The following is a 51,231-nucleotide window of genomic DNA, read 5'->3' on the forward strand; positions in this document are numbered from 1 at the left end:
GCGCCCTCCGTTGCAGAAAGTCCTGTGAGTGAACCAGCCCACCCCTGCCATCGTTGCCCAAAGCGCCGTGCGCCGCCTGCCGCGCTGGTCGCTGCTGCTGCTGTGCCTGGCCTATGTCGTGCCCGGATATGTGGGGCGCAGCCCCTGGCGCATGGCCGACATGGAGGCCTTCGGCTACATGCGGGAGCTGGCCCTGGGCCATACCTCCTGGCTGGCACCGCGCATGGCGGGGCTGCTGCCCGAATCCGAAGGCCTGCTCTCGTACTGGCTCGGTGCGCTGGCCATGCAGGGAGCACCTTCCTGGCTGCACCCGGAGATGGCGGCACGCCTGCCCTTCATCGCCATGCTGGTGATCACGCTGGCGGCCACCTGGTGGGGCGTGTACTACCTGGCGCGCACACCGGGCGCACGCCCCGTGGCCTTTGCCTTTGGCGGTGAGGCCCAGCCTACCGACTATGCGCGCGCCATGGCCGACGGAGGGTTGCTGGCCCTGGTGGCCTGCCTGGGACTGGCCCAGCTCTCCCACGAAACCACCAGCTACATGACCCAGCTGGGCTGCACGGCCCTGCTGTTCTTTGCCGCCGCCGCCATGCCCTACCACGGCCGCACGGCCACGCTGGCATTGCTGCTGGGCCTGCCCGGCCTGGCACTGAGCGGCGCGCCGACCGTGGCCACGCTGTTCGGCCTGGGCGGTACCGCCATGGCTTTCTTCTCGCGCACCTGGGGCGACGAAGCCACGCCCGCCCCACGCGCATCACGCCTGTGGACCGTGCTGTGGCTGGCGGTGACGATCTTGGCGGCCGCACTGTCCTGGTGGCTGGACCAGTGGGCCTGGCGCGTGGTGGACAGCGGCACTGCCAAGGAATGGCAAAGCCTGGTCAGGCTGCTGCTGTGGTTCAGCTGGCCCGCCTGGCCGCTGGCACTGTGGACGCTGTGGGTCTGGCGTCGCCAGATCGCCACGCCCCGGCGCTATCCCCATCTGGCGCTGCCGCTGTGGTTTGCCATCATTCCGGTGATCGCTTCGTTGAGCACGCTGCCAGCAGACCGCGCCCTGCTGCTGGGCCTGCCCGCCATCGCCACGCTGGCGGCCTTTGCCCTGCCCACGCTGCGCCGCAGCATCAGCGCCCTGATCGACTGGTTCACCCTGCTGTTCTTCAGCGCCGCGGCCATTGCCATCTGGGTGATCTGGCTTTCGCTGCAGACCGGCATTCCCGCCAAGCCCGCCGCCAATGTGGCAAGGCTGGCCCCGCAGTTCACGCCGGAATTCTCGGTGCTGTCCTTCGCCGTGGCGGTGGCTGCCACCCTGGCCTGGTGTGTGCTCGTGGCCTGGCGCACCTCGCGCAACCGTGCGGCCATCTGGAAGAGCCTGGTGCTGCCCGCCAGTGGCGCCACGCTGGCCTGGCTGCTGCTGATGACGCTGTGGCTGCCGCTGATGGACCATGCGCGCAGCTTCGAGCCACAGATGCGCCTGGTACTGGCCGAACTGCCCAGGGACGGCAGCTGCGTTCAAACCTATGGCCTGCCGCGCGCCCACATTGCCGCGCTGCGCTACTACGGTGACATCGATACCCAGCGCCTGAGCATGGCCGGTGCCGCGCGCTGCGACTGGATGGTGGCCGAGGAAGAAACCTGGCTGGATCCTCACAGCGCACGTCTGCAGGCCACCTGGGAGACCGTGGCCCGCGTGGTACGCCCCACCGACCGCAAGGACTTCCTTCTGGTCTTGAAACGCAGGCCTGAGGCGAGGCCCGTCCAGGTCAAGCCATGAACCTGCCAGCGCACGCCCCCCTGAGCGCAGAGCGACGCACCATTGCCCAGCATGCCCTGACCGTGCTGGCCGGGCAGTTGGCCGTGATGGCCTTCGGCGTGACCGACACCATCGTGGCGGGCCGCTATTCAGAGGAGGCGCTGGCGGCGCTGTCCGTGGGATCGGCCATCTTCGTGAGCGTCTACGTCTCGCTGATGGGCATCTTCCAGGCCCTGCTGCCGCTGTGGGCCGAGCACCGCGGCGCCGGACAGCCCCAGGCCATAGGCCGCACGCTGCGGCAGGCCATGTACATGCTGCTGGCGGCCTGCGCCGTGGGCATGGGCGTGCTGCTGTTTCCCGATGCACTGCTGCGCTGGGCCGATGTTCCGCTGCCGCTGCAGGTGCAGGTGCGGGCCTATCTCTCGGTGCTGGCCTGGAGCCTGCCGGCCGCCCTGCTGTTTCGCATCTACAGCACGCTCAACCAGGCGCTGGGCCACCCCTTGCTGGTGACCTGGCTGCAGCTGGTGTCGCTGCTGATCAAGATCCCTTTGTCCATCTGGCTGGCCTTTGGCGGAGCCGGCCTGCCGGCCTTGGGCGCCGAAGGCTGCGCCTGGGCCACGCTGATCGTGAACTACGCCATGGTCGCGCTGGCCTTGTCTTTGATGCGCAGCCAACGCCTGTACGCACCGCTGGCGCTGTGGCAGCGCATGGAGCCTCCGGACTGGCCCCAGCTGGCGCAGTTCGCGCGCCTGGGCATTCCTGCGGGACTGGCGATTCTGGTGGAGGTGACATCGTTCACGCTGATGGCCTTGTTCGTGGCGCGCCAGGGCACGCTGGCCTCGGCCAGCCACCAGATCGCCGCCAACCTTGCGGCGCTGTGCTACATGGTGCCTCTGTCACTGGCCATTGCCACCAGCGCACGGGTCAGCTACTGGCGCGGCGCCGGCGACGAGGTCACGGCGCGGCGCCTGGTCGCCATGGGCTGGCGACTGGCGGCAATGGGCGGGTTGGTGCTGGCCTGTGCACTGTTCCTTTCCCGCGAGGGCCTGGCCCGCATCTACAGCGGCAACCTCGAGGTGGTGGCCATCACCGCCAGCCTGCTGGCCTGGGTGGCTGCCTACCATGTGGCGGACGCCATCCAGACTTTCTGCATCTTCGTGCTGCGCTGCTACCGCATCACCGTGGCGCCGCTGGTCATCTATTGCCTGCTGCTATGGGGTGGCGGTCTGGCCGGCGGATACTGGCTGGCCTATGGCACGGACAGCGTCCTGCCCGCCTGGCTGCACCCGGGCACGCCCGCCCCCTTCTGGGCCGGCAGCGCCTGTGCGCTGCTGGTGACCGCCGTGGTGTTCAGCGCGGTCGTACGCAAGGCCACAAACCGCTGAGCGGGTAGCGGCCATCCGTCAGAGCGCGCTATGCGGCGCGGCTGCCCCGGCTGTCGCTGCTGTCACGGGCCTCGGGCGCAGGAATGCGTACCCGGCTGGCCGGAAAGGTCACCGAAAACTCCGATCCCTGGCCCGGCGCGCTGGTGATGCCCAGCTTGGCACCATGGCGCTGCAGCACATGCTTGACGATGGCCAGGCCCAGGCCCGTGCCGCCGGTATCGCGCGAACGGCTGCGGTCCACGCGGTAAAAGCGTTCCGTCAGGCGCGCCAGGTGCTTGGGCTCGATCCCTGGCCCGGAGTCCTGCACGGCAAAGCGTGCCGACCCATCGGGCAAGGTCTCCCAGGTGACGTCGATGCGCCCGCCTGCCGGTGTGTAGCGCATGGCGTTGGCCAGCAGGTTGGAGAAGGCGCTTTGCAGTTCGGCGCTGGCGCCGGCCACCTCGCCGGCCTGCGCCAGCATCTCGGCCGACGGAAAGCTCAGCGCATGCGGCAGGGATTGCTTGCGCGTCAGCATGGACGACAGGCCGCGCGCCTCGTTTTCGCAGCGCTGCATGAGCTGGGCCACGGGCACCCATTCGTTGCTGCTGGGCAGCGGACTGCCCTCCAGGCGCGACAGCGCCAGCAGGTCTTCCACCAGATGCTGCATGCGCTCGGCCTGCTGGGCCATCAGGCCCAGGTAGCGGTTGCGTTCCTCGGGCTCCAGCGGCAGGTTCTGCAGCGTCTCGACAAAGCCCACGAGCACGGTCAGCGGCGTGCGGATTTCATGCGAGACGTTGGCCACGAAGTCACGGCGCATGGCCTCGGCCTGCTCCACCGCGGTCACATCGCGCGCCAGCAGCAGCTTGCGCCCTTCGCCATAGCCGTACAGTTGCACCGACAGCTTGACGGGGCGCGAGGCCGTGCTTTCGCGGCCCTGCATGACCAGATCGCGCGAGAAATCCTGGGTGGCGAAATAGGCGCTGAACTCGGGGTCGCGCACCAGGTTGCCAATGCTTTGCAGCAGGTCGCGTTCGGCATCGAAGCCGAACTGGCGCGCCGCGATCTGGTTGCACCATTCGATGCGGCCGTCGGCATCCAGCAGGACCACGCCGTTGGGACTGGCCTGCAGGGCAGAAAGAATGTCATTGAGCCGCTGGTCGCCCTGCTGCACCTGCTGCACGCTCTGGCGCAGCCAGCGGCGCATGCGCACGCTGGCTTCTCCCCAGATGCCGCTGAGTTCAGGCGCCTCCCGCAGCTCCGACTGGCGCAGCCAGGACAGCAGGCGCATGGCGTTCCAGCTGTCCACCAGCCACCAGATCCAGCCCGCGCACAACGCACCCGCCAGGGCCGCCACGGCCTGTGACGCCATGCCGGGGCTGGAGGCCGCCATGGCGCCCCACAGCCACCATCCCAGCAATGCGCCCGCGATCTGGGACGCCAACAAGCGAAAACCTCGCCAACCCATACTTGCGCCTTCTTTGCGTTGTATTCGCTGCCTGGGGCAGCGGCGCCCGGGCATGGCCTGCGGGGGCCATGCGTGGATTCATTGGAACGCAGGACCGCCTCAGGCCAGCGCCTGCGCGCTGAGCCGGTAGCCGGCGCCCCGCACCGTTTCGATCAATGCACCGGCCATGCCCAGCGCCTCGCGCAGCCGCTTGACGTGGACGTCCACCGTGCGCTCCTCGATGAAGACGTGATCGCCCCAGACTTTGTCCAGCAACTGGGCACGGCTGTGCACACGCTCGGGGTGCTTCATCAGATAGTGCAGCAGCTTGAACTCGGTGGGGCCCACCTTGATCATGTCGCCCTGCCAGCTCACGCGGTGCGCGGCGGCGTCGAGCACCAGCTCGCCGATGCTGACCTTGTCCTGGATCTGCTCGGGCGCGCGGCGCCGCAGCACGGCACGGATGCGCGCCAGCAGCTCCTGGGTCGAGAAGGGCTTGGTGATGTAGTCATCGGCACCCGCATCGAGCCCCGCCACCTTGTCCGGCTCATCGCCGCGCGCCGTGAGCATCAGGATGGGCACGGCCTTGGTGCGGCTGTCGGCGCGCCACTTGCGCGCCAGGGCCAGACCGCTGGCACCGGGCAGCATCCAGTCGAGCAGGATCACGTCGGGCAGCACGGCATCGAGCTCGCGCTGCGCGGTCACGCCGTCCTCGGCCCAGACCGGCTGGAAGCCGTTGTGCCGCAGGTTGACAGCGATCAGCTCCGCGATGGCGGGCTCGTCCTCGACGATAAGGACCATGGGCATCTTCTTCATCCGTTGTTCGCCTCCGGCACTTACAGCACTGCCGACTCGATGGCATCCATGGTCTGGTGGCGGACATCCTTGCCCTCCACCAGATAGATGATCAGCTCGGCCACATTCTTAGAATGGTCACCGATGCGCTCGATGGCCTTGGCCAGGAACAGCAGGTCCAGGCTGGCGGAGATGGTGCGCGGGTCTTCCATCATGTAGGTGATGAGCTTGCGCACGAAGCCGTCGAACTCCTGGTCGATCAGGTCATCTTCCTTGAGGATGGCCACGGCCGCCTTGGTGTCCAGCCGCGCAAAGGCGTCCAGCGTCTTGCGCAGCAGGCCCGAGGCCATCTCGGCCGCAGTGCGCAGGTCGCCCGTGGGCAGGGAGCGTGCGGCGCCGCTTTCGATGATGGACTTGACCATGCGCGCCATCTTGTGCGCTTCGTCGCCCATGCGCTCCAGGTTGGCCGTGGCCTTGGAGAAGGCGATCAGCAGGCGCAGATCGCGCGCCGTGGGCTGGCGCCGGGCAATGATGGACGACAGTTCGTGGTCGATCTCCACTTCCATGGCATTGACGCGCTTTTCTGCGGCATCGACCTGCTCCACGGCCTCGATGCTGAAGCGCGACAGCGCATAGACGGCCTGGCGGATCTGGGACTCGACCAGACCGCCGAGTTCCATGACGCGCGCCGAGACGCGGTTGAGTTCGCTGTCGAACTGGCTGGAAAGGTGTTTTTCGGTCATCGATGGCTCCTGCTCAGCCGAAGCGGCCGGTGATGTAGTCTTCCGTTTCCTTGCGCTGGGGCTTGAAGAACATCTGCTCGGTGTCTCCGAATTCCACCAGGTCGCCCAGGTACATGTAGGCCGTGTAGTCGCTGCAGCGGGCCGCCTGCTGCATGTTGTGCGTGACGATGACGACGGTGTAGTCGTTCTTCAGTTCGGCAATCAGCTCCTCGATCTTGGCCGTGGAGATCGGGTCCAGGGCCGAGCAGGGCTCGTCGAGCAGCAGCACTTCGGGCTTGATGGCAATGCCGCGTGCAATGCACAGGCGCTGCTGCTGGCCGCCGGACAGGCCCGAGCCGCTTTGCTGCAGCTTGTCCTTGACCTCGCCCCACAGGGCCGCCTTGCGCAGTGCCCATTCCACACGGTCGTCCATGTCGGAGGAGCTGAGGTTTTCAAACAGCTTCACGCCGAAGGCGATGTTGTCGTAGATGGACATGGGAAACGGCGTGGGCTTCTGGAACACCATGCCGACCTTGGCACGGATCAGCGCCACGTCCTGCTTGCTGGTCAGCAGGTTCTCGCCGTCCAGCAAGATCTGGCCTTCGGCGCGCTGCTCGGGATACAGCTCGAACATGCGGTTGAAGGTGCGCAGCAGCGTGGACTTGCCGCAGCCCGACGGGCCGATGAAAGCCGTGACCTTCTTTTCGGGAATGTCCAGGTTGATGCCCTTCAAGGCGTGGAACTTGCCGTAGTAGAAGTTCAGGTCGCGCACCGTCAGCTTGGAAGAGGTCAGCGCGCTGGAAGAGGTCGCAGTCATTGCGGAATCCTTGTCCTGGTTGATTGCTTGTTGCTGCATTACTTCTGGCGTGTCAGGAAACGCGCCAGGATATTGAGACCGAGCACCGCCACGGTGATCAGGAACACACCGGCCCAGGCCAGTTGCTGCCAATTCTCGTAAGGGCTCATCGCGAACTTGAAGATGGTCACCGGCAGGCTGGCCATGGGCTTGGACAGGTCGGCATTCCAGAACTGGTTGTTCAGCGCCGTGAACAGCAGCGGGGCGGTCTCGCCGGCAATGCGGGCCACGGCCAGCAGCACGCCGGTGATCACGCCGGCGCGCGCTGCACGCAGCGTCACCATGATGATGACCTTCCACTTGGGCGTGCCCAGCGCGTAGGCGGCTTCGCGCAGGCTGGCAGGCACCAGCACCAGCATGTTCTCTGTGGTGCGGATGACCACGGGAATCACGATCAGCGCCAGCGCCACCACGCCCGCATAGCCGGAAAAGCTCTTGAAGCGCGCCACGACCACGGTGTAGACGAACAGGCCGATCACGATGGACGGCGCCGACAGCAGGATGTCGTTGACGAAGCGTGTGGTATTGGCCAGCCAGCCACGCGCATCGTATTCAGCCAGGTAGACACCGGCCATCACGCCGATGGGCGTGCCCACGAACGTGGCCAGCGCCACCATGATCAGCGAGCCGAAGATGGCGTTGGCAATGCCACCGGCCTCATTGGGCGGAGGCGTCATCTCGCTGAACAGTGCCAGGCTCAGGCCGCCGATGCCCAGGGTGATGGTCTCCCACAGAATCCAGATCAGCCAGAACACGCCGAAGGCCATGGCAGCCAGGGACAGGGTCAGCGCCACCTGGTTCACACGCTTGCGCTGGGCATACTTGGCCTGGCGCACGCGCGACAGCTCGGCGGCATTGATCATCTTGGTGGAGGTGCTGCTCACGAGCGTGCTCCTTCATTCTTTTGCAGGCGGTTGAGCAGGACCTTGGAGCAAGCCAGCACCACGAAGGTGATGAAGAACAGCACCAGACCCAGATAGATCAGCGAGGCCTGGTGCAGGCCCTCGCCCGCTTCGGCGAACTCGTTGGCCAGGGCCGAGGTGATGCTGTTGGCAGCCTCGAAGACCGACAGCGAGTTGAGCTGGTTCATGTTGCCGATCACGAAGGTCACGGCCATGGTCTCGCCCAATGCACGGCCCAGGCCCAGCATCACGCCGCCGAGCACGCCGGTCTTGGTGTAGGGCAGAACCACCTTCCAGACCACTTCCCAGGTCGTGGAACCCAGGCCATAGGCAGACTCCTTGAGCAGGGCCGGAGTGACCTCGAACACATCGCGCATCACGGAGGCGATGAAGGGAATGATCATGATGGCCAGGATGATGCCGGCCGACAGGATGCCGATGCCCACCGGCGGGCCGGACACGAAGGCCTCCAGATAGGGAACGCCCTGGAACAGCTTTTGCAGGGGCTGCTGCACATAGGTGGACAGCACGGGGCCGAACACCATCAGGCCCCACATGCCGTAGACGATGGAAGGCACGGCGGCCAGCAGCTCCACGGCCGTGCCCAGCGGGCGCTTGAGCCAGGCCGGCGACAGCTCGGTGAGGAACAGCGCGATGCCGAAGCTCACGGGCACCGCAATCAGCAAAGCGATGGCCGAGGTGGCCAGCGTGCCGTAGATCATGACCAGGCCGCCGAATTCGTTGCGAACGGGGTCCCAGACACTGCGGCCGAGGAAACTCAGGCCGTATTCATAGATGGCGGGCCAGGCACCGACCAGTAGCGAGGCCAGGATGGCCAGCAGCAGGCCCAGCGTCAGCAGCGCGGCCAGACGCGCGAGAGCGCCAAACAAGCGATCCGCTACGCGCCCCGACAGCATCGGGGGGCGTAGCGGAGAAGGTGTGCGTCGCTGGGAAGCCTGTGCAGAGGCGGCCAGCGAGTTCGAGGGCGACGTTGTGGACACGTGAGGCGCCTTTATTCGCGGTTTGTGAAGGGATCAGGGGAGCCATGATGCACCTGCCGGCGGTGCGCCATGGCCCCCTTTTCAGGGTTTACTTCAGGGAAATGGCAGTGCCGGAGGTGTCCTTGATCTGGCCCCAGGATTGGAAGATCACGTTCTTGACGGCGTCAGGCATGGGCACGTAGTCCAGGTCGGTGGCGGTCTTGTCGCCGGACTTGTAGGCCCACTCGAAGAACTTCAGCGAGGCAGCGGCCTGTGCAGGCTTGTCCTGGGCCTTGTGCATGATGATGAAGGTGGCCGAGGTGATGGGCCATGCCTCCTTGCCAGGCTGGTTGGTCAGGATCTGGTAGAAGCTCTTGGCCCAGTCGGCACCGGCAGCAGCGGCCTTGAAGGTGGCGTCATCAGGGGACACGAAGGTGCCGCCTGCGGTCTGCAGCTGGGTGTAGGTCAGCTTGTTTTGCTTGACGTAGGCGTACTCGACGTAGCCGATGGAGTTGGGCAGGCGACCCACGAAGGCGGCCACGCCTTCGTTGCCCTTGCCGCCTGCGCCCGTGGGCCAGTTCACGGCCTTGCCTTCGCCAACCTTTTCCTTCCACTCGGCATTGACCTTGGACAAGTAGTTGGTGAAGCCGAAGGTGGTGCCCGAGCCGTCAGCGCGGCGCACGGGAGCGATGGTGGCGTCAGGCAGGTTCACGCCCGGGTTCAGGGCCTTGATGGCCTCGTCATTCCACTTGCTGATCTTGCCCAGGTAGATGTCGCCCAGCACCTGGCCGGTCAGCTTGAGCTGGCCGGGCTGGATGCCCTTGATGTTGACCACGGGCACGATGCCGCCGATCACGGTGGGAAATTGCACCAGACCCTTCTTGGCCAGTTCTTCATCCTTGAGCGGCTCGTCGGAGGCGCCGAAGTCCACGGTCTTGGCTTCGATCTGCTTGATGCCGGCGCTGGAGCCCACGGACTGGTAGTTGATCTTCACGCCGGTGGCCTTGTTGTAGTCCGCAGCCCACTTGGAGTACAGCGGAGCCGGGAAGCTGGCGCCTGCGCCGGTGGCTTCCTGCTGAGCCAGGGCCTGGCCCACGCCGCCCGCAGACAGAGCACCAGCCACCAGAATGTGAATCACAGACAACTTCATGTACAGACCTCTTAGGGGTTGAAAGATGCGATGGCTGGACTGTAAGAAGGCTTTGTGACATTGATGTGACATGGAAAAAAGGCGTCACAAACAGCAGGACTTCCCATGTAAGAACCCGGTCATCGCGATGTCACAATTCCGTCTTAGTCTTGTGTGTCGCACGAGCAGGCACCAGACAGGTGCAGCCCTGCCCCCTCGGACATCGCTGTGCAATCGTGCTCGACGAATCTTGATTGGCGTTTCTTTCATGGCACCAGAATCCCTGCTCGCTGCCGTTGACCTCGGGTCCAACAGCTTTCGCCTCGAAATAGGCCGCGTCGGCAGCCACCAGCGCATAGAGCGCGTGGAATACCTCAAGGAAACCGTGCGCCAGGGCAATGGACTCAACGAGCGCCATGAACTGACTGACGAAGCCATGCAACGCGGCTGGGACTGCCTGGCACGCTTTGGCGAACGGCTGGCCGGCTTTGCGACCGACCAGGTCCGCGCCGTGGCCACACAGACCCTGCGCGAGGCCCGCAACCGCGATGTCTTCATCGCGCGAGGCAGCACCCTGCTGGGCTTTCCCATCGAAGTCATCTCGGGCGAGGAAGAGGCCCGGCTGATCTATCGCGGCGTCTCCAGCCTGCTGCCGCCGTCGTCTCAACGGCGTCTGGTGGTGGACATTGGCGGGCGCTCTACCGAAGTCATCATCGGCCAGCATGGCGAAGCGCGCCAGGTGGCCTCCTACCCCATAGGCAGCGTGGCCTGGAGCACGCAGTTCTTTGGCGAGGGCACGCTGTCGCGCGCGCACTTCTCGGCCGCCATCAAGGCGGCGCAGGCAGCCCTCACCCAGACCGTATCGGCCTATCCAGCCACCGCCTGGGACTGCGCCTATGCATCGTCAGGCACGGCCAACGCCGTGGGCGACATCCTGGCAGCCAACGGCTACTCCGGGCGGCTGATCACGCCCGACAGCCTGCGCTGGCTGCATGAGCAGTTGATGGACGCCGGCCACGTGGACCGCATCCGCCTGGCCGGACTCAAGGAAGACCGGCGAGCCGTCATCGCCGGCGGCCTGAGCATTCTGATGGCCGCCCTGGGCCTGCTGGGCATCGACGAACTGGAGGTTGCACAGGGCGCGCTGCGCCAGGGCGTGCTGCACGATCTGCTGGAACACGAGCCGCCTGCCGACCGCGAAGCCGCCGAGATCGCGGCGCTGCAACAGGACTTCGGCATTGACGCATCCCACGCACTGCGTGTTCGCAAGGTGGCACGCTGGGCCTGGCAATCGCTGCAGGCGCAGCAGCCGCCCGATGCACTGGCCACGCACGCACTGGACACGGCTGCCAGCCTGCATGAGATCGGCATGCGCATCTCTCTGAGCGCCTACCACCGCCACGGCGCCTACATCACCGAACACTGCAGTGCCGCCACCTGGCCCGTGGAGCTGCGCGAACGCATCACCCAGCTGGTGCTTGGCCACCAGGGCAAGCTGCGCAAGCTCGAGGCTGCCATCGAGGACCGGGCCGTGGCCTGGCCATTGCTGGCGCTGCGCCTGGCCGTGCAGCTGTGCCACGCCCGGCGCGATCCCGATCTGCAGGGCATGCGCCTGCACCGCTCGGACAGCGTCTTTCACCTGACCGTACCGGAAGGCTGGACCAGGAGCTACCCCCAGTCCGCCCAGTTGCTGCGCACCGAAGCCGTGGCCTGGCAGAAGACGCCTTGGACGCTGCAGTTGCATCTGCACTGAATGCCGAACGTCTCCGGCTGCCGCAGCGACAAGCAAAAAGCCCTGCCAGCGCAATGCGTTGGCGGGGCTTTTTCGATTGCACAGGGCAGGCGCGCGGCGCCCTGACAGGATATGCGGCTCAGGCCCGAGGGCCGTAACGCTCCATCAAGGCGTTCTGCGCCCCCAGGCCCGTGGTCGGATAGGGTGCGCGCTGGTAGGCGCCATTGGCTTCCAGCGTCCAGGCGTCGCGGTTGTCATGCAGGCTGGCGACAAGACATTCGTCTATCACCTGCTGGCGCAACGCCGGATCGCGCACAGGCCAGGCCAGCTCCACCCGGCGCATCATGTTGCGGTTCATCCAGTCCGCACTGGACAGCAGCAGTTCCTGCTGATTGCCCCAGGCGAAGTAGAAGACGCGCGAATGCTCCAGGAAGCGGCCGATGATGGAGCGCACGCGGATGTTGTCCGTCCAGCCCTTGCGCTGCGGCGGCAGCATGCAGGCGCTGCGCACGATGAGATCGATGCGTGCGCCCTGCTGACCGGCACGCACCAGGGCCTGCATGAGCAACTCGTCAGTCAGCGCATTCATCTTCAGCACAATCCGCGCCTCTTCGCCGCGCTGTGCGGCCTCGCCCACCTGGGCAATCAGCGCCAGCATGCGATCGTGCAGCTGGAACGGTGCAATCACAAGCTGGTGCAGCTTGGGCAAGCGGTTGTGGCTGGACAGGTGGCTGAACACGGCATCCATGTCGGCCGTGATCTGCGCATCGCAGGTCAGCTGGCTGATGTCCGTGTACAGGCGCGCCGTGCGCACGTTGTAATTGCCGGTGGACAGGTGACCGTAGCGCTTGAGCTGGCCGCTGCGCTTTTCGCGCCGGGTAATCAGCAGCATCTTGGCGTGCGTCTTCAGGCCCAGCACGCCGTAGACCACCTGGGCGCCCAAGGCCTCCAGCTTTTCGGCGGAGTTGATGTTGGCCTCTTCGTCAAAGCGGGCCTTGAGTTCCAGCACGGCCAGCACTTCCTTGCCGCGGCGAACCGCCTCGGCCAGCAACTGCATGATCTCGGAGTCCGATCCCGTGCGGTAGATGGTCTGCTTGATGGCCAGCACCTCGGGGTCGTTGACGGCCTCGCGCAGCAGCTCCAGCACGCCGTCGAAGCTCTCGAAGGGCTGGTGGATCAGCACATCACGCTTGCGGATCTGGGCCATCACCGAGCGGCCCGGCTGCAGCTGGCGCGGCCATGCCGGACGCCAAGGCGGAAACAGCAGCGCGGGGTCATCGACCAGATCCACCAGCTGCGACTGGCGCACCAGGTTCACGGGCCCCTTGACGCGGAACAGTGCCTCGGTCGGCAGGCCGAACTGGCCCAGCAGCAGGTCGGACAGCATGGGCGAGCAGGCAAAGGACACCTCCAGCCTCACCGCCTGGCCGTAGTGGCGATGGTGCAGACCCTGGCGCAGGGCCGTGCGCAGGTCGCTGACGTCTTCCTCATCCACAGCCAGGTCCGAATGGCGCGTGACACGGAATTGCGCAAACTCCGCCACCTCACGCCCCGGGAACAGCTCGACGAGATGGGCGCGCACGATGCTGGAGATGCTCACGAACAGTCGCTGCTTGCCCGCGATCTTCTCGGGCAGGCGCACCAGGCGCGGCAAGACACGCGGCACCTTGACGATGGCCACCTCGTTGGCACGGCCAAAGGCATCGACACCTTTGAGGCGCACGATGAAGTTCAGCGCCTTGTTGGCCACCTGGGGGAATGGATGGGAGGGGTCCAGGCCCACGGGCATGAGCAGCGGCTGGACTTCGCGCAGGAAGTACTCGCGCACCCATTTGCGCTGGGCGCTGCTGCGCTCGCCATGGGATACCACGCGTATGCCCTGCCCCGCAAAGGCGGGAATCAGTGACTGGTTGTACAGCGTGTATTGGCGCAATACCAGCTCATGCGCCTTGTCCATCAGCGAGCGGAAGCTCTGCAGGGTGTACAGGCCCTTGGCGTCGCCGGCCTTGGCGGCCGTCACATGCGGGGCGCAACGCACCTCGAACCATTCGTCGAGATTCGAGGAGACGATGCACAGATAGCGCAAACGCTCCAGCAGCGGCACATCTTCACGCACGGCCCAGTCCAGCACGCGCTCATTGAAGGCCAGGATGCAATGGTCACGGTCAAGAAACTGTTGCTGCTGCTCTTGCACTTCACCGCTTTCGGCTGTGGCGTGCAGTCCAGTGTATTCGGGGGCGGGAAGCCTTGCAGAAGAAGCAGAGGCAGAAGCCGCAATGGCCTGGCCCCGCAGCTCCGACAAGGCGGTGGAGAGGCTTTTCGCCAGAGGCATCATCGGGACATTCAGGGGTGCAGAGACGGGTATGGGAGCTGTCTGGCGGGCCATGCCCAGCGAAGCCGGCCCTGCGGGCACGGCACGCGCTCCCTGTTCATGTTCTGGTTCGGCAGGTGCGGCAGAGGCGCCACCGGGAATCGGCGTGAATGTCTGGGGCATGGATGCAGGGGCCCGGCCTGGGCAGGACCCGGTAGTCACCCCGCTAGCCGGGGATTCGGGCAGTCTGCCCCGGATTTGTGACATGTTCATGACATGCATTCCTCTGTTCATGACATCTGTCATACAAGCCAAGTCAGGCGCAAGCAACGGCGCAGAAACCGTCACGCAAAAGTCATGACCCAGTCACAACGGCACGAGAGCGACGCGAGATCGCCGGGGTGCTAAGCTAGCTGCCTTCCCCTGGATGCCGTTGGCTGCTGCAAACCTGCCGCAGCCGTGCCGTCGTCCGCCTTTCGCGCATGCCCTCTTCCAATCCCCCCGAAAGCCGCCTGGCCGCCATCGACATTGGCTCCAACAGCTGCCTGCTGGCCATGGCCCGCAGCGACGGCGCAAAGGTACAGCTGCTCAGCCATCGCAAGGAAGCCATACGCCTGGGCAGCGCCCTCGACGCCCAGGGCGCCTTGAGCCTGGAGGCCATGCAGCGCGGCTGGGCCTGCCTGGAGCGCTATGCGCAGGTGCTGGGTGATTTGCCCCGCCACCGCGTACGTGCAGTGGCCACGCAGACGCTGAGAGAGGCATCGAATCGCCAGATCTTCCTGGACGAAGGCCAGCGCATCCTGGGCTGCCCCATCGAGGTCATTGACGGCGAGGAGGAAGCGCGCCTGATCTATCGCGGCGTCGCCCAGTTGCTGCCGCCCGGCGCCCAGCGGAGGCTGGTGGTGGACATCGGCGGCCGCTCGACCGAGCTGTGCCTGGGTCAGCAGCGGCAAGTACTGCAGGCACGCTCCTTCGCCTTCGGCAGCGTGACCTGGGCCTTGCGCCACTTCCCCGATGGCGAGCTGTCGGCCCAGGCCCTGTCCCAGGCCGAAGCAGCCGTGGCCGACATCATTGCGCCCGAAGCAGGACTTTTCGCTGCCGGGCAATGGAGCCATGCCTATGGCTCCTCGGGCACGGCCGGTGCCATTGTCAAGGTCCTGGCCCATGCGCCCGGGGGCACGGCCGGCTGGATCACGCGGCAGGGGCTGGACTGGCTGCATGCGCAGTTGCTGCGCGCAGGCCATGTCGACCGTGTGAACATGGACGGACTCAAGGAAGAGTTGCGCCCCATGATCGGCGGCGGCATGAGCGTGATGCGGGGCATCTTCTCCAGCCTGGGCATCGAGCGCATGCGCGTCACGCACGGAGCCCTGCGCCATGGCGTGCTCTATGAATTGGCCCACAAGCTCGATGCGCAGTCCAAGGGCCGGCAACGACAGTCCACCGGCACCTGAAAACCAAGGCCCTGCCCTCGCCAGGGAACGACAAAATGCTGTTTTGCGCGCAAGTGCTACACTTTGTAAGTTCCCCCTCATCCCTTTACCACCGCCCTACCGCTTCGCCATGTCCGCGCCGACGATTGCGTACGACCCTGTACTCGAACGTCCGTCTTCGATGATGGCGGCGTCGCTGCAGCGCAGCCTGCGCGAGCAGCAGGCACTGCTCGACAATGCCGGCGTGGGCATCGTCTTCATCCGCCAGCGCGTCATCGTCCGATGCAACCAGTGCTATGCCGACATCTTCGGCTACGCGGGCGAGCATGCGCTGGTCGGCATAAACAGCGAGCACCTGCACCCCAGCCGCGACGAGCTGCGCAGCCTGGGGCGCGAGGCCTATCGCACGCTGAGCGCGGGCCTGTCCTTTCGCACGCAGCGCCGCCTGCGCCGCAAGGATGGCAGCCTGTTCTGGGGTGAACTGACGGGCCGGCTCATCAATCCGGGCGATGCACGCGAAGGCTCCATCTGGATCGTCAGCGACATCGACGACCGTCTGCGCGCCCAGCAGGCCCTGAGCCAGGCCCACGAACTGCTGGAGCAGCAGGTGCGCGACCGCACACGCGAACTCAGCGCCACGGTGGAGAACCTGCACCGCGAGATCGCCGACCGCAAGCTGGACCAGGAACGCATCTACTGGATGGCGCACTACGACGCGCTCACCGGCCTGCCCAACCGCACGCTGCTGGCCGAGCGCAGCGCCCGCGCCATCGAGCTGGCCAAGGTCAACGACACGCCGCTGGCCGTGATGTTCCTGGACCTGGACCATTTCAAGCATGTCAATGATTCGCTGGGCCATCGCGTGGGCGATGCCCTGCTGGTGGAGATTGCCCGCCGCCTGCGTGCCGTCGTGCGCGACCGCGATACGGTGGCCCGCATCGGCGGCGACGAATTTGTGCTGCTGCTGCCCGGCGCCAATGCCCAGGGTGCGGCCCGCGTGGCAGGCAAGCTGCAGGAGGCGTCGCGCCAGGCCTACCAGATCGACCGCCACGAACTGACCATTGCGCCGTCCATGGGCATCGCGCTGTACCCGCGCGACGGCCACGACATCGACTCGCTGACACAGGCCGCCGATGCGGCCATGTACCACGCCAAGCAGGCCGGCCGCAACACCTACCGCTTCTTCACTCCGCAGATGCAGGCCCAGTCCCTGCGCGCCCTGCAGCTGGAGAACGCCTTGCGGCGGGCGCTGGAACGCAATCAGCTGTATCTGCATTACCAGCCGCAGATCACCCTGAGCACCGGACGCGTGCGCAGCGTGGAGGCACTGCTGCGATGGGAGCATCCCGAGCTGGGCTCGGTTTCGCCCGCGGAGTTCATCCCCGTCGCCGAGGATAGCGGCCAGATCCTGCAGATCGGCGAATGGGTGCTGCGCAGCGCCATGCAGCAACTGCAGGCCTGGCGCAATGCGGGGCTGCGGGACCTGAAGGTGGCCGTGAACCTGTCGGCCATCCAGTTCCACCAGCAGCAACTGCCCGAAATCATCAACCGCATCCTGCTCGACAGCGACCTGCCGGCAGATTCTCTGGAGCTGGAGCTGACCGAGGGCGTGGCCATCCATGATCCGCGCCAGGCCACGGCCACCATGGACCGGCTGCGCGAGCATGGCGTGCGCCTGGCCATGGATGACTTCGGCACCGGCTATTCATCCCTGAGCCAGCTCAAGCGCTTTCAGATCTACAAACTCAAGATCGACCAGTCCTTCATCCAGGACCTGGACCACGACAGCAATGACCGCGCCATAGTCAGCGCCATCATCCGCATGGCCCAGGCCCTGGGCATGCAGACCACGGCCGAAGGCGTGGAAACGGAGGCGCAGCTGCAGTTCCTGCGCGAGCAGGGCTGCGATGAAGCCCAGGGCTACCATTTCAGCCGCCCGCTGCCGCCCCAGGCGCTGGAGGCCTTTCTGCGCAGCCAGGGCTGAACGGCTCACCGCGCCACGGTCTGCAGACGAAAAAGCCGAAGACTGCAGCTTCGGCTTTCCATGGCAGAGAACGTGCCGCCCGCCGCTCAGGGCATGGGTGAATTCTTCGCCACGCTGGCCAGGCGCTCGGCGCAGCGGCTGGCCTGGTCGCCATCGCGTGCCTCCACCATCACGCGCAGCAAAGGCTCGGTGCCGCTGGCGCGGATAAGCACGCGCCCCGTATCGCCCAATTCGGCCTTGACGGCCTCGGTGGCTTCCTCCAGCTGGGTGTTGCGCTTCCAGTCCTGGCCCGGCTGCAGCCGCACGTTGAGCAATACCTGGGGAAACAGCTGGACCGAAGACAGCCACTGCGACAGGCTCTTGCCCGAACGCACGCAGGCCTGCAGCACCTGCAGCGCGCTGACCAGGCCATCGCCAGTGGTGTGCTTGTCCAGCGCCAGCAGATGGCCCGAGCCCTCGCCCCCCAGGGTCCAGCCCTGGCGGTGCAGCTCCTCCAGCACATAGCGGTCGCCGACCTTGGCGCGCACAAAGCCCACCCCCTGGGACTTCAGCGCCACCTCCACGGCCATATTGGTCATCAGTGTGCCCACGGCACCCGGCACGGCCTCGCCACGCGCCAGCCGGTCGGCCGCCATCAGGTACAGCAGTTCGTCGCCGTTGTAGAGCCGGCCAGCCGCATCGACCAGCAGCAGCCGGTCGGCATCACCATCCAGCGCCACACCGAAGTCGGCCTTGTTCGCTCGCACGGCCAGCACCAGGGCCTCGGGATGGGTGGCACCCACGCCTTCGTTGATGTTCAGTCCATCGGGCGCACAGCCAATGGCCACCACATCGGCCCCCAGTTCATGGAAGACCTTGGGGGCGATCTGGTAGGCCGCGCCATGGGCTGCATCGACCACGATCTTCACACCCTTGAGCGTGAGCGCATGGTCGAAGGTGCTCTTGCAGAACTCGATGTAGCGCCCTGCCGCGTCTTCAAGGCGCCGGGCCTTTCCCAGAGCGGCAGAGTCGACCCATACGGGATCTTCGGTCAAGGCCTGCTCGACCTCTTCCTCCCAGGCATCGGGCAGCTTGGTGCCCTGTGCGCTGAAGAACTTGATGCCGTTGTCGTAATAAGGGTTGTGGCTGGCGCTGATGACCACGCCCAGGCTGGCGCGCTGGGCGCGCGTCAGATAGGCCACGCCCGGCGTGGGCAAGGGGCCCAGCAGCATCACGTCCACGCCGGCAGAGTTGAACCCGGACTCCAGCGCGCTCTCCAGCATGTAGCCCGAGATCCGTGTGTCCTTGCCGATCAGCACCATGGGACGGGCTTCCTTGCGCCGCAGCACACGGCCCACGGCATGCGCCAGACGCAGCGCGAAGTCGGGGGTGATGGGCGAACGGCCCACCAGGCCGCGAATTCCATCGGTACCAAAATATGTGCGTGCCATAGTGCTCCTTTGTTGTTCAGTCGTTGTCGTGCATGGTCTGCCAGACCGTCAATGCCGCCACCGTATCGGCCACGTCGTGCACGCGCACCACGCGCGCGCCACGCTCCACCGCCAGCAGTGCCGCCGCCACGCTGGGCACCATGCGCTGGCCCTGTGGACGGCCACTGACCTGCCCGAGCGAGCCCTTGCGCGACCAGCCGGCCAGCAGCGGGAAGTCTAGGCCCAGCAATTCATGCTGGCGTGCAAGCAGGGAAAAATTCTGTGCCACGCTTTTGCCGAAGCCGATGCCATAGTCCCAGACGATGCGCTCCCGCGCCACGCCCCGGGCCAGCAGGGCATCGCTGTGCAACTGCAGGAAATCGCGCACGGCGGGCACGGCATCGCCTTGCATGGGCGTGGTCTGCATGTCCTGCGGCGTGCCATGCATGTGCATGAGACAGATGCCGCAGCTCGGGTGCGCGGCCACCACCTGCTGCGCGCCCGGCTGGCGCAGCGCCCAGATGTCGTTGACGATGTCGGCCCCCAGATCCAGCACGGCCTGCATGACCTCGGGCTTGTAGGTATCGACGGAGACAGGCACGCCCAATTGCACCGCGCCCTGCACAACAGGCAGCACGCGCCGCAACTCCTCATCCAGCGGAACAGCCGGTGAGCCGGGCCTGGTGGACTCGCCGCCAATATCGAGGATGTGCGCGCCCTCACTGACCAGTTGCTCTGCATGCCGCAAGGCCTGCTCCACCGTGTTGTGCCGCCCGCCGTCGGAAAACGAGTCGGGCGTCACATTGACGATGCCCATGACCAGTGGACGCTGAAGGTCTAGAACAAAGCGCGAAGTCTGCCATTGATGCGGCATGGGATTTCCTGAAGGTAGGCGCCCGCCGGACCGGGTTCATCGCTGGCCGTTGCGGGCAATTGAACACATCCTGCAAGCAAAGCAAAAGGGCCCCTCAGGGCCCTTTGCATGGGATTGACCGATTCTGCGGCAAGCAGCTCAGGCCGTGGTGGGCGCAGGGTCGGCATCCACTGCCGGCGTGCCGCCGGACGAGTTGCCACCGTCGGACGACGGAGGGTTGCGCGGCACCCAGTCCTTGGGAGGACGCGGCTCACGGCCGGCCATGATGTCATCGAGCTGCTCGGCGTCGATGGTTTCCCAGTCGAGCATGGCCTTGGCCATGGCATGCATCTTGTCGGAGTTGTCCTCGATCAGCTTGCGCGCCAGTCCGTACTGCTCGTCGATGATGCGGCGAACCTCCTGGTCCACCTTCTGCATCGTCTGCTCGCTCATGCTGTTGGTCTTGCTCATCGAGCGGCCCAGGAAAGGCTCGCCTTCCTGCTCCGCATAGACCATGGGACCCAGCGCGTCGGTCATGCCGTAGCGGGTGACCATGTCGCGTGCGATCTGCGTGGCCCGCTCGAAGTCGTTGCTCGCGCCCGTGGTCATCTGGTTCATGAACACTTCTTCGGCAATGCGTCCACCGAACAGCATGGCGATCTGGTTGAGCATGAACTCCTTGTCGTAGGAGTAGCGGTCCTTCTCGGGCAGGCTCATGGTCACGCCCAGCGCACGGCCGCGCGGGATGATGGTGACCTTGTGCACGGGATCGCACTTGGGCAGCAGCTTGCCGATCAGTGCGTGGCCTGCCTCGTGGTAGGCCGTGTTGCGGCGCTCTTCCTCGGGCATGACCATGCTCTTGCGCTCGGGACCCATGATGATCTTGTCCTTGGCCTTCTCGAAGTCCTGCATCTCGACGGTGCGCGCATTGCGGCGCGCGGCCATCAGGGCTGCTTCGTTGCAGAGGTTGGCCAGATCGGCGCCCGACATGCCAGGCGTGCCGCGCGCGATCACGCCCGGGTTCACGTCCTGGCCTACAGGGATCTTGCGCATGTGCACATTGAGGATCTGCTCGCGGCCACGGATGTCGGGCAGCGTCACATACACCTGGCGGTCGAAACGGCCGGGGCGCAGCAGCGCCGCATCCAGGATGTCGGGACGGTTGGTTGCAGCCACGACGATCACGCCGAGGTTGGTTTCAAAACCGTCCATCTCGACCAGCATCTGGTTCAGGGTCTGTTCACGCTCATCGTTGCCACCGCCCAGGCCTGCGCCGCGCTGGCGGCCCACGGCGTCGATTTCATCGATGAAGATGATGCAGGGTGCATTCTTCTTGGCGTTCTCGAACATGTCGCGCACGCGGGCCGCGCCCACGCCGACGAACATTTCCACGAAGTCGGAGCCCGAGATGCTGAAGAACGGGACCTTGGCTTCACCAGCGATGGACTTGGCCAGCAGCGTCTTGCCGGTACCCGGAGGACCGACCAGCAGCAGACCACGCGGAATACGGCCGCCGAGCTTCTGGAACTTGTTGGGGTCCTTCAGGAAGTCCACGACTTCCTTGACCTCTTCCTTGGCTTCGTCGCAGCCTGCAACGTCGGCAAAGGTCACGGTGTTGTTGTTCTCGTCCAGCATGCGCGCCTTGCTCTTGCCGAAGCTGAAGGCACCGCCCTTGCCGCCGCCCTGCATCTGGCGCATGAAGTACACCCACACGCCGATCAACAGCAGCATGGGCCCCCAGCTGACGAGCAGGGTCATGAGGACCGAGCCTTCTTCGCGGGGCTTGACGTCGAACTTGACGTTGTTGTTGATCAGGTCACCCACGAGCCCGCGATCCAGGTAGGTGGCGGTGGTGCGCACCTTGCGGTCATCGTTGGTCGTGGCCACGATCTCGGTGCCGCCGGGGCTTTCCTGGATGGTGGCGCTCTTGATGCGATTGCTTCGCACCTCTTCCAGGAACTCGGAGTAACCGACATGGGACGCGCCAGCGCCGCCACGGGTGTCAAATTGCTTGAACACCGTAAACAGCACCATGGCGATGACCAGCCAGACGGCAATTTTTGAAAACCACTGATTGTTCAAGCGGGGCTCCAATGGGGGATACAGATAAAACGACTTCCAGCGTGCTCGAAGCGTATTTGCGGTCCATTTTAGGTGTTTCAAGCTGGCTGGTCGCCTATATCCCTCTATAGCAGCCATAGCTTGAATACGGTCTTGACCCGGGTCAGGGCAGCGCCGGGCGGCTGCACAGGGCTACTTGAGCCCCATGCCCACCAAAAACGTCTCCGAAGACTTGTCACGCGAGGACTTGGGCTTGATCGGCTTGACCACCTTGAAGGTCTGCCGGAACAGCGCAACCAGGTCATCGTAGGCCCCGCCGTGGAAGAGCTTCACCACCAAGGCGCCTTCAGGTTTCATATGGTGGATGGAAAAATCAACCGCCAGTTCGACCAGCAGCGCAATGCGCGCCGCATCCGTCGTGCCGTTGCCCGACAGGTTGGGAGCCATGTCGGAGACCACCACGTCGGCCTTGCCCCCGCCCAGGGCCTCCTGGAGCTGGGCCAGAACCGGCTCCTCGCGGAAATCGCCCTGGATGTACTGCACGCCCTCAATGGGCTCCATGGGCAGCAGATCCAGCGAGATGATGCGGCCGTTGAGAGCGCCGACGGCCGCCCCGTTGGGCGACAGGCAACGGCGCACATACTGGCTCCAAGCCCCGGGTGCGCAGCCCAGGTCCACCACCGTGGCACCCGGCCGGATGAGCTTGAGCTGCTCGTCGATCTCCTTGAGTTTGTAGGCCGCGCGCGCGCGGTAGCCGTCCTTCTGGGCGGCCTTGACGTAAGGATCGTTGACGTGGCTGTTGAGCCAAGCCTTGTTGACCTTCTTGCTTTTTGTTTGGACTTTCATGCTGGATTCTTTCAGCCTCGATAATACGGCCATGCCCCAAATTCAATTGACTCCCGCCGAGCGCCGGGAACACCGCGCCAACGCACACCACCTGGACCCCGTGGTCCTCATCGGGGGTGACGGCCTGACGGCTGCCGTGCAAAAGGAGGTCAACGCCGGCCTTAACGCACATGGCCTGATCAAGGTCCGTGTCTTCAACGACGACCGCGCCGCACGCGAGCAGATGTATCTGCAGCTGTGCGACGAGCTTGGCGCTGCACCCATTCAGCACATCGGCAAGCTGCTGGTGCTCTGGCGCCCCATGCCGGAAAAGGAAAAAGCCATCGACGAGAACCGCATGCCCGGCCCTCGCGATGTCAAGCTGCTCAAGTTCAGCAAGCGCTCGGGCCAGAAGCCCGAGGTCAAGCAGATCCGCGTGCTGGGCAACCAGCGCCTGACGGCAGGTGGCCAGGTCAAGCGCGCCAAGCCCAAGCAGAAGTCGGTCAAGAAGCGTCAGGCAGACTGAGTCCGCCGCATCCATGACCGTAGCATCCCATGCCGCCAGCGTGGCCCAGGCCGCGCAACCGCCCTCCGCCTCCCCCTCTGCGCAGCAGCGCTTCGTGATCTGCATGAAGTGGGGCAAGAAGTACGGTCCGGAGTATGTCAACAGGCTCTACGCCATGGTGCGTCGGCATCTGAAGGGCGATTTTCGCCTTGTCTGCCTGACCGATGACGGCGTGGGGATTCGCGACGAGGTCGAATGCCTGCCGATTCCTCCGCTGAACCTGCCCGCGGGCATTCCGGAGCGTGGTTGGAACAAGCTCGCCACCTTCAGTGCCGACCTGCACGGCCTGCGCGGCACGGCGCTGTTTCTTGACGTGGACGTGGTCATCACCGGGCCGCTGGACGATTTTTTCACCGAGCCCGGCGAATTCCTGATCATCCACGACTACAAGCGTCCGTGGCGCATCACGGGCAATTCCTCGGTGTACCGCTTCGAGCTGGGTGCCCACCCCGAGGTGCTGGACTACTTCCGCACGCATTTCGAAGAGATACGCCGCAACTTTCGCAATGAGCAGGCCTATCTGTCCGACATGCTGCACAAGCAAGGCAAGCTCAAGTACTGGCCGCAGGCCTGGTGCCCCAGCTTCAAGTACCACTGCATTCCCGCCTGGCCGACGAACTACTGGAAGCCGCCCTTCGTGCCGGAGGGTGCGCGCGTGGTGATCTTCCACGGCGAATGCAACCCGCCCGACGCGTTGGCCGGCCGGCGCAATCGGCGCTTTCGCTATATCCGGCCTGCCACCTGGGTGGCCGAGCACTGGCACGAGTGAGCAGCTCGACCCACAAAAAAACGCCCGCGCTTGCGGGCGTTTTTGTTTGGCATGGTGCCGAACCGGCAGGACCGGGATCAGGCCGTGGCCCGGGTGTTCGCTTGAGACGAACGGCCTATGCGCCACAGCACGACGAGCGCACACAGCCACTGCAGCGCATACATCACCGTGCCCACGCTGTGCCACAGCTTGAGGTTGTCGCGTGCAACGATGCGCGGCGACACGCCGTACTGGACGACAAATGCCAGCAGCATGCCTGCGATCACAAAGCCCAGGCAGGCCTTGGCCCAGGGCTGCAGGACCGACTCCTTGCTGCGCCGGGACAGGACCAGCAGCACGGCCGCGCAGGCGATGGACACCCAGGTCTGCGCGGCAAACAGCTTGGCAGCCATGAAGCCCGCGACAGCCGGCGTGGGCAAGTGGGCGAACAGCATGGGCACGGCCATGAAGCCGATGGCCGACAGGCTGCCCCACCACAGGGCAGCAGCCAGCAGGGGAACGCGCTCGTACAGGTTGCTCATGGGCTTAGGCCTTCCTCAACGATCGAGGCACAGACACCGACGCATCAGAGGTAGCGCACCGACACCACTTCATAGCGGCGCTCGCCGCCCGGTGCCTGCACGACAGCGGTATCGCCTTCTTCCTTGCCGATCAGCGCGCGTGCGATGGGGCTGGAGACGTTGATCAGGCCCAGCTTGAGATCGGCCTCGTCCTCGCCGACGATCTGGTACTTGACCGTGTCGCCGCTGTCCTCGTCTTCGAGTTCAACCGTTGCACCGAAGACCACGCGGCCGCCGGCATCCACGGCGGAGGGATCGATGATCTGGGCTGCGGACAGCTTGCTCTCTACCTCGGCAATGCGGCCCTCGATGAAGCCTTGGCGGTCCTTGGCGGCCTCGTACTCGGCGTTTTCGCTCAGATCGCCCTGGGCACGGGCCTCGGCGATGGCCTGGATGATGGAAGGACGCTCCACGGTCTTCAGACGGTGCAGCTCGTCCTTGAGTTTCTCGGCTCCGCGCTTGGTGATGGGAATGGTGGCCATTGAAAAGTCTCCATGTGCAGCAAACGCCGCGCGTTGCGCGGCTTCTTTGGCACAGGCGGGCCGGCAGTATGGCGGCAGGGCCTGCGCCCCAAAAGCAAACCGCCGCACGTTGCCGCGCGGCGGTTTCATCAAGTCATGTGGTCCATTATGCCGCGTTTGACCACCAGCTTCGGTGGGAAAACCCGGCGGCACTGTCGGACAGTGCCGCCGGCTGCACCTCGTCAGAAACGAGGGGCGGCAGTGCGGAAGGATCAGGCCGTCTGCAGCTGGGCGTGCAGTTCCTGGACGGAGTGCACATCCATGTTGCCCATGGACTTCATGCCTTCGACGGCGGCTTCGGCACCGAAGATGGTGGTGAAGGTGGTCACGCGCGCCAGCAGGGCGCTGGTGCGGATGGCGCGCGAGTCGGCGATGGCGTTGCGGCGCTCTTCCACCGTGTTGATGACCATGGCGATCTCGCCGTTCTTGATCATGTCCACGATGTGGGGGCGGCCCTCGGTCACCTTGTTGACGAGCTGCACCTCGATACCTGCCTCGGAGATGGCCGCTGCCGTGCCGCGCGTGGCGCACAGCACGAAGCCCATGGCAGCCAGTTCCTTGGCCACGGCCACGGCGCGCGGCTTGTCGGCGTTCTTCACGGTCAGGAAGACCTTGCCCTGGGTGGGCAGTGCCACGCCGGCGCCCAGCTGGCTCTTGACGAAGGCTTCGCCAAAGGTCTTGCCCACGCCCATGACTTCGCCGGTGGACTTCATCTCGGGGCCGAGGATGGTGTCCACGCCCGGGAACTTCACGAACGGGAAGACGGCTTCCTTGACGCTGAAGTACGGCGGCGTGACTTCCTTGGTGATGCCTTGCTGGGCCAGCGTGTCGCCGGCCATGCAGCGCGCAGCCACCTTGGCCAGCTGGATGCCCGTGGCCTTGGAGACGAAGGGCACGGTGCGCGAGGCACGCGGATTGACTTCCAGCACGTAGATCACGTCGCCATCGGCCGTTTCCTTGATGGCGAACTGCACGTTCATCAGGCCGACCACGCTCAGCGCGTTGGCCATGGCAGCCGTCTGGCGCTTGATCTCGGCCACGGTCTCGGGCTTGAGGTAGTAAGGCGGCAGCGAGCAGGCGGAATCGCCCGAATGCACGCCGGCCTGCTCGATGTGCTCCATCACGCCGCCGATGAAGACGGCGCCTTCGCGGTCACGCACGCAGTCCACATCGCACTCGATGGCGTTGGACAGGAAGTGGTCCAGCAGCACGGGCGAGTCATTGCTGACCTTGACGGCTTCGCGCATGTAGCGCTCCAGGTCGCGCTGCTCATGCACGATTTCCATGGCACGGCCACCCAGCACATAGCTGGGACGCACGACCAGGGGGTAGCCCAGGCCGGCCGCCTTTTCCAGCGCTTCGGGCTCGGTACGGGCCGTGGCATTGGGCGGCTGGCGCAGGCCCAGTTCATGCAGCAGCTTCTGGAAGCGCTCGCGGTCTTCGGCCGCGTCGATCATGTCGGGCGTGGTGCCGATGATGGGCACGCCTTCCTTTTCCAGGCCCAGGGCGAGCTTCAAGGGCGTCTGGCCACCGTACTGCACGATGACGCCGACCGGCTTCTCGACAGCCACGACTTCGAGCACGTCTTCCAGCGTCAGCGGCTCGAAGTACAGGCGGTCCGAGGTGTCGTAGTCGGTGGACACGGTTTCGGGGTTGCAGTTGACCATGATGGTTTCATAGCCGTCCTCGCGCATGGCGAGCGCGGCATGCACGCAGCAGTAGTCGAACTCGATGCCCTGGCCGATGCGGTTCGGGCCACCGCCCAGCACCATGATCTTTTTCTTGTCCGTCGGCTCGGCTTCGCACTCCTCGTCATAGGTGGAGTACATGTAGGCGGTGTCGGTGGCGAACTCGGCAGCGCAGGTGTCCACGCGCTTGAACACGGGGCGCACGCCCAGTGCCTTGCGCGCCTCGCGCACGGCCTTGTCGGTGCTGTGCAGCAGCTTGGCAAGGCGGCGGTCGGAGAAGCCCTTTTGCTTGAGCGTGCGCAGCGTGGTGGCGTCCAGTGCAGCCAGCGCGGCATCGCCCTTTTCCTCGTAGACCTTGTCCAGTTCGAGTTCGATCTTGACGATCTCTTCGATCTGCACGAGGAACCACTTGTCGATCTTGGTGATGTTGTGCACTTCGTCCAGCGTCCAGCCGGCAGCAAAGGCGTCACCCACATACCAGATGCGGTCCGGACCTGGTTCGCCGAGTTCCTTTTCGAGGATCTCGCGGTCCTGGGTCTTTTCGTTCATGCCGTCCACGCCGACTTCCAGGCCGCGCAGCGCCTTCTGGAAGGATTCCTGGAAGGTGCGGCCAATGGCCATGACCTCGCCCACGGACTTCATCTGCGTGGTCAGGCGGTTGTCGGCAGCCGGGAACTTCTCGAACGCGAAACGCGGGATCTTGGTGACCACGTAGTCGATCGAGGGCTCGAACGACGCAGGCGTCTTGCCGCCCGTGATGTCGTTCTTGAGTTCGTCCAGCGTATAGCCCACGGCCAGCTTGGCAGCGACCTTGGCGATGGGGAAGCCCGTGGCCTTGGAGGCCAGCGCCGAGGAACGCGACACGCGCGGGTTCATCTCGATGACGATCATGCGACCGTCCTTCGGATTCACCGAGAACTGCACGTTGGAGCCACCCGTGTCCACACCGATCTCGCGCAGCACCGCCAGCGAGGCGTTGCGCATGATCTGGTATTCCTTGTCGGTCAGCGTCTGCGCAGGCGCCACGGTGATCGAGTCGCCAGTGTGCACGCCCATGGGGTCCAGGTTCTCGATGGAGCAGATGATGATGCAGTTGTCCGCCTTGTCGCGGACGACTTCCATCTCGTACTCCTTCCAGCCGAGCAGCGATTCCTCGATCAGCAGCTCATTGGTCGGGGACGCTTCCAGCCCGCGCTTGCAGATGGTCTCGAACTCTTCGGGGTTGTAGGCAATGCCGCCGCCCGTGCCGCCCAGCGTGAAGCTGGGGCGGATGACGGTGGGAAAGCCCATTTCCTTTTGCACGGCCCAGGCTTCGTCCATCGAATGGGCGATGCCCGAGCGTGCCGAACCCAGGCCGATGCGCGTCATCGCATCCTTGAACTTGAGGCGGTCCTCGGCCTTGTCGATGGCCTCGGGCGTGGCGCCGATCAGCTCGACCTTGTACTTGTGCAGCACGCCGTTGCGCCACAGGTCCAGCGCGCAGTTCAGCGCGGTCTGGCCGCCCATGGTCGGCAGGATGGCGTCGGGACGCTCCTTGGCGATGATCTTCTCGACCGTCTGCCAGGTGATGGGCTCGATGTAGGTGACGTCGGCCGTGGCCGGGTCGGTCATGATCGTGGCAGGGTTGCTGTTGATCAGGATGACCTTGTAGCCCTCTTCGCGCAACGCCTTGCAGGCCTGCACGCCGGAGTAGTCAAACTCGCAGGCCTGGCCGATGACGATGGGACCGGCGCCAATGATCAGAATGCTTTTGAGGTCGGTGCGCTTAGGCATTTTTGTGTTTCTCCATCAGCGCCGTGAAGCGGTCAAACAGGTAGGCGATATCGTGCGGGCCGGGCGAAGCCTCGGGGTGGCCCTGGAAGCAGAACGCAGGCTTGTCCTTGTGCTCAAGGCCTTGCAGCGTGCCGTCGAACAGGCTGATGTGCGTGGCGCGCAGCGTGTCGGGCAGGGACTCCATCTCCACGGCAAAACCGTGGTTCTGGCTGGTGATGCTCACGCGGCCGTTGTCCAGGTCCTTGACGGGGTGGTTGGCGCCGTGGTGGCTGTTGGCCATCTTGAAGGTCTTGGCGCCAGCGGCCAGGGCCATGATCTGATGACCCAGGCAGATGCCGAAGACGGGCTTGCCGGACTCCACCAGTTCCTTGGTCGCGGCAATGGCGTAGTCGCAGGGCTCCGGGTCGCCAGGGCCGTTGGACAGGAAAACGCCGTCGGGGTTGAGTGCCAGCACATCCTTGGCGGGCGTCTTGGCCGGCACCACGGTCAGCTTGCAGCCGCGCTCGGCCAGCATGCGCAGAATGTTGAACTTCACGCCGAAGTCATAGGCCACCACATGGAAACGCGGGGCCTGCTGCTGGCCGTAGCCTTCGCCCAGCTTCCACTCGGTTTCCGTCCATTCGTACTGCTGGGCGGCGCTCACCACCTGGGCCAGATCCAGGCCCTTCATGCTGGGGGCCGCCTTGGCCGCAGCCAGTGCCTCGTCGATGCGCGCCTGGGTCACTTCTTCGCCAGCGGCCAAACCGACGATGGCGCCGTTTTGTGCGCCCTTGTCGCGCAGCAGCCGTGTGAGCTTGCGCGTGTCGATGTTGGCAATCGCCACCGTGCCGCTGCGCGTGAGGTAGTCGGGCAGGGTCTCGGACTTGCGGAAGTTGCTGGCCAGCAGCGGAAGGTTCTTGATGATCAGGCCCGCCGCATGGACCTTGCCAGCCTCGACATCCTCTGCGTTGACGCCGTAGTTGCCGATGTGCGGATACGTGAGCGTCACGATCTGCTGGCAGTAGCTGGGGTCGGTGAGGATTTCCTGGTAGCCGGTGATTGCCGTGTTGAAAACGACTTCACCAACCGTGGTGCCTTGCGCACCGATCGAGTTGCCAACAAAGACCGTGCCGTCTGCGAGCGCCAGGATGGCGGATGGGAATGCTCCCTTGAGAGACAAAAGCACTGGGTTCTCCGGTTCTAATTACGGTTACGCCCAGCGTGCCGCACGGACGGGTCCGTGCGGTTTACAGCTTGTCTGCAGGGGGTGGCGAGGAAGCGTCGCTAGGCGTATTGTGGAATGCTTGAAAGCCGCCCATTATAGGCTGGTCGCGCTTCAGCCTCCTGACAGGAGGCGGGATTACCCTTGACGTGAGCCGGCACTCACGCTGCTTGCGTGCAGGCATATCGCCGCTGCCGCAGCCACGTTCAGAGACTCTTCACCACCCGGCTGGCCGATGCGCACATGCTGCGCCGCCTGCTGCATCAGCGCCTCGCCAACGCCCTGCCCTTCATGGCCCATGGCCCAGGCGCACGGCCAGGGCAGAGCGGCGCTCTGGATCAGTTCACCTTGATGGGAGCTGGTCACGATCAGGGGCAAGCCAAGCGCATTCAGGTCCTCGGGTGACGCCGACTCCACCAGGTGCAGCCCGAAATGCGCGCCCATTCCGGCGCGCAGCACCTTCTGGCTCCACAGCGCAGCCGTGCCCTTCAAGGCCACGATCTGGCCGAAGCCGAAAGCGGCCGCACTGCGAAGAATGGAGCCCACGTTGCCTGCGTCCTGCACACGGTCGAGCACCACGGTGGCCACGCCGGCACGCACGGCCGCCGACGCCTGCCAGTCCATCAGAAAGCCGATGCGCGCCGGAGACTCCAGTCCGCTGACCTCGGCAAACACGGCATCGGACAGCACCACGCACTTGCCTGCGCCCTGCACCCACTCCAGCGGCACCTGAGGCCAGAAGGACTCGGCCACCACGGCCACGGCGGGCTGCATGCCGCGCGCCAGGGCAGCACGGCACAGATGGTCCCCCTCCAGCCAGACACGTCCTTGTTTGCGGTAGGCCCCGCTGTCCTGGGCAAGCCTTCGCAAATCCTTGACCAGGGCGTTGTCACGGGACTGGATCGATGTAGCGGCAGGTTGTCGGCTCATGGCAAGGCTTCCGGGCAAAGAGAACAGCGAAGAACAGCGCCACGGGCGCAGAAAGCGAAGGCGCTCAGGCCGACAGCAGCAAGGCCTGCGCGCCCTGCGCCGCAGCGGCCACGCGGGCGGCTGCCAGCGGCTCGGCCCTGCGGGCAATGCTCACGACATGGGCCACGGGCGCGAAGGTTCGTCGGTGCTCCTGGCAGGCGCCATGCAGGCGCAGCGCGGCAAGATGGGCCGCCGTGCCATAGCCCTTGTGGCCGTCGAAGCCGTATTCCGGGTATTGCTCATGCAGGCGCTGGCACCACCGATCCCGCGTGACCTTGGCAAGAATGGAGGCCGCCGAGATGGACTGCACCAGGGCATCGCCCTTGACGATGGCCTCGGCCTGCACATCCAGCACGGGCAACTGGTTGCCATCCACCAGAACCAGTACCGGCTTCAATCGCAGGCCCAGCACCGCGCGGCGCATGGCCAGCAGCGTGGCCTGCAGGATGTTCAGGCGATCGATCTCTTCGACCGAGGCCTCGGCAATGCTGCAGCACAGCGCCTTGGCACGGATCTCGTCATAGAGTGCCTCGCGGCGCGCAGCCGTGAGCTTCTTGGAATCGTTCAGGCCCTCGATGGGATGGAGATCGTCAAGAATGACAGCGGCGGCCACCACGGGGCCGGCCAACGGGCCGCGGCCCGCTTCGTCCACGCCCGCAACCAACCCCGGCGGATGCCAGGGCAGGCACGCCTGTTCAGGCGGCAGTGGGGGCAATGATTTTCTCGATCGCATGGGCGGCCAGTTCGGCAGTATCGCGCCGCAATTCATGGTGCAGCGCTGTGAAGCGCTGTACCAGCGCTTCGACGGTTGAAGGGGAATGCTCGCAGGCCTGCAGCCATTGCAGCACGGCCGCGCTCAGCGCCTGGGGCGTTGCCGCATCCTGGATCAGCTCGGGCACGACGAAATCGCCGCACAGGATGTTGGGCAGGCCCACCCAGGGCTGCAGCTGCTTGCCACGCATCAGACGCCAGCTCCACGGGTGCATGTTGTAGCCGATCACCATGGGCCGCTTGTACAAGGCGGCTTCCAGCGTGGCCGTGCCGCTGGCTATCAGCGTCACGTCACAGGCTGCCAATGCGTCATGGGACTGGCCGCGCACGATGTGCAGCGACGAAGCCATGCCGGCTTGCGCGGCAATGCGCTGCAGCTCGTCGAATTGCGAAGGCACAGCAGGCACTACTATTTTAATAGCTGGCAGCGCCTTCCGAACCAAAGCTGCCGCCTGAAAGAAGCGGGCAGCCAGGTAACGTATTTCAGAGCGCCGACTGCCGGGCAGTACGGCCAGCACCAGACCATCTTCGGGCAGCCCCAACCGGCGGCGTGCACCGGCGCGGTCGGGCTGCAGCGGAATCACGCTGGCCAGGGGATGGCCCACGTAGGTCGCGTCTATGCCATGGCGGGCCAGCAACTCGGGTTCAAAGGGGAAGATGCACAGGACATGATCGGCCGCGCGGCGGATCTTGTCGACGCGATCGGCACGCCAGGCCCAGATCGAAGGACAGACGAAATGCACGGTCTTGATGCCCGCAGCACGCAGATCGGTTTCCAGCCCCAGGTTGAAGTCCGGCGCGTCGATGCCGACAAAGACGGCCGGCCGCTGCTGGAGCAGTCGCTGACGCAGCTGGCGTCGGATATTCAGAATCTCGGCCAGCCGGCGAAACACTTCCCAGCTGTATCCATGCACGGCCAAGCGCTCGCTGGACCACCAGGCTTCAAAGCCGCGCTGCTGCATCTGCAGCCCGCCGATGCCAAAGGCCGAGGCCTCTGGCCAGCGGGACTGCAGCCCACCCAGGAGCAAGGACGCCAGCAGGTCGCCAGAGGTTTCTCCGGCGACCATGGCAATCGATGGACTCAGGCGCGCCGATGGCGCCGCGTTCTCTGTCATGCCGTCCTTTCGCGCGCCAGATCAGCGCGCAATGCCCCGGGTCGAAGCCGCCAGGAAATCCAGCATCAGCGATACATCGGCCGCGGCCTCGGGCAGTTCACCCTCCAGCGAAGCAATGGCTTCTCGCGCAGCTTCAAGGGTCAGTCCCTGGCGGTACAGCAGACGGTGCATCTGCTTGACGGCCTGAATGCGCTGCGGCCCGAAGCCGCGACGGCGCAAGCCTTCGATATTGAAGCCGCGCACGGCCAGCGGATTGCCATCCACCATCATGAAGGGCGGCACATCCTGCGAGATATGACTGGCAAAGCCGGCCATGGCATGGGCGCCCACCTTGGTGAACTGGTGCACACCCGTCAGGCCGCCCAGGATGACATGGTCGCCCACGTGCACGTGGCCGGCCAGAGTGGCGTTGTTGGCCAGGATGGTGTGGCTGCCGACAACGCAGTCATGGGCCACATGCACATAGGCCATGATCCAGTTGTCGTCGCCGATGGCCGTGACGCCCTGGTCCTGCACGGTACCGGTGTTGAAGGTACAGAACTCCCGCACCGTATTGCGATCGCCGATAACCAGCCGGGTAGGCTCGCCTGCGTACTTCTTGTCCTGGGGCTGCGCGCCCAGGGACGCGAACTGGAAAATCCGGTTGTCGCAGCCAATGCGGGTATGGCCTTCGACAACGCAATGCGCGCCGATGGTGGTGCCGGCGCCGATTTCCACATGCGGTCCGATGACGGCATAGGCGCCGACCGACACCGACGAATCCAGCTGCGCAGCGGAATCTATCAGTGCCGTGGGATGGATGCGTTCAATGCCAGCCATGCGCCCGTCAGCCCACGTTGCGCATGGTGCACATCAGCTCGGCTTCGCAGGCCACTTCGTCTTCGACGCGAGCCACGCCCTTGAACTTCCAGATGCCGCCGCGCACACGGTCGATGGTGATCTCCAGCACCAGCTGGTCGCCCGGCTCCACGGGACGCTTGAAGCGCGCCCCGTCGATGCCCACGAAGTAGTAGATGTTGTTTTCGTCGGGAACCTGGCCCATGGCATCGAAGGCCAGCAGGCCGGCAGCCTGCGCCAGCGCCTCCAGGATGAGCACGCCCGGCATGACGGGACGGCCTGGGAAATGGCCCATGAAATAGGGCTCGTTGAACGTGACGTTCTTGATCGCCTTGATGCGTGTATTGCGCTCAAGCTCCGTGACCTTGTCCACCAGCAGGAAGGGGTAGCGGTGGGGCAGTTGCTTGAGAATTGCGTGAATATCCATCATTGCGTTCCGTTATGGCCTTGATCCGCCGATTGCTGCAGTTGCCGCTCCAGGGCCTTGATGCGATCGCGCATGGAGTGCAGCTGCTTCAGCGTCGCAGCATTTTTTTCCCATTTGGCGTTTTCATCCACGGGAAACATGCCCGTGTAAACACCTGATTGTGTCAGCGAACGGGTCACTACCGTCGCTGCCGAAATATGCACCCGGTCAGCCAGCTGCAGATGGCCCAGCACGATGGCCCCGCCTCCCACGGTGCAATGCGCGCCAATGCGCGCGCTGCCGGCCACCCCCACGCAGCCGGCCATGGCCGTATGCCTGCCGACGTGCACGTTGTGACCGATCTGGATCAGGTTGTCGAGCTTGACCCCATCCTCGATCACCGTGTCGTCCAGCGCACCCCGGTCTATGCAGGTATTGGCGCCGATTTCCACATCGTCGCCGATCCGCACGCCGCCGAGCTGCTCGATCTTCACCCATGCGCCGTTCTCGGGCGCGAACCCAAAGCCGTCCGCCCCCAGCACCACGCCGGAATGCAGCAGACAGCGCGCGCCCACATGGCAGTTCTCGCCAATGGTGACGCGCGACTTGAGCACGGTGTGGGCACCGATCGTGGCACCCTCCTCGACCACGCACAGCGGGCCAATGGTGGCCGATGCATCAACGATGGCGCTCTCGTGCACCACGGCGCTCGGATGGATACCGGCCGGCGCCACGGGCCTGCAGTTTCGCTTCCACCACTGCGTGGCCCTGGCGAAATACGCATACGGATCAGGGACCACGATGCAGGCACCCCGCTGCTGCGCCAGCTCGCGCATGGCGGGCGCCACAATAACGCAGGCCGCCTCGGAGGCGGCCAGTTGCTGGCGGTAGCGGGGGTTGCTCAGAAAACTGAGATCCCCGGCCCCGGCAGAGTCCAGCGGTGCGATGCGGGAGATGGACATCTCCCTTTCGCCACCGACCAACTCGCCACCGAGTGCATCGAGGATCTGGCCCAACAATACGCTCACGGCATGCAGCCCTGGACAGCTGGCTTACTTGCCGCCGCCGTTCAGCGCCTTGATCACCTTGTCAGTGATGTCGTACTTGGGGTTGATGTAGACGGCTTCCTGAAGGATGACGTCGTACTTCTCGGATTCGGCCACTTGCTTGACCACCTTGTTGGCGCGTTCCAGCACCTGGGCCAGTTCTTCGTTCTTGCGGGAGTTCAGGTCTTCCTGGAACTCACGGCGCTTGCGCTGGAACTCGCGGTCCTGATCCACCAGCTGGCGCTGGCGCGAGACGCGCTGGCTTTCGGCCATGGTGGGAGCTTCACGCTCGAACTTCTCCGAAGCGCTCTTGAGCGAGTTGCCCTGGTCAATCAGCTCCTTCTCACGCTTGGAGAATTCCTGCTCCAGCTTGGACTGCGCAGCCTTGGCAGTCGATGCTTCACGGAAGATGCGATCCGTATTCACAAAGCCGGCCTTGAACTCCTGGGCGTGCGCGGAAACGGCCATGGCGCCAAGCAGCACAGCCAGGGAAAAATGGCTAGATAGAGATTTCATTAGAAAGAGGTTCCGATTTGGAATTGCAGTCGCTGGATTTTATCCCCGGTCTGCTTGCGGATGGGTTGAGCAAAGGCCAGGCGCAGGGGACCCAGCGGGGAAATCCAGCTGATGCCCAGGCCCGTGGATGCCCGCAGCTCCCCGAGATCGAAGTTCTCGTTGGCTCCGTAGACATTGCCCACATCGAGGAATGTAAAAAGACGCAAAGTCCTGTCATTGCCGGCACCAGGGAACGGAACCATGAACTCGGCGTTCAATGTCACCTTCTTGGAGCCGCCAAGCGCCAGGTTTTCCTTGGTGTCGCGCGGACCCAGCGAGCCCTGCTCGAAGCCACGCACCGAGCCCAGGCCACCCGAGAAGAAGTTCTTGAACAGCGGGAACGGACGGCCATTGAGGCCCTTGCCGTAGCCCAGTTCACCGTTCAGTGCCAGCGTGTACTTCTTGCTCAGCGGGATGTACTGCTGGATCTGGTAGTTGGCTCGCACATACCGGGCCTCGCCACCCACCGACCATTCGGTGTTCAGGCGCTGGTAGAGACCGGAGTTGGGCGCCAGCGCGCTGTCGCGGCTGTCGCGCGACCAGCCCAGGGTCAGCGGTATGCCCGTGTTGGAGTAGCCGTACTTGTCGGCATAGTCCTTGTACGCCTGGGGCAGGTAGGTGCCGGGCTTGATTTCGGAGCGTTCAACGCCGCCGCCGAAGTAAACGGTGTCGATCTCGCTGAAGGGAACGCCAAAGCGGACGCTGCCGCCCGAGGTGACGATCTTGTAGGCCGCATCGTCGTAGTAGGGACGGTCAGTGCGGTAGTACAGGTCGTAGGTGCGCGAGATGCCGGTGTCCGTGAAGTACGGGTCCGTGGTCGACAGCACCATGGTGCGGCGGTACTTGCTGGTGTTCACGTCCACGCCCAGGTAGTTGCCCGAGCCGAACACGTTTTCCTGCTTGATGCCGAAGGACAGCGAAACCTTTTCAGCGCTGGAAAAACCAGCGCCCAGCTGCAGCGAGCCGGTGGGCTTTTCAGCCACCGAGATGACCAGATCCACCTGATCAGGCGAACCCGGCACTTCCTGGGTTTCGACGTTGACTTCGGTGAAGAAGCCCAGACGGTCCACCCGGTCGCGCGACAGGCGAATCTTGTCGCCGTCGTACCAGGAAGCCTCGTACTGGCGGAATTCGCGGCGGATCACTTCGTCGCGCGTGCGGTTGTTGCCGCTGAGATTGATGCGTCGCACATAGGCGCGGCGAGAAGGCTCGGCGTGCAGCACCAGGGCCACCCGGTTGGTCGCACGGTCGATGTCCGGCACGGCCTCGACGCGCGCGAAGGCAAAGCCGAAGTTGCCGAAGTGCTCGGTGAAGGCCTTGGTCGTTGCCGTGACCTGATCGGCGTTGTAGGGCTCGCCGGGCTTGATCTTGACCAGGGACTTGAATTCGTCGTCGCGGTCCAGGTAGTTGCCTTCCAGCTTGACGCCGGAGACCACGAAGCGCTCGCCTTCATGGATGTTCAGGGTCAGCGAGATGGTCTGCTTGTCGGGCGAGATCGCCACCTGGGTGGAGTCCACGCGGAATTCCAGGTAGCCACGCTGCAGGTAGTAGGAGCGCAGCGTTTCCAGGTCGGCGTTGAGCTTGTTGCGCGCATAGCGGTCCGACTTGGTGTACCAGCTCATCCAGTTGCCGGTGTCCTGGTCAAAAAGGTCCTTGAGCGTGGATTCGCTGAAGGCCTTGTTCCCGACGATATGGATCTCGTTGATACGGGCGGGATCACCTTCGGTCACCGTGAAGGTCAGGTTGACGCGGTTGCGCTCGATGGGCGTGACCGTCGTGACGACTTCGGCGCCATACAGGCTGCGGTTGATGTACTGGCGCTTGAGCTCCTGCTCCGCGCGGTCGGCAAGTGCCTTGTCGAACGGACGACCCTCGGCCAGGCCCACATCGCGCATGGCCTTTTGCAGGGTTTCCTTGTCGAATTCCTTGGTGCCGGCGAAGTTCACTTCGGCGATGGTCGGGCGTTCTTCGACCACGACGACGAGCACGTTGCCGTTGGCTTCCAGGCGGATGTCCTTGAACAGGCCCAGTGCGAACAGCGAGCGGATGGCGGCTGCGCCCTTGTCGTCGTCATACTGGTCTCCCACGCGCAGGGGGATGGAAGCGAAGACCGTGCCCGGCTCCACGCGCTGAAGACCTTCGATGCGGATGTCCTGTACGCGGAAGGGCTCCAGTGCCCAGGCTGCATTGGCAGCCAAAACCATGGCAGCCAGGGTCGATGCAGCGCGCACGCCCAGGCGATTGATACGTTTAGTCATGAATGGATTTGCCGCCGCTGCGGCTTGCCGAAAACGGCTGAAAAGTTAGCCCCAAAGCCGGTTGATATCGTTGAAAAAGGCGACGGACATCATCATCATCAAAACCGCCACGCCTGCACGCTGCAAGCGTCCGGCCCAGACTTCCGACACGCTTCGGCCAGTCACGCCCTCCCAAAGATAATACATCAGGTGCCCACCATCGAGCACCGGCAGGGGGAGCAAGTTGAGAACCCCCAGGCTGATGCTGATCAGCGCCAGGAACGAGAGATATTGGACCAGGCCCATGCTGGCCGAACGCCCCGCGTAGTCGGCAATGGTCAGGGGCCCGCTGATGTTCTTGAGCGAGGCCTCGCCGATCACCATGCGGCCCATCATGCGCAGTGTCAACGACGACAGCTCCCAGGTGCGCTGCACGCCGGCCCACAGGCCCTCCAGCGGACCGCGCTGCACCAGCGCCATTTCCGGGGCGCTGCCGATGTAGGCGCCGATGCGGGCGATGCTTTCCTTGCCGTCTTCCGATCGGCCCAGGTCGGGCAGCACCGGGATCTGCAACTGCCGCCCCTCGCGCTCCACCAGCCAGATCTGCTGCCGGACCTGGCCCGATGCGCCCATCTTGCGGATGAGATTGCGCAGCTGCGTGCCATCGTCCACCGAGGTGCCACCCACGCGCAAAACCAGATCGCCCGGGCGCAGGCCCGCCTTCTCGGCGGCACCACCGGCAATCACCTTGTCCAGCACGGGCTGCGTCCAGGGACCAAGCAAGCCCAGGCGCTCGAAGAAGGCGGCATCGGGCTCGCCCTGAACCTGCCCAGCCAGCGCGAGCCGCAGTTCGGACGGGGCGGTGCGGCGGGCCTGGAGCACCTCCATGCGCACGGACTCGTCATCGAGCGCTGCACGGGTCAGCGTCCAGCGCAGATCATTGATGGAGCGGACCTCTTCCCATTCCTGGTCACCCAAAGCCATGCGCAGCACGCGATCGCCGCCTTGAACACCCGCCATCTGCAGCACCGTGCCTGCTGGCGGTGTTGCCAGCCGTGCAACGGGCTCCTGCATGCCGACCCAATTGACGATGGCCAGCAGCGCAATGGCCAGCACGAGATTGGCCACGGGACCTGCGGCCACGATGGCTGCACGCGCACGCAGCGGCTGGGTGTTGAATGCCAGATGGCGCTGGTCGGCAGGTACCTCGCCCTCACGCTCATCGAGCATGCGCACATAGCCGCCAAGGGGCAGTGCACCGATGACAAATTCCGTGTCCGAACCCTTGCGCTTCCATCGCAGGATGGGGCGGCCGAATCCGACGGAAAAGCGAAGCACCTTCACGCCGCAAGCCACGGCGACGCGGTAGTGGCCCCACTCATGCACGGCAATCAGCAAGCCCAGTGCGACCACGAATGCGACAACGGTCAGCAACAATTGATACTCCTTTGAATCCAATGCGCCTCTGGATTCCGCCGCAGGCCCATCAAGAAAACCATCCTGACCTGCGAAGCCGGCATCACAGCTGCCACTGCCGCGCCACGGTCTGCGCGATTTCGCGCGCCTGCGCGTCCAGGGCCAGCAGGTCTTCCAGACTGCCCAGTGTAGGCGGCAGCAAGGTCTCGAGCGTGCGCAAATTCACAGCGTGGATACGGTCAAATGCCAGGCGCCGCTCCAGGAAGGCGGCAACGGCGACTTCGTTGGAAGCGTTGAGAACCGCCGTGGTTCCCTCGCTGGCGTGCAGCGCCTGCCAGGAAAGGTGCAGGCCCGGAAAGCGCACGGCATCCGCCTCCTCGAAGGTCAGGGCCGACAGCTTGGCGAAATCCAGGGGCGCCGCACCGCTGGCGATGCGGCGGGGCCAGGCCAGGCCGCAGGCGATGGGCACGCGCATGTCGGGCGTACCCAGTTGCGCGAGCACCGAAGCATCCTTGAACTGCACCATGGAGTGCACGATCTGCTGCGGATGGATGACGACCTTGATCTTGTCAGGCGCCATGTCGAACAGCCAGCGGGCCTCGATCACCTCCAGCGCCTTGTTCATCATGGTGGCCGAGTCCACGGAGATCTTGCGCCCCATGGAGAAATTCGGGTGCGCGCAGGCCTGCTCCGGCGTGATCTCGGACAGGGTGGACGGATCGCGCAGGCGAAAAGGCCCGCCCGAGGCTGTGAGCAGCAGACTGTCCACGCGATCGGGCCAGCTGGTGCGGTCTTCGGGCAGGCACTGGAAGATGGCCGAGTGCTCACTGTCTATGGGCAGCAGTGTTGCGCCGTGGCGCTTGACGGTGTCCATGAACAGTGCACCGCCAACCACCAGCGCCTCCTTGTTGGCCAGCAGCAGGCGCTTGCCGGCGCGTGCGGCGGCCAGGCAAGGCGCCAGGCCCGCCGCACCGACGATGGCCGCCATGACGGCATCGGCTTCAGGATGCGAGGCGATCTGCTCCAGCGCGTCAGGCGACTGCAGCACTTCGGTGACCAATCCATTGCTGCGCAGCTGCTCAGCCAGCAGCCTTGCATGCGGCGCGCTGGCCATGACGGCGTAGCGGGGCTTGAATTCGGCACACTGGCGCAGCATCAGGTCCACCTGCGTGGCCGCGCTGAGCGCAAAGACTTCGTAGTGATCGCGGTGGCGCGCCACCACATCCAGCGTATTGGTACCGATGGAGCCTGTGGAGCCCAGGACGGTGATTTTCTGCTTCATGAATGCGCGAAAGAGGAAAGCATCAGGGCCAGCGGCAGGGTCGGCAGCAGGGCATCGACGCGGTCGAGGACGCCGCCATGACCGGGCAGCAGGCCACTGCTGTCCTTGACGCCGACGCTGCGCTTGACCAGGGATTCGACCAGGTCGCCGACCACGCTCATCGCGGCCATGAAAACAACCGCCAGCAGCAGGAACCAAGCCCCGCGCGCCAGCAGCAATGAATAGAAACTGGGCACGGCCACCGCGTAGTGGCGGTCAGCCCAGACCCAGACCAAGGCCAGCACCACAACGCCTGCCATGCCGCCCCATACGCCTTCCCAGCTCTTGCCGGGGCTGATCGTGGGAGCCAGCTTGGATTTGGTGAATTTCAGGCCCAGGGTCCGTCCTGCGAAATACGCGAACACATCGGCCACCCAGACCAGCACCAGCACCGACAGCAGGAAGTTGATGCCCATCATGCGCGCCTGCACCACGGCGACCCAGGCCAGCCACAAGGCAAGCACTCCACCGACCAGGCGCACAGGCGCTGCAATGCGAGGCCAGCCAGCCACGCCGGCACGCAGCAGCGCCCCGCCACCCAGCACCCAGGCAGCACCGGCAACAATCCAGAGCGCTGACAGCGGACGCTCCAGCCAGCCGGCAGCCCAGGCGCCCAGGCACATCGCCGTGCAGATGGCGCCTATGCCGATGGCGCCCGCGGTGCCAAAGCCGTTGAGACGCCCCCATTCCCAGGCACCTGCCGCCATGAGCACGAGCACGACCACGGCGAACGGAATACCCGTGGGATAGAACAGCGCAGGCAACAGGATGGCCAGCAGGATCAGGGCGGTGATGACTCGCTGCTTGAGCATGGCTCCCCCTTGTTCAGGACGTCTGCGGATGGGACGACGTCGGTTGTGATTGTTGTACTTGCGCGGAAGTCTGGCCGAAGCGCCGCTCGCGTGAAGCGAAAGCCGCGATGGCCTCGTCCAGGCAGGCCTCATCGAAATCAGGCCACAAGCTGTCACTGAAGAAAAGCTCGGAATACGCAGCCTGCCACAGCAGGAAGTTGCTGATGCGCATTTCCCCGCCGGTACGGATCAGCAGATCCGGGTCGGGCACATGGGCCAGCGCGAGCGCGCGGTCCAGGCTCTGCGGGGTGATGGGCTCGCCCTTCTCTGCCAGCCGGGCAGCTGCCTGTGCAATGTCCCAGCGTCCGCCGTAGTTGAAGCAGACGTTGAGAACCAGGCGATTGTTGTGCGCAGTGACGGTCTCGGCCTGCGCAAGGCCCGCGCACACTTTATCGCCCAGGCCACTGCGGTCACCGATGAAATGCAGGCGCACGCCGTCGCGGCTCAGTTGCTGCACTTCCTTGGCAAGCGCATTGGCCAGCAGGCCCATGAGACCGGAAACCTCCTCTTCGGGACGGTTCCAGTTCTCGGAAGAGAAAGCGAAGACGGTCAGGACCTGCACGCCGCGCTGGACGCAGGCGCGGGCGCAGCGGCGCAGTGATTCCACGCCCTGCTTGTGGCCGGCCAGTCGCGGCAGAAAGCGGCGATTGGCCCAGCGTCCATTGCCATCCATGATGACGGCAATATGGCGCGGCACCGCGCCGGAGTCTTGTTTGGTCAAAGGTACGGACCCTGAGGCAAATGAGGCAGGACGCCTCAGACCGCCATGATGTCTTGTTCCTTGGCCGCCACCAGCGTATCGATCTCGGCGATGTGCTTGTCGGTCATCTTCTGGACATCGGCTTCGCAACGCTTTTGATCGTCTTCCGAGGCTTCCTTGTCCTTGACCAGCTTCTTGACGGCTTCGTTGGCATCGCGGCGCAGGTTGCGCACGGCGACCTTGGAAGCTTCGCCTTCATTGCGCGCCAGCTTGGTCATTTCCTTGCGGCGCTCCTCGCTCATGGGAGGCATGGGCACGCGGATCAGGTCGCCCAGCGAGGCGGGGTTCAGGCCCAGATCGCTTTCGCGGATGGCCTTCTCCACCTTGGCCGACATGCTCTTTTCCCAGGGCTGGACGCTGATGGTGCGCGCGTCAAGCAGGGTGACGTTGGCCACCTGGGACAGCGGCACCATGGAGCCGTAGTACTCCACATGGATGGAGTCCAGCAGCGATGGATTGGCACGACCGGTGCGCACGCGCGCAAGATTGTTCTTGAGCGCTTCGATGGACTGGCCCATCTTGGACTCGGTGGTCTTCTTGATGTCTGCAATCGTCATGTTCTTGTTCCTTGAAGAGCTGTGTAACGCGGTATCAAAACACTCAAGCGTACACCAGCGTGCCCTCGTCCTCGCCCATGACCACGCGCTTGAGCGCGCCGGGCTTGACGATGGAGAACACCCGGATCGGCAGCTTCTGATCGCGGCACAGCGCAAAGGCGGTGGCGTCCATGATGCCCAGGTTGCGCGAGATGGCCTCGTCGAAAGCCAGCTTGTGGTAGCGGGTCGCGTCGGGGTTCTTCATCGGGTCGTCGGTGTAGACACCGTCGACCTTGGTGGCCTTGAGCACCACCTCGGCGCCGATTTCAGCGCCACGCAGCGCGGCGGCCGTGTCGGTCGTGAAGAACGGGTTGCCGGTGCCGGCAGCGAACACCACCACCTTGCCCTCCTCGAGGTACTGCAAGGCCTTGGGGCGCACATAGGGCTCCACGACCTGCTCGATGGCAATGGCTGACATCACGCGGGCTGTCAGCCCCTGCTTGTCCATGGCATCGGCCAGGGCCAGGGCATTCATGACCGTGGCCAGCATGCCCATGTAGTCGGCGGTGGCACGGTCCATGCCGACCGAGCCGCCAGCCACGCCGCGAAAGATGTTCCCCCCACCGATCACCACCGCCACCTGGACACCAACCTTGGTGACCTCGGCAATTTCGGAAACCATGCGCTCGATGGTCGCACGGTTGATGCCGAACGAGTCATCCCCCATGAGTGCCTCACCGGACAGCTTGAGCAGGATGCGCTTGTGGGCCGGTGTGGCGTGGGTCATGGTGTTTCTCCGAAGTGGTGGATGATGATGGATGGTGAAGGGAACGGTTCGGTCGCCCGGAAGGATCAGGCGCCGGCCTTGGCGGCAGCCACCTGGGCAGCCACTTCGGCAGCGAAGTCGTCGACCTTCTTTTCAATGCCTTCGCCGACCACGTACAGGGTGAAGCCCTTGACGTTGGTGTTGGCGGCCTTGAGCATCTGGGCCACGGTCTGCTTGCCGTCGGCAGCCTTCACGAAGACCTGGTCGGCCAGCGAGACTTCCTTCAGGTACTTCTGCACCGAGCCTTCGACCATCTTGGCGACGATGTCGGCAGGCTTGCCGGACTCGGCAGCCTTGGCGGCAGCAACGGTACGCTCCTTCTCGATCAGCTCGGCGGGCACGTCGGCGCTGGTCACGGACACGGGCTTCATGGCGGCCACGTGCATGGCGACATCCTTGGCAGCCGTGGCATCGCCGTCGAACTCGACGACCACGCCGATGCGCGAGCCGTGCAGGTAGGAAGCCAGGCTGGAGCCTTCGAAGCGCTTGAAGCGGCGGAAGGACATGTTTTCGCCGATCTTGCCGATCAGGCCCTTGCGCACGTCTTCCAGCGTGGGACCGAAGCCGTCCTGCTCATAGGCCAGTGCGCTCAGCGCGGCCACGTCGGCGGGGTTTTGCTCGGCGACCAGCTTGGCGGCGGCGTTGGCCATCGCGATGAAGCTGTCGTTCTTGGACACGAAGTCGGTTTCGCTGTTGACTTCGATCATGGCACCCTGGTTGCCATTGATGAAGGCGGCGATCACGCCTTCGGCGGTCACGCGCGAGGCAGCCTTGCCAGCTTTGGTGCCGAGCTTGACGCGCAGCAGCTCTTCCGCCTTGACCAGATCGCCTTCGGCTTCGGTCAGGGCCTTCTTGCACTCCATCATGGGCGCGTCAGTCTTTGCGCGCAGTTCAGCCACCATGCTTGCGGTAATTGCAGCCATCGTATTTCTCCAATGTCAGTTCGATTCGTTACAGGATTTCGGCTTAAAAAAACGGGGCTACCCTGAGCCCCGCTTTTTATTCGGCGACGAGGTCGCTCAGCCGGACAAGCTCAATCAGGCAGCGGATTCTTCCACTTCCACGAACTCGTCACCGCTCTCGCCGGATGCGGCCTTGACCACGTCGGTCAGTGCAGCAGCGCGGCCTTCCAGGATCGCGTCGGCGATGCCTTGGGCGTACAGTTGCACGGCCTTGGCAGAGTCGTCGTTACCGGGGATGACATAGTCGATGCCTTCGGGATTGTGGTTGGAGTCAACCACGCCGACCAGGGGGATGCCCAGCTTCTTGGCTTCGGCCACGGCAATCTTGTGGAAGCCCACGTCGATCACGAAGATGGCGTCGGGCAGGCTGTTCATGTCCTGAATGCCGCCGATGTCCTTTTCCAGCTTTTCCAGTTCGCGAACGAACATCAGCTGTTCCTTCTTGCTCATGGCTTCCAGACCGGCTTCCTGCTGAGCCTTCATTTCCTTCAGACGCTTGATGGACGTCTTGACGGTCTTGAAGTTGGTCAGCATGCCGCCCAGCCAGCGCTGGTCAACGAAAGGAACGCCAGCGCGCTGGGCTTCGGCAGCCACCAGCTCGCGGGCCTGACGCTTGGTGCCGACCATCAGGATGGTGCCGCCGTTGGAAGCCAGCTGCTTCACGAACTTCTGGGCGTCCTGGAACATCGGCAGCGACTTTTCCAGGTTGATGATGTGGATCTTGTTGCGGTGGCCGAAGATGAAGGGGGCCATCTTGGGGTTCCAGAAACGGGTCTGGTGACCGAAGTGGACGCCTGCTTCCAGCATATCGCGCATAGTGACGGACATATGAATACCTCAAAGGTTAGGTCTAAAATCCAGCCCGACAATTGCCCCTGGATACAGGAAGCAACACCTTGAAGGGACTGGTTTGCGATTGACTTTGCAACGGGGGTTGCAAGCATGGGCAGGCATTCATGACGAACACCTCGCACCCCAAAGCCATCACCTGATCTCCGGCAATTCCGAAGAAAATCAGGGTGAACCCCTAGCAAAGCCGCAAGATTCTAGCATACGCCATCCCAAGACTGAGGCTTCGCACCCAACGCGCGCTCACACCCCGTATAGCCACGGTTGCCGCATCGGCCACACACTCCTGTAGTGATAGCTACATCCGCTTGATAATTCAGGCACTTCAGCAGATTCCACCCCAAAATGAACATCGCGATTGTGGGCGCCGGCAGCATTGGCGTTGCGACAGCCCACGCACTGGCCCAGGTCGGGCACGAGGTCACCGTCTACGAGCGCCATGGCACGGTGGCCGAGGAAGCCAGCTTCGGACATGCCGGCTGGCTGGGCCCCAGCCTGCTCCAACCGTGGAGCGTCCCCGGTCTCTCCACCACAGAACGCTCACCCACGCTTCCCGGCCGGCAGGCTTTGCCACGCCTCGGCTCCCGAAACCTCGCAGCCCAGCTGCGCTGGCTATGGCAATGGCGCCAGGCTGGGCGGCGCCTGCGCAAAGCCGGCGAACCCACAGCCACGATGGCGGCACTGGAGACACTCACCCAGCGCAGCCAGCAGTTCCAGCAATCGCTGTGGCGGCAGTGGGAGCTGGACCCGGAATATGTCTCCGGCAGCCTGGTGCTGCTGGGCAGCGAGGCCGACCATGAGCAACTGAAACCTGCACTGGCAGCGCTGGCCGAGGCGGGCACGCGCTGCGAGGCACTGGATGCCGCCCAGACCCGCCTGCGTGAGCCCGCGCTGGGCGAGGAGACCGCACTCGCAGGCTCCTTGTATTTCCCGCAGGCTGGCGCCGCCAACGGCCGCCTGGCCACGCTGATGCAAAGGCAGGCCGCACAGTCCGCAGGAGCACGATTCGAGACGCAACGCCTTGTGCAGCGACTGCAGCCCGGCGGCGCCGGGCGCACCGCTTGCCTGCAGCTGCAAGGCGAAGACACGCCCCGGTCGCACGATGCCATCGTCGTCTGCGCTGGCGCCGAGGCCGCAAACCTGCTCGCGCCGCTGAGCCTGCGCCTGCCCATGATCGCCCTGCGCGGCTATGGCATCAGTGCTCCGCTGCGCGAACAAGGCTACGCGCCCCGCCACGCCATCGTCGACTGGAGCGAGCAGATGACCCTGGTGCGCCTTGGCCAGCGCATGCGGGTCGTGGCCGGCGCTGAACTGGGCAGCCACGGCCCCATGCACGAGGCCACGCTGCAGCGCATGTACCACCGACTCAACATGGTCTTTCCCGGCAGCGCCGTGCTGACCTCGGGCGTTCAGATCTGGCATGGCACACGCATGTGCACAGCCGATGGACTGCCGTTGCTGGGCGCCAGCGGTTTGCCCGGCATCTGGCTCAACCTGGGCCATGGCAGCTGTGGTGCCGCCATTGCCCAAGGCTGCGCCAGCATGCTGAGCGACCTGATGGACAACCGCACCAGTTTCCTGGACAGCGCATTGCTGGATCCGCGCCGCTTCGGCTGACCGCTGCGGACACCCCGCCCTGCGGCTGGCGGCTATGCTCAGGCCATGCTGCGCATTCCCACATCCACCGCATTGCCACTGTTCGATACAGTGGCCACACGCACCCTGGAACAGCAGGCCGCGGCCCGACTGCCCGAACACTGCCTCATGCAGCGCGCAGGCATGGGGCTGGCACGCCTGGCACGCGCCATCGCCCCTCACGCCAACCGCATCTGGATCGCCTGCGGCCCTGGGAACAACGGCGGAGATGGCTTGCAGGCAGCCGCCTGGCTTCAACAGCACCTGAACACGATGCCGGCACGATCCTGCAATTGCCGCATCCTGGTCAGCTGCGTGCGCGAACGCGACCGCATGCCCGCCGACGCGCGTGCCGCATGGGATGCGGCCCACAAGGCCGGCGTGCAATGGATCGCCCACATGCCCCCTGACATGGGGCCTCAGGATCTGTGCATTGATGCCTTGCTCGGCATCGGCCTGCGCCGACCCGACACGGCAAGCCCACCCACCCGAAAAGATGACCGATTGCTGCCGCTGCTGCGCAGCCTGCAGTCCGGCATCAGCCCCGTCCTTTGCGTGGACATCGCATCCGGCCTGGATGCCGACACCGGGCAATACCTGCCTGGATTCGAGCCCATGAACCTCCCGGTCAGCGCACGGCATACGCTGGCTCTGCTGACACTGCAACCCGGCCTGTTCACAGGAAGCGGCCGCGACGCCTGCGGCCAGATATGGTGGGACGATCTGGACACAGGACTGGCAAGCAGCGCGCCACCCTTCGCCATCTCACCGTGCGCACAACTTTTCTCCCCGGAAGCCCGCGCCCCGCGTCCGCATGCCAGCCATAAGGGGAGCTTTGGCGACGTGGCCATTCTGGGCGGAGAGGGGCTGGAACACCGCGGCCTGTCCATGACCGGCGCCGCCTGGCTGGCCGCACTGGCAGCCTTGCACGGCGGGGCGGGACGCGTGATGCTGGCACTGCTCGATGCCTCGCACGGGTCAGACCAGGCCATCTCCCCCTGGCCCGAAATCATGTTGCGCAGCCCCGAAGCACAAGACTGGCGCCGCGCCACCGTCGTGTGCGGATGTGGCGGCGGCATGGCGGTGCGCGCCTGGCTGCCCCAAATTCTGGATCAGGCGCCCAGGCTGGTACTGGACGCAGACGCACTGAACGCGGTTGCCGAAGATGAGTCGCTGGCCCTGCTTCTGAAAGAACGCAGCCGACGCAGCCAGCACACGGTGCTGACACCGCACCCGCTGGAGGCCGCCCGCCTGCTGAAAATGAGCACTGCCCAGGTCCAGGCACAGCGACTTTCAGCAGCCAGGCAACTGGCGCTCCAATTCAACTGCACTGCGTTGCTGAAGGGCTCGGGCACCGTGATCGCCGGACCGCAGGGCGACGGCAATGCATCGCCGCCCTGCTGGATCAACCCCACAGGCAACGCCCGGCTGTCCACCGGAGGAACCGGAGATATTCTCGCCGGGCTGATTGCCGCGCTATGGGCGCAAGGGCTGGACCCCGCGCAGGCCGCAACACTGGCGGCCTGGCGCCACGGTCATGCGGCAGACCAATGGCCCGCGCAAATGCCGTTCAGCGCCAGCGCGCTGGCCCAGCGGCTGGGCCAATAGACGCCCTCAGGGCTTGCGCCGGGGCTTGGATGTCTTGCCTGCCACCTTGGACTTGACGGCCCCCAAGGCCTTCTTACCCAAGGCGCGCAGCGCCTGCACCGGCGATGGCGGCGGCAACTGCGGCAGACCGTGGTCAGCATCGACGGCGACAGACTTGCGCGCTTCAGCCGCCCTGCCCTTGCGGGAAGCGCGTGCCGCAGGTGCGGACGAACCTGGCACCACGGCCGGCTCACTCACGTCGCTTTGACGCACTGGCGCGGCCGGGCGAGACTGGGCACTCGCATATTCAGCCTCCAGCGCGGCCAGGTTCACGCCCTTGACCATGGCCTTCTTGGACGCCTTGCGCCCCTGCTTGCCGGAAGACACCGCGCCGTCGGATTCAGACCGGGCTCCGCCGGCACCGCCGGAGTTACGCTGCGCACGCTTTTCCTTGGCGTCGCGGCGCCCCCATTTTTCGCCCTGATGGGCTTCCGTGCGCGCCGGCGCCCTGCCGGAACGACCCGAAGCCGGCTGCTCTTCGCCGTCGCGCACCAGGCGGAAATCGATGCGCCGGCCATCCAGGTCCACACGGCTGACCTGAACGCGCAGCCGCGTACCTATTCCGTAGCGAATGCCCGAGCGCTCGCCCCGCAGTTCCTGGCGCGCCTCATCAAAGCGGAAGTAGTCCCCTCCCAGCTCGGTGATGTGGACCAGACCCTCCACATACATGGCATCGAGCGTGACGAAGATGCCGAAGGTGGTGACCGCAGAGACCACGCCAGCGAACTCCTCCCCCAGATGCTCACGCATGTACTTGCACTTGAGCCAGGCCTCGACATCTCGGCTGGCCTCATCGGCGCGGCGCTCGTTCGCGCTGCAGTGCAGGCCTGCAGCCTCCCAGGCCTGGACCTCGGCGGCAGGCGCGCGCTTGCGCGGCTTCTGGCCGGGTGCACTGACACGCGAGGCCAGACGCTTGGCCAACTTGGCTTCGGCCTCTCCAGGCGTGGGCAGCTCGGGCAGGCGATAGTGCGTGCCTTCAAGCTCGGCCTTGATCACGCGGTGCACGAGCAAGTCGGGATAGCGGCGAATCGGACTGGTGAAGTGCGTATAGGCATCGAAGGCCAGCCCGAAGTGGCCCGAATTTTCAGGCGTGTAGAAGGCCTGCATCATCGAGCGCAGCAGCATGGTGTGGATCTGCTGGGCATCAGGCCGGTCCTTGGTGGCATTGGCAATGGCCTGGAATTCGGACGTGGCCGGATTCTCGCCAAGCGCCATACCCACTCCCATGGCCTTGAGGTAGTTGCGCAGGATGTCCTGCTTCTCCAGCGAGGGCTTGTCGTGCACGCGGAACAGGCCAACGCGGCCGCTGTGCTCGATGAAGTCCGCGCTGCAGACGTTGGCGGCCAGCATGGCCTCCTCAATCAGCTTGTGCGCCTCGTTGCGCGTGCGCGGCACGATCTTCTCGATGCGGCCGTTCTCGTCACAGACGATCTGCGTCTCCGTGGTCTCGAAGTCCACGGCGCCGCGTGCTTCGCGCGACTTGAGCAGCGCCTGGTACACCCCATGCAGATTCAGCAAGTCGCCCACGCGATCGGAGCGCTTGGCAGCCTCCGGGCCACGCGTATTGGCCAGGATGGCAGCCACCTCGTTATAGGTGAAGCGCGCATGGCTGTGCATCACCGCGGGGTAGAACTGATAGGCATGGATATCGCCCTTTGCAGTGATCAGCATGTCGCAGACCATGCACAGGCGATCCACATCGGGATTGAGCGAGCACAGGCCATTGCTGAGCTTCTCGGGCAGCATGGGGATCACGCGGCGCGGGAAATAGACGCTGGTGGCACGGTCATAGGCATCGATATCGATGGCACTGCCCGTGGTCACGTAGTGACTCACATCGGCAATCGCCACCAGCAGGCGCCAGCCCTTGCCGCGCCCGACCTTGGCAGGCTCGCAGTAGACGGCGTCGTCGAAGTCGCGCGCATCCTCGCCATCGATGGTGACCAGGGGCACATCGGTCAGATCGATGCGATTCTTGCGATCGGCAGGCCGCACCCTGTCCGGCAGGGCCTTGGCCTGTGCCAGGCAGGCATCGGAAAACACATGGGGCACGCCGTACTTGCGCACCGCAATCTCGATCTCCATGCCGGGATCGTCGACCTCACCGAGCACTTCAATGATGCGCCCCACGGGCTGGCCGAACAGTGCAGGCGCCTCGGTCAACTCCACCACGACCACCTGCCCGATCTTGGCCGAACCCGTCGCGTTGGCAGGGATCAGGATGTCCTGGCCATAGCGCTTGTCTTCGGGAGCGACCAGATACACGCCGCTTTCCTGCAAGAAGCGGCCAATGATGTTGTGCGCAGGCCGCTCGATGATCTCGACCACGCGGCCTTCAGGCCTGCCGCGGCGGTCCTGCCGCACGATGCGAACCTTGACACGGTCCTTGTGCAGCACCGCACGCATTTCATTGGGAGGAAGGAAGATGTCGCCTTCGCCGTCATCACGGATGACGAAGCCATGTCCGTCGCGGTGCCCCTGCACACTGCCCCCGATTTCGTCGTTCGCGTCGGCACTTTTTGCGTGAGGGTTCATTTTCTTGGTATACAATCTAAATCTTTCCTGAGATGCCCAGGTGGCGGAATTGGTAGACGCACTAGTTTCAGGTACTAGCGGGTAACTCCGTGGAGGTTCGAGTCCTCTCCTGGGCACCAAGTTTAACGACAACCTGCAGAGGTTGCGGTGAACTGAGGAACTATCTTCACAAGAAGGTGGCTCCCTGGCTTCATGACTTGGCCGATCACAGTCTCAAGAAAAAAATCGAAGATCAGGACTTCGCTGCAAAAAATGCAGTAGAATTTCGGCTTCAGCAAGCCCAGGTGGCGGAATTGGTAGACGCACTAGTTTCAGGTACTAGCGGGTAACTCC

42 protein-coding genes and 1 tRNA gene are annotated in these 51,231 nt (G+C 64.8%); 10 read left to right on the forward strand and 33 right to left on the reverse strand.

The genetic code is table 11. The annotated features are described in order from the left end of the window. Nucleotides 1–28 precede the first annotated feature (28 nt). Both AC5I49_RS27530 and AC5I49_RS27535 read left to right on the forward strand, forming a co-directional pair. Nucleotides 29–1,768 (forward strand): glycosyltransferase family protein, encoded by a 1,740-nt coding sequence (locus tag AC5I49_RS27530; RefSeq protein ID WP_203400583.1) that lies wholly within the window; start codon nucleotides 29–31, stop codon nucleotides 1,766–1,768. Then, complete coding sequence (locus AC5I49_RS27535) at nucleotides 1,765–3,132, forward strand: MATE family efflux transporter (RefSeq protein WP_495790173.1); 1,368 nt, start codon at nucleotides 1,765–1,767, stop codon at nucleotides 3,130–3,132. Before AC5I49_RS27530 ends, AC5I49_RS27535 begins: the two co-directional genes overlap by 4 nt. Nucleotides 3,133–3,160: 28 nt before the next feature. On the opposite strand, the gene phoR is transcribed toward AC5I49_RS27535, so the two are convergent. The 7 genes from phoR to pstS all read right to left on the reverse strand — a co-directional run bounded on the left by phoR (nucleotide 3,161) and on the right by pstS (nucleotide 9,960). After that, nucleotides 3,161–4,555, reverse strand: coding sequence for a phosphate regulon sensor histidine kinase PhoR (gene phoR, locus AC5I49_RS27540; RefSeq protein ID WP_016447456.1), 1,395 nt, complete (start codon nucleotides 4,553–4,555; stop codon nucleotides 3,161–3,163). Between the two features lie 120 nt (nucleotides 4,556–4,675). Next, nucleotides 4,676–5,371 (reverse strand): phosphate regulon transcriptional regulator PhoB, encoded by a 696-nt coding sequence (gene phoB / locus AC5I49_RS27545; protein WP_016447457.1) that lies wholly within the window; start codon nucleotides 5,369–5,371, stop codon nucleotides 4,676–4,678. Between the two features lie 20 nt (nucleotides 5,372–5,391). After that, complete coding sequence (gene phoU / locus AC5I49_RS27550) at nucleotides 5,392–6,093, reverse strand: phosphate signaling complex protein PhoU (RefSeq protein WP_016447458.1); 702 nt, start codon at nucleotides 6,091–6,093, stop codon at nucleotides 5,392–5,394. 13 nt (nucleotides 6,094–6,106) lie between these two features. Continuing rightward, on the reverse strand, nucleotides 6,107–6,889 hold the full coding sequence (gene pstB / locus AC5I49_RS27555; protein WP_016447459.1) for a phosphate ABC transporter ATP-binding protein PstB: 783 nt from the start codon (nucleotides 6,887–6,889) through the stop codon (nucleotides 6,107–6,109). A gap of 38 nt (nucleotides 6,890–6,927) precedes the next feature. Next, nucleotides 6,928–7,791 (reverse strand): phosphate ABC transporter permease PstA, encoded by an 864-nt coding sequence (gene pstA, locus AC5I49_RS27560; RefSeq protein ID WP_034347746.1) that lies wholly within the window; start codon nucleotides 7,789–7,791, stop codon nucleotides 6,928–6,930. 17 nt (nucleotides 7,792–7,808) lie between these two features. Beyond that, a complete protein-coding gene (gene pstC, locus AC5I49_RS27565) occupies nucleotides 7,809–8,747 on the reverse strand; it encodes a phosphate ABC transporter permease subunit PstC (RefSeq protein ID WP_016447461.1) in 939 nt (312 codons plus the stop codon). Between the two features lie 172 nt (nucleotides 8,748–8,919). After that, complete coding sequence (pstS, locus tag AC5I49_RS27570) at nucleotides 8,920–9,960, reverse strand: phosphate ABC transporter substrate-binding protein PstS (RefSeq protein WP_016447462.1); 1,041 nt, start codon at nucleotides 9,958–9,960, stop codon at nucleotides 8,920–8,922. 247 nt (nucleotides 9,961–10,207) lie between these two features. Here pstS and AC5I49_RS27575 point away from each other — a divergent pair, with 247 nt between their 5' ends. Next, nucleotides 10,208–11,692 (forward strand): Ppx/GppA phosphatase family protein, encoded by a 1,485-nt coding sequence (locus tag AC5I49_RS27575; RefSeq protein WP_046984522.1) that lies wholly within the window; start codon nucleotides 10,208–10,210, stop codon nucleotides 11,690–11,692. A gap of 118 nt (nucleotides 11,693–11,810) precedes the next feature. On the opposite strand, the gene ppk1 is transcribed toward AC5I49_RS27575, so the two are convergent. Then, nucleotides 11,811–14,255, reverse strand: a complete 2,445-nt coding sequence (ppk1, locus tag AC5I49_RS27580) for a polyphosphate kinase 1 (RefSeq protein WP_016451339.1) — start codon at nucleotides 14,253–14,255, stop codon at nucleotides 11,811–11,813. Nucleotides 14,256–14,464: 209 nt separating this feature from the next. On the opposite strand from ppk1, the gene AC5I49_RS27585 reads away from it, so the two are divergent. Together AC5I49_RS27585 and AC5I49_RS27590 are read left to right on the forward strand one after the other, a co-directional pair. Next, entirely contained in the window at nucleotides 14,465–15,436 is a 972-nt protein-coding gene (locus AC5I49_RS27585) for a Ppx/GppA family phosphatase (RefSeq protein ID WP_043792290.1), read from the forward strand. Between the two features lie 109 nt (nucleotides 15,437–15,545). After that, nucleotides 15,546–17,399: an EAL domain-containing protein gene (locus AC5I49_RS27590; RefSeq protein WP_016451338.1), complete on the forward strand. Its 1,854-nt coding sequence runs from the start codon at nucleotides 15,546–15,548 to the stop codon at nucleotides 17,397–17,399. Between the two features lie 86 nt (nucleotides 17,400–17,485). Here AC5I49_RS27590 and glmM read toward each other — a convergent pair whose 3' ends face one another. The 4 genes from glmM to AC5I49_RS27610 form a co-directional block, all read right to left on the reverse strand. Further along, nucleotides 17,486–18,829 (reverse strand): phosphoglucosamine mutase, encoded by a 1,344-nt coding sequence (gene glmM / locus AC5I49_RS27595; RefSeq protein ID WP_016447467.1) that lies wholly within the window; start codon nucleotides 18,827–18,829, stop codon nucleotides 17,486–17,488. A 16-nt stretch (nucleotides 18,830–18,845) separates the two neighbouring features. Beyond that, nucleotides 18,846–19,682, reverse strand: coding sequence for a dihydropteroate synthase (gene folP / locus AC5I49_RS27600; RefSeq protein ID WP_016447468.1), 837 nt, complete (start codon nucleotides 19,680–19,682; stop codon nucleotides 18,846–18,848). Between the two features lie 138 nt (nucleotides 19,683–19,820). Continuing rightward, nucleotides 19,821–21,743 (reverse strand): ATP-dependent zinc metalloprotease FtsH, encoded by a 1,923-nt coding sequence (gene ftsH / locus AC5I49_RS27605; RefSeq protein WP_016447469.1) that lies wholly within the window; start codon nucleotides 21,741–21,743, stop codon nucleotides 19,821–19,823. A gap of 171 nt (nucleotides 21,744–21,914) precedes the next feature. Beyond that, nucleotides 21,915–22,568, reverse strand: coding sequence for an RlmE family RNA methyltransferase (locus AC5I49_RS27610; RefSeq protein ID WP_026062160.1), 654 nt, complete (start codon nucleotides 22,566–22,568; stop codon nucleotides 21,915–21,917). Between the two features lie 31 nt (nucleotides 22,569–22,599). Here AC5I49_RS27610 and AC5I49_RS27615 point away from each other — a divergent pair, with 31 nt between their 5' ends. Together AC5I49_RS27615 and AC5I49_RS27620 are read left to right on the forward strand one after the other, a co-directional pair. Beyond that, nucleotides 22,600–23,073, forward strand: a complete 474-nt coding sequence (locus AC5I49_RS27615; RefSeq protein WP_012206726.1) for a YhbY family RNA-binding protein — start codon at nucleotides 22,600–22,602, stop codon at nucleotides 23,071–23,073. 13 nt (nucleotides 23,074–23,086) lie between these two features. Further along, a complete protein-coding gene (locus tag AC5I49_RS27620; protein ID WP_046238475.1) occupies nucleotides 23,087–23,881 on the forward strand; it encodes a hypothetical protein in 795 nt (264 codons plus the stop codon). 77 nt (nucleotides 23,882–23,958) lie between these two features. Here AC5I49_RS27620 and AC5I49_RS27625 read toward each other — a convergent pair whose 3' ends face one another. The 20 genes from AC5I49_RS27625 to rpsB form a co-directional block, all read right to left on the reverse strand. After that, entirely contained in the window at nucleotides 23,959–24,402 is a 444-nt protein-coding gene (locus AC5I49_RS27625) for a DUF4149 domain-containing protein (protein ID WP_016447472.1), read from the reverse strand. 44 nt (nucleotides 24,403–24,446) lie between these two features. Beyond that, nucleotides 24,447–24,923 (reverse strand): transcription elongation factor GreA, encoded by a 477-nt coding sequence (gene greA, locus AC5I49_RS27630; RefSeq protein WP_016447473.1) that lies wholly within the window; start codon nucleotides 24,921–24,923, stop codon nucleotides 24,447–24,449. A 251-nt stretch (nucleotides 24,924–25,174) separates the two neighbouring features. Then, entirely contained in the window at nucleotides 25,175–28,423 is a 3,249-nt protein-coding gene (carB, locus tag AC5I49_RS27635; RefSeq protein WP_016447474.1) for a carbamoyl-phosphate synthase large subunit, read from the reverse strand. Beyond that, on the reverse strand, nucleotides 28,416–29,588 hold the full coding sequence (gene carA, locus AC5I49_RS27640; protein ID WP_016447475.1) for a glutamine-hydrolyzing carbamoyl-phosphate synthase small subunit: 1,173 nt from the start codon (nucleotides 29,586–29,588) through the stop codon (nucleotides 28,416–28,418). The genes carB and carA overlap by 8 nt, the downstream gene beginning before the upstream one ends. Before the next feature lie 174 nt (nucleotides 29,589–29,762). Further along, nucleotides 29,763–30,554: a TrmH family RNA methyltransferase gene (locus tag AC5I49_RS27645; RefSeq protein ID WP_026062159.1), complete on the reverse strand. Its 792-nt coding sequence runs from the start codon at nucleotides 30,552–30,554 to the stop codon at nucleotides 29,763–29,765. Between the two features lie 64 nt (nucleotides 30,555–30,618). Continuing rightward, nucleotides 30,619–31,326, reverse strand: coding sequence for a ribonuclease HII (gene rnhB / locus AC5I49_RS27650; RefSeq protein ID WP_016447477.1), 708 nt, complete (start codon nucleotides 31,324–31,326; stop codon nucleotides 30,619–30,621). After that, entirely contained in the window at nucleotides 31,289–32,479 is a 1,191-nt protein-coding gene (gene lpxB / locus AC5I49_RS27655; protein ID WP_495790174.1) for a lipid-A-disaccharide synthase, read from the reverse strand. The genes rnhB and lpxB overlap by 38 nt, the downstream gene beginning before the upstream one ends. A 21-nt stretch (nucleotides 32,480–32,500) precedes the next feature. Then, nucleotides 32,501–33,298: an acyl-ACP--UDP-N-acetylglucosamine O-acyltransferase gene (gene lpxA / locus AC5I49_RS27660; protein ID WP_017404505.1), complete on the reverse strand. Its 798-nt coding sequence runs from the start codon at nucleotides 33,296–33,298 to the stop codon at nucleotides 32,501–32,503. Nucleotides 33,299–33,305: 7 nt separating this feature from the next. Further along, the gene (gene fabZ, locus AC5I49_RS27665; protein ID WP_012206736.1) at nucleotides 33,306–33,746 is read right to left on the reverse strand and encodes a 3-hydroxyacyl-ACP dehydratase FabZ; all 441 of its coding nucleotides are present in this window, start codon (nucleotides 33,744–33,746) and stop codon (nucleotides 33,306–33,308) included. Continuing rightward, on the reverse strand, nucleotides 33,743–34,750 hold the full coding sequence (lpxD, locus tag AC5I49_RS27670) for a UDP-3-O-(3-hydroxymyristoyl)glucosamine N-acyltransferase (protein ID WP_016451336.1): 1,008 nt from the start codon (nucleotides 34,748–34,750) through the stop codon (nucleotides 33,743–33,745). Before lpxD ends, fabZ begins: the two co-directional genes overlap by 4 nt. A gap of 24 nt (nucleotides 34,751–34,774) precedes the next feature. Beyond that, nucleotides 34,775–35,284, reverse strand: a complete 510-nt coding sequence (locus AC5I49_RS27675) for an OmpH/Skp family outer membrane protein (RefSeq protein WP_016447481.1) — start codon at nucleotides 35,282–35,284, stop codon at nucleotides 34,775–34,777. Then, the gene (gene bamA / locus AC5I49_RS27680) at nucleotides 35,284–37,581 is read right to left on the reverse strand and encodes an outer membrane protein assembly factor BamA (RefSeq protein WP_016447482.1); all 2,298 of its coding nucleotides are present in this window, start codon (nucleotides 37,579–37,581) and stop codon (nucleotides 35,284–35,286) included. Before bamA ends, AC5I49_RS27675 begins: the two co-directional genes overlap by 1 nt. Nucleotides 37,582–37,626: 45 nt before the next feature. After that, nucleotides 37,627–38,997, reverse strand: coding sequence for an RIP metalloprotease RseP (rseP, locus tag AC5I49_RS27685; protein WP_034347698.1), 1,371 nt, complete (start codon nucleotides 38,995–38,997; stop codon nucleotides 37,627–37,629). Between the two features lie 82 nt (nucleotides 38,998–39,079). Beyond that, nucleotides 39,080–40,258, reverse strand: a complete 1,179-nt coding sequence (ispC, locus tag AC5I49_RS27690) for a 1-deoxy-D-xylulose-5-phosphate reductoisomerase (protein ID WP_338500102.1) — start codon at nucleotides 40,256–40,258, stop codon at nucleotides 39,080–39,082. After that, entirely contained in the window at nucleotides 40,255–41,109 is an 855-nt protein-coding gene (locus AC5I49_RS27695; RefSeq protein WP_016447485.1) for a phosphatidate cytidylyltransferase, read from the reverse strand. Before AC5I49_RS27695 ends, ispC begins: the two co-directional genes overlap by 4 nt. A 13-nt stretch (nucleotides 41,110–41,122) precedes the next feature. Beyond that, on the reverse strand, nucleotides 41,123–41,869 hold the full coding sequence (gene uppS / locus AC5I49_RS27700; RefSeq protein WP_016447486.1) for a polyprenyl diphosphate synthase: 747 nt from the start codon (nucleotides 41,867–41,869) through the stop codon (nucleotides 41,123–41,125). 35 nt (nucleotides 41,870–41,904) lie between these two features. Continuing rightward, a complete protein-coding gene (gene frr / locus AC5I49_RS27705; RefSeq protein WP_016447487.1) occupies nucleotides 41,905–42,465 on the reverse strand; it encodes a ribosome recycling factor in 561 nt (186 codons plus the stop codon). Between the two features lie 43 nt (nucleotides 42,466–42,508). Further along, a complete protein-coding gene (gene pyrH / locus AC5I49_RS27710) occupies nucleotides 42,509–43,231 on the reverse strand; it encodes a UMP kinase (protein ID WP_016447488.1) in 723 nt (240 codons plus the stop codon). Nucleotides 43,232–43,296: 65 nt separating this feature from the next. After that, nucleotides 43,297–44,193: a translation elongation factor Ts gene (gene tsf / locus AC5I49_RS27715; protein WP_016447489.1), complete on the reverse strand. Its 897-nt coding sequence runs from the start codon at nucleotides 44,191–44,193 to the stop codon at nucleotides 43,297–43,299. 114 nt (nucleotides 44,194–44,307) lie between these two features. Continuing rightward, nucleotides 44,308–45,060 (reverse strand): 30S ribosomal protein S2, encoded by a 753-nt coding sequence (gene rpsB, locus AC5I49_RS27720; RefSeq protein WP_016447490.1) that lies wholly within the window; start codon nucleotides 45,058–45,060, stop codon nucleotides 44,308–44,310. 366 nt (nucleotides 45,061–45,426) lie between these two features. Here rpsB and AC5I49_RS27725 point away from each other — a divergent pair, with 366 nt between their 5' ends. Both AC5I49_RS27725 and AC5I49_RS27730 read left to right on the forward strand, forming a co-directional pair. Continuing rightward, nucleotides 45,427–46,698 carry an FAD-dependent oxidoreductase gene (locus AC5I49_RS27725; RefSeq protein WP_495790175.1) on the forward strand — a complete coding sequence of 424 codons (1,272 nt, stop codon included), beginning with the start codon at nucleotides 45,427–45,429 and terminating at the stop codon, nucleotides 46,696–46,698. 45 nt (nucleotides 46,699–46,743) lie between these two features. Then, entirely contained in the window at nucleotides 46,744–48,324 is a 1,581-nt protein-coding gene (locus AC5I49_RS27730) for an NAD(P)H-hydrate dehydratase (RefSeq protein WP_495790176.1), read from the forward strand. Between the two features lie 6 nt (nucleotides 48,325–48,330). Here the strand turns inward: AC5I49_RS27730 and rnr are convergent, their stop codons facing one another. Continuing rightward, nucleotides 48,331–50,898 carry a ribonuclease R gene (gene rnr, locus AC5I49_RS27735; RefSeq protein WP_495790177.1) on the reverse strand — a complete coding sequence of 856 codons (2,568 nt, stop codon included), beginning with the start codon at nucleotides 50,896–50,898 and terminating at the stop codon, nucleotides 48,331–48,333. A gap of 34 nt (nucleotides 50,899–50,932) precedes the next feature. Between rnr and AC5I49_RS27740 the strand changes: the two genes are divergently transcribed. Continuing rightward, nucleotides 50,933–51,017, forward strand: a tRNA-Leu gene (locus AC5I49_RS27740). Nucleotides 51,018–51,231 lie beyond the last annotated feature (214 nt).

The organism is Delftia sp. (genome assembly GCF_059499305.1).

What these genes read in the sequence shown, in the direction of transcription:
- AC5I49_RS27535 (WP_495790173.1), top strand. Translation starts at nt 1,765, where the DNA reads ATGAACCTGCCAGCGCACGCCCCCCTGAGCGCAGAGCGACGCACCATT.
- phoB (WP_016447457.1), bottom strand. Translation starts at nt 5,371, where the DNA reads ATGAAGAAGATGCCCATGGTCCTTATCGTCGAGGACGAGCCCGCCATC.
- phoU (WP_016447458.1), bottom strand. Translation starts at nt 6,093, where the DNA reads ATGACCGAAAAACACCTTTCCAGCCAGTTCGACAGCGAACTCAACCGC.
- pstB (WP_016447459.1), bottom strand. Translation starts at nt 6,889, where the DNA reads ATGACTGCGACCTCTTCCAGCGCGCTGACCTCTTCCAAGCTGACGGTG.
- pstA (WP_034347746.1), bottom strand. Translation starts at nt 7,791, where the DNA reads ATGATCAATGCCGCCGAGCTGTCGCGCGTGCGCCAGGCCAAGTATGCC.
- pstC (WP_016447461.1), bottom strand. Translation starts at nt 8,747, where the DNA reads ATGCTGTCGGGGCGCGTAGCGGATCGCTTGTTTGGCGCTCTCGCGCGT.
- pstS (WP_016447462.1), bottom strand. Translation starts at nt 9,960, where the DNA reads ATGAAGTTGTCTGTGATTCACATTCTGGTGGCTGGTGCTCTGTCTGCG.
- AC5I49_RS27575 (WP_046984522.1), top strand. Translation starts at nt 10,208, where the DNA reads ATGGCACCAGAATCCCTGCTCGCTGCCGTTGACCTCGGGTCCAACAGC.
- ppk1 (WP_016451339.1), bottom strand. Translation starts at nt 14,255, where the DNA reads ATGAACATGTCACAAATCCGGGGCAGACTGCCCGAATCCCCGGCTAGC.
- AC5I49_RS27585 (WP_043792290.1), top strand. Translation starts at nt 14,465, where the DNA reads ATGCCCTCTTCCAATCCCCCCGAAAGCCGCCTGGCCGCCATCGACATT.
- AC5I49_RS27590 (WP_016451338.1), top strand. Translation starts at nt 15,546, where the DNA reads ATGTCCGCGCCGACGATTGCGTACGACCCTGTACTCGAACGTCCGTCT.
- glmM (WP_016447467.1), bottom strand. Translation starts at nt 18,829, where the DNA reads ATGGCACGCACATATTTTGGTACCGATGGAATTCGCGGCCTGGTGGGC.
- folP (WP_016447468.1), bottom strand. Translation starts at nt 19,682, where the DNA reads ATGCCGCATCAATGGCAGACTTCGCGCTTTGTTCTAGACCTTCAGCGT.
- AC5I49_RS27610 (WP_026062160.1), bottom strand. Translation starts at nt 22,568, where the DNA reads ATGAAAGTCCAAACAAAAAGCAAGAAGGTCAACAAGGCTTGGCTCAAC.
- AC5I49_RS27615 (WP_012206726.1), top strand. Translation starts at nt 22,600, where the DNA reads ATGCCCCAAATTCAATTGACTCCCGCCGAGCGCCGGGAACACCGCGCC.
- AC5I49_RS27620 (WP_046238475.1), top strand. Translation starts at nt 23,087, where the DNA reads ATGACCGTAGCATCCCATGCCGCCAGCGTGGCCCAGGCCGCGCAACCG.
- AC5I49_RS27625 (WP_016447472.1), bottom strand. Translation starts at nt 24,402, where the DNA reads ATGAGCAACCTGTACGAGCGCGTTCCCCTGCTGGCTGCTGCCCTGTGG.
- greA (WP_016447473.1), bottom strand. Translation starts at nt 24,923, where the DNA reads ATGGCCACCATTCCCATCACCAAGCGCGGAGCCGAGAAACTCAAGGAC.
- carB (WP_016447474.1), bottom strand. Translation starts at nt 28,423, where the DNA reads ATGCCTAAGCGCACCGACCTCAAAAGCATTCTGATCATTGGCGCCGGT.
- AC5I49_RS27645 (WP_026062159.1), bottom strand. Translation starts at nt 30,554, where the DNA reads ATGAGCCGACAACCTGCCGCTACATCGATCCAGTCCCGTGACAACGCC.
- rnhB (WP_016447477.1), bottom strand. Translation starts at nt 31,326, where the DNA reads ATGCGATCGAGAAAATCATTGCCCCCACTGCCGCCTGAACAGGCGTGC.
- lpxB (WP_495790174.1), bottom strand. Translation starts at nt 32,479, where the DNA reads ATGACAGAGAACGCGGCGCCATCGGCGCGCCTGAGTCCATCGATTGCC.
- lpxA (WP_017404505.1), bottom strand. Translation starts at nt 33,298, where the DNA reads ATGGCTGGCATTGAACGCATCCATCCCACGGCACTGATAGATTCCGCT.
- fabZ (WP_012206736.1), bottom strand. Translation starts at nt 33,746, where the DNA reads ATGATGGATATTCACGCAATTCTCAAGCAACTGCCCCACCGCTACCCC.
- AC5I49_RS27675 (WP_016447481.1), bottom strand. Translation starts at nt 35,284, where the DNA reads ATGAAATCTCTATCTAGCCATTTTTCCCTGGCTGTGCTGCTTGGCGCC.
- bamA (WP_016447482.1), bottom strand. Translation starts at nt 37,581, where the DNA reads ATGACTAAACGTATCAATCGCCTGGGCGTGCGCGCTGCATCGACCCTG.
- ispC (WP_338500102.1), bottom strand. Translation starts at nt 40,258, where the DNA reads ATGAAGCAGAAAATCACCGTCCTGGGCTCCACAGGCTCCATCGGTACC.
- AC5I49_RS27695 (WP_016447485.1), bottom strand. Translation starts at nt 41,109, where the DNA reads ATGCTCAAGCAGCGAGTCATCACCGCCCTGATCCTGCTGGCCATCCTG.
- frr (WP_016447487.1), bottom strand. Translation starts at nt 42,465, where the DNA reads ATGACGATTGCAGACATCAAGAAGACCACCGAGTCCAAGATGGGCCAG.
- pyrH (WP_016447488.1), bottom strand. Translation starts at nt 43,231, where the DNA reads ATGACCCACGCCACACCGGCCCACAAGCGCATCCTGCTCAAGCTGTCC.
- tsf (WP_016447489.1), bottom strand. Translation starts at nt 44,193, where the DNA reads ATGGCTGCAATTACCGCAAGCATGGTGGCTGAACTGCGCGCAAAGACT.
- rpsB (WP_016447490.1), bottom strand. Translation starts at nt 45,060, where the DNA reads ATGTCCGTCACTATGCGCGATATGCTGGAAGCAGGCGTCCACTTCGGT.
- AC5I49_RS27725 (WP_495790175.1), top strand. Translation starts at nt 45,427, where the DNA reads ATGAACATCGCGATTGTGGGCGCCGGCAGCATTGGCGTTGCGACAGCC.
- AC5I49_RS27730 (WP_495790176.1), top strand. Translation starts at nt 46,744, where the DNA reads ATGCTGCGCATTCCCACATCCACCGCATTGCCACTGTTCGATACAGTG.
- rnr (WP_495790177.1), bottom strand. Translation starts at nt 50,898, where the DNA reads ATGAACCCTCACGCAAAAAGTGCCGACGCGAACGACGAAATCGGGGGC.